Annotated in this window: 58 protein-coding genes and 1 pseudogene (1 of these 59 cut by a window edge); 27 read left to right on the top strand and 32 right to left on the bottom strand. The window is 65.8% G+C overall.

The window, feature by feature from the left end; all coding sequences use genetic code 11:
* The first annotated feature begins 146 nt into the window (after positions 1–146).
* Positions 147–1,529 carry a sodium-dependent transporter gene (locus tag F623_RS0111830; RefSeq protein WP_018868720.1) on the top strand — a complete coding sequence of 461 codons (1,383 nt, stop codon included), beginning with the start codon at positions 147–149 and terminating at the stop codon, positions 1,527–1,529.
* A gap of 101 nt (positions 1,530–1,630) precedes the next feature.
* Positions 1,631–3,301: a Na/Pi cotransporter family protein gene (locus tag F623_RS0111835; RefSeq protein ID WP_018868721.1), complete on the top strand. Its 1,671-nt coding sequence runs from the start codon at positions 1,631–1,633 to the stop codon at positions 3,299–3,301.
* Between the two features lie 670 nt (positions 3,302–3,971).
* Here the strand turns inward: F623_RS0111835 and scpB are convergent.
* From scpB to F623_RS0111860, 5 genes are read right to left on the bottom strand one after another with little or no spacing between them, the layout of a single operon-like run.
* Positions 3,972–4,658, bottom strand: a complete 687-nt coding sequence (gene scpB, locus F623_RS0111840) for an SMC-Scp complex subunit ScpB (protein WP_018862720.1) — start codon at positions 4,656–4,658, stop codon at positions 3,972–3,974.
* Complete coding sequence (locus tag F623_RS0111845) at positions 4,655–5,512, bottom strand: ScpA family protein (RefSeq protein ID WP_018868722.1); 858 nt, start codon at positions 5,510–5,512, stop codon at positions 4,655–4,657. Before F623_RS0111845 ends, scpB begins: the two co-directional genes overlap by 4 nt.
* A gap of 32 nt (positions 5,513–5,544) precedes the next feature.
* The gene (locus F623_RS0111850; RefSeq protein WP_018862722.1) at positions 5,545–6,765 is read right to left on the bottom strand and encodes a tryptophan--tRNA ligase; all 1,221 of its coding nucleotides are present in this window, start codon (positions 6,763–6,765) and stop codon (positions 5,545–5,547) included.
* A 44-nt stretch (positions 6,766–6,809) separates the two neighbouring features.
* On the bottom strand, positions 6,810–8,171 hold the full coding sequence (locus F623_RS0111855) for a DUF945 family protein (RefSeq protein WP_018862723.1): 1,362 nt from the start codon (positions 8,169–8,171) through the stop codon (positions 6,810–6,812).
* A 26-nt stretch (positions 8,172–8,197) separates the two neighbouring features.
* The gene (locus F623_RS0111860; RefSeq protein WP_018862724.1) at positions 8,198–8,815 is read right to left on the bottom strand and encodes an L-threonylcarbamoyladenylate synthase; all 618 of its coding nucleotides are present in this window, start codon (positions 8,813–8,815) and stop codon (positions 8,198–8,200) included.
* A gap of 111 nt (positions 8,816–8,926) precedes the next feature.
* Here F623_RS0111860 and F623_RS0111865 point away from each other — a divergent pair, with 111 nt between their 5' ends.
* Both F623_RS0111865 and F623_RS0111870 read left to right on the top strand, forming a co-directional pair.
* Positions 8,927–9,223 carry a YciI family protein gene (locus F623_RS0111865; protein ID WP_018862725.1) on the top strand — a complete coding sequence of 99 codons (297 nt, stop codon included), beginning with the start codon at positions 8,927–8,929 and terminating at the stop codon, positions 9,221–9,223.
* 2 nt (positions 9,224–9,225) lie between these two features.
* A complete protein-coding gene (locus F623_RS0111870; protein ID WP_018868723.1) occupies positions 9,226–10,095 on the top strand; it encodes a peptidylprolyl isomerase in 870 nt (289 codons plus the stop codon).
* 23 nt (positions 10,096–10,118) lie between these two features.
* Here F623_RS0111870 and F623_RS0111875 read toward each other — a convergent pair whose 3' ends face one another.
* Positions 10,119–10,667: a copper chaperone PCu(A)C gene (locus F623_RS0111875; protein WP_018862727.1), complete on the bottom strand. Its 549-nt coding sequence runs from the start codon at positions 10,665–10,667 to the stop codon at positions 10,119–10,121.
* A gap of 437 nt (positions 10,668–11,104) precedes the next feature.
* On the opposite strand from F623_RS0111875, the gene F623_RS0111880 reads away from it, so the two are divergent.
* From F623_RS0111880 to F623_RS0111900, 5 genes are all read left to right on the top strand, one after another.
* Positions 11,105–12,424 carry an efflux RND transporter periplasmic adaptor subunit gene (locus F623_RS0111880; RefSeq protein ID WP_018868724.1) on the top strand — a complete coding sequence of 440 codons (1,320 nt, stop codon included), beginning with the start codon at positions 11,105–11,107 and terminating at the stop codon, positions 12,422–12,424.
* The gene (locus tag F623_RS0111885) at positions 12,417–15,611 is read left to right on the top strand and encodes an efflux RND transporter permease subunit (protein ID WP_018868725.1); all 3,195 of its coding nucleotides are present in this window, start codon (positions 12,417–12,419) and stop codon (positions 15,609–15,611) included. Before F623_RS0111880 ends, F623_RS0111885 begins: the two co-directional genes overlap by 8 nt.
* Before the next feature lie 91 nt (positions 15,612–15,702).
* Positions 15,703–16,140, top strand: a complete 438-nt coding sequence (locus F623_RS0111890) for a hypothetical protein (RefSeq protein WP_018862730.1) — start codon at positions 15,703–15,705, stop codon at positions 16,138–16,140.
* 66 nt (positions 16,141–16,206) lie between these two features.
* A complete protein-coding gene (nth, locus tag F623_RS0111895; protein ID WP_018862731.1) occupies positions 16,207–16,854 on the top strand; it encodes an endonuclease III in 648 nt (215 codons plus the stop codon).
* A 28-nt stretch (positions 16,855–16,882) separates the two neighbouring features.
* On the top strand, positions 16,883–17,308 hold the full coding sequence (locus F623_RS0111900) for a DUF1841 family protein (protein ID WP_018862732.1): 426 nt from the start codon (positions 16,883–16,885) through the stop codon (positions 17,306–17,308).
* Positions 17,309–17,316: 8 nt separating this feature from the next.
* Here the strand turns inward: F623_RS0111900 and F623_RS0111905 are convergent, their stop codons facing one another.
* Positions 17,317–17,766, bottom strand: a complete 450-nt coding sequence (locus tag F623_RS0111905; RefSeq protein WP_018862733.1) for a hypothetical protein — start codon at positions 17,764–17,766, stop codon at positions 17,317–17,319.
* A gap of 122 nt (positions 17,767–17,888) precedes the next feature.
* On the opposite strand from F623_RS0111905, the gene F623_RS0111910 reads away from it, so the two are divergent.
* Complete coding sequence (locus tag F623_RS0111910; RefSeq protein ID WP_018862734.1) at positions 17,889–18,323, top strand: SRPBCC family protein; 435 nt, start codon at positions 17,889–17,891, stop codon at positions 18,321–18,323.
* Between the two features lie 18 nt (positions 18,324–18,341).
* Here F623_RS0111910 and F623_RS0111915 read toward each other — a convergent pair whose 3' ends face one another.
* Together F623_RS0111915 and aroC are read right to left on the bottom strand one after the other, a co-directional pair.
* Positions 18,342–19,499 carry an MFS transporter gene (locus F623_RS0111915; RefSeq protein WP_018862735.1) on the bottom strand — a complete coding sequence of 386 codons (1,158 nt, stop codon included), beginning with the start codon at positions 19,497–19,499 and terminating at the stop codon, positions 18,342–18,344.
* Between the two features lie 45 nt (positions 19,500–19,544).
* On the bottom strand, positions 19,545–20,651 hold the full coding sequence (gene aroC, locus F623_RS0111920) for a chorismate synthase (protein WP_018862736.1): 1,107 nt from the start codon (positions 20,649–20,651) through the stop codon (positions 19,545–19,547).
* Between the two features lie 122 nt (positions 20,652–20,773).
* Here aroC and F623_RS0111925 point away from each other — a divergent pair, with 122 nt between their 5' ends.
* Together F623_RS0111925 and F623_RS0111930 are read left to right on the top strand one after the other, a co-directional pair.
* On the top strand, positions 20,774–21,280 hold the full coding sequence (locus tag F623_RS0111925) for a heme-binding protein (protein WP_026278787.1): 507 nt from the start codon (positions 20,774–20,776) through the stop codon (positions 21,278–21,280).
* A 46-nt stretch (positions 21,281–21,326) separates the two neighbouring features.
* Positions 21,327–21,782: a rhodanese-like domain-containing protein gene (locus F623_RS0111930; protein ID WP_018862738.1), complete on the top strand. Its 456-nt coding sequence runs from the start codon at positions 21,327–21,329 to the stop codon at positions 21,780–21,782.
* Positions 21,783–21,812: 30 nt separating this feature from the next.
* Here the strand turns inward: F623_RS0111930 and rnk are convergent, their stop codons facing one another.
* The 5 genes from rnk to F623_RS0111955 all read right to left on the bottom strand — a co-directional run bounded on the left by rnk (position 21,813) and on the right by F623_RS0111955 (position 24,309).
* Entirely contained in the window at positions 21,813–22,223 is a 411-nt protein-coding gene (rnk, locus tag F623_RS0111935; protein WP_018868726.1) for a nucleoside diphosphate kinase regulator, read from the bottom strand.
* Between the two features lie 151 nt (positions 22,224–22,374).
* Positions 22,375–22,713 carry a rhodanese-like domain-containing protein gene (locus F623_RS0111940; RefSeq protein WP_018868727.1) on the bottom strand — a complete coding sequence of 113 codons (339 nt, stop codon included), beginning with the start codon at positions 22,711–22,713 and terminating at the stop codon, positions 22,375–22,377.
* 62 nt (positions 22,714–22,775) lie between these two features.
* Entirely contained in the window at positions 22,776–23,444 is a 669-nt protein-coding gene (locus F623_RS0111945) for a thioredoxin family protein (RefSeq protein WP_018868728.1), read from the bottom strand.
* Between the two features lie 14 nt (positions 23,445–23,458).
* The gene (locus F623_RS0111950; protein WP_012983113.1) at positions 23,459–23,911 is read right to left on the bottom strand and encodes a glycine cleavage system protein H; all 453 of its coding nucleotides are present in this window, start codon (positions 23,909–23,911) and stop codon (positions 23,459–23,461) included.
* On the bottom strand, positions 23,911–24,309 hold the full coding sequence (locus tag F623_RS0111955; protein ID WP_026278788.1) for a hypothetical protein: 399 nt from the start codon (positions 24,307–24,309) through the stop codon (positions 23,911–23,913). The genes F623_RS0111950 and F623_RS0111955 overlap by 1 nt, the downstream gene beginning before the upstream one ends.
* A 169-nt stretch (positions 24,310–24,478) precedes the next feature.
* Here F623_RS0111955 and F623_RS0111960 point away from each other — a divergent pair, with 169 nt between their 5' ends.
* From F623_RS0111960 to F623_RS0111975, 4 genes and pseudogenes are all read left to right on the top strand, one after another.
* The gene (locus tag F623_RS0111960) at positions 24,479–25,036 is read left to right on the top strand and encodes a hemerythrin domain-containing protein (RefSeq protein WP_018868729.1); all 558 of its coding nucleotides are present in this window, start codon (positions 24,479–24,481) and stop codon (positions 25,034–25,036) included.
* Positions 25,029–25,169, top strand: a complete 141-nt coding sequence (locus F623_RS13445) for a DUF2249 domain-containing protein (RefSeq protein WP_018868730.1) — start codon at positions 25,029–25,031, stop codon at positions 25,167–25,169. The genes F623_RS0111960 and F623_RS13445 overlap by 8 nt, the downstream gene beginning before the upstream one ends.
* A gap of 269 nt (positions 25,170–25,438) precedes the next feature.
* Positions 25,439–26,020: pseudogene (locus F623_RS0111970) on the top strand (hemerythrin domain-containing protein); the annotation flags it as partial.
* A gap of 151 nt (positions 26,021–26,171) precedes the next feature.
* Complete coding sequence (locus F623_RS0111975; protein WP_196799776.1) at positions 26,172–28,826, top strand: diguanylate cyclase; 2,655 nt, start codon at positions 26,172–26,174, stop codon at positions 28,824–28,826.
* Here the strand turns inward: F623_RS0111975 and F623_RS0111980 are convergent, their stop codons facing one another.
* Entirely contained in the window at positions 28,827–29,486 is a 660-nt protein-coding gene (locus F623_RS0111980; protein ID WP_018862746.1) for an endonuclease III domain-containing protein, read from the bottom strand.
* Positions 29,486–30,442 (bottom strand): 23S rRNA pseudouridine(2605) synthase RluB, encoded by a 957-nt coding sequence (gene rluB / locus F623_RS0111985; RefSeq protein ID WP_018868733.1) that lies wholly within the window; start codon positions 30,440–30,442, stop codon positions 29,486–29,488. Before rluB ends, F623_RS0111980 begins: the two co-directional genes overlap by 1 nt.
* Positions 30,443–30,540: 98 nt before the next feature.
* Between rluB and moaB the strand changes: the two genes are divergently transcribed.
* The gene (gene moaB, locus F623_RS0111990) at positions 30,541–31,077 is read left to right on the top strand and encodes a molybdenum cofactor biosynthesis protein B (RefSeq protein ID WP_018862748.1); all 537 of its coding nucleotides are present in this window, start codon (positions 30,541–30,543) and stop codon (positions 31,075–31,077) included.
* A 4-nt stretch (positions 31,078–31,081) separates the two neighbouring features.
* Here the strand turns inward: moaB and F623_RS0111995 are convergent, their stop codons facing one another.
* From F623_RS0111995 to F623_RS0112010, 4 genes are all read right to left on the bottom strand, one after another.
* On the bottom strand, positions 31,082–31,510 hold the full coding sequence (locus tag F623_RS0111995; protein WP_018862749.1) for a DUF488 domain-containing protein: 429 nt from the start codon (positions 31,508–31,510) through the stop codon (positions 31,082–31,084).
* 7 nt (positions 31,511–31,517) lie between these two features.
* Positions 31,518–33,302 (bottom strand): N-acetylglutaminylglutamine amidotransferase, encoded by a 1,785-nt coding sequence (locus F623_RS0112000; RefSeq protein ID WP_018868734.1) that lies wholly within the window; start codon positions 33,300–33,302, stop codon positions 31,518–31,520.
* 82 nt (positions 33,303–33,384) lie between these two features.
* Entirely contained in the window at positions 33,385–34,317 is a 933-nt protein-coding gene (locus F623_RS0112005) for a LysR family transcriptional regulator (protein ID WP_018862751.1), read from the bottom strand.
* 382 nt (positions 34,318–34,699) lie between these two features.
* Complete coding sequence (locus F623_RS0112010) at positions 34,700–35,089, bottom strand: hypothetical protein (RefSeq protein WP_018868735.1); 390 nt, start codon at positions 35,087–35,089, stop codon at positions 34,700–34,702.
* Positions 35,090–35,139: 50 nt separating this feature from the next.
* Here F623_RS0112010 and sohB point away from each other — a divergent pair, with 50 nt between their 5' ends.
* The 3 genes from sohB to F623_RS0112025 all read left to right on the top strand — a co-directional run bounded on the left by sohB (position 35,140) and on the right by F623_RS0112025 (position 38,266).
* Positions 35,140–36,222: a protease SohB gene (gene sohB, locus F623_RS0112015; protein ID WP_018868736.1), complete on the top strand. Its 1,083-nt coding sequence runs from the start codon at positions 35,140–35,142 to the stop codon at positions 36,220–36,222.
* A gap of 71 nt (positions 36,223–36,293) precedes the next feature.
* A complete protein-coding gene (locus tag F623_RS0112020) occupies positions 36,294–36,800 on the top strand; it encodes a DsrE family protein (RefSeq protein WP_018868737.1) in 507 nt (168 codons plus the stop codon).
* 119 nt (positions 36,801–36,919) lie between these two features.
* Positions 36,920–38,266, top strand: a complete 1,347-nt coding sequence (locus tag F623_RS0112025) for an ethylbenzene dehydrogenase-related protein (protein ID WP_018868738.1) — start codon at positions 36,920–36,922, stop codon at positions 38,264–38,266.
* A gap of 17 nt (positions 38,267–38,283) precedes the next feature.
* On the opposite strand, the gene F623_RS0112030 is transcribed toward F623_RS0112025, so the two are convergent.
* Entirely contained in the window at positions 38,284–39,258 is a 975-nt protein-coding gene (locus F623_RS0112030) for an arsenic resistance protein (RefSeq protein WP_018862756.1), read from the bottom strand.
* A gap of 120 nt (positions 39,259–39,378) precedes the next feature.
* Between F623_RS0112030 and arsS the strand changes: the two genes are divergently transcribed.
* The 6 genes from arsS to F623_RS0112060 all read left to right on the top strand — a co-directional run bounded on the left by arsS (position 39,379) and on the right by F623_RS0112060 (position 44,801).
* A complete protein-coding gene (arsS, locus tag F623_RS0112035; protein WP_018862757.1) occupies positions 39,379–40,338 on the top strand; it encodes an arsenosugar biosynthesis radical SAM (seleno)protein ArsS in 960 nt (319 codons plus the stop codon).
* Positions 40,339–40,387: 49 nt separating this feature from the next.
* A complete protein-coding gene (locus F623_RS0112040; RefSeq protein ID WP_018862758.1) occupies positions 40,388–40,852 on the top strand; it encodes a DUF302 domain-containing protein in 465 nt (154 codons plus the stop codon).
* 62 nt (positions 40,853–40,914) lie between these two features.
* A complete protein-coding gene (locus F623_RS0112045; protein WP_018862759.1) occupies positions 40,915–41,412 on the top strand; it encodes an ATP-dependent zinc protease in 498 nt (165 codons plus the stop codon).
* Positions 41,409–42,314 (top strand): 30S ribosomal protein S6--L-glutamate ligase, encoded by a 906-nt coding sequence (gene rimK, locus F623_RS0112050; RefSeq protein ID WP_018862760.1) that lies wholly within the window; start codon positions 41,409–41,411, stop codon positions 42,312–42,314. The genes F623_RS0112045 and rimK overlap by 4 nt, the downstream gene beginning before the upstream one ends.
* Positions 42,314–43,384 (top strand): succinylglutamate desuccinylase/aspartoacylase family protein, encoded by a 1,071-nt coding sequence (locus tag F623_RS0112055; protein WP_018862761.1) that lies wholly within the window; start codon positions 42,314–42,316, stop codon positions 43,382–43,384. Before rimK ends, F623_RS0112055 begins: the two co-directional genes overlap by 1 nt.
* Before the next feature lie 76 nt (positions 43,385–43,460).
* On the top strand, positions 43,461–44,801 hold the full coding sequence (locus F623_RS0112060; protein ID WP_018862762.1) for a TlpA disulfide reductase family protein: 1,341 nt from the start codon (positions 43,461–43,463) through the stop codon (positions 44,799–44,801).
* Here the strand turns inward: F623_RS0112060 and F623_RS0112065 are convergent.
* On the bottom strand, positions 44,798–46,393 hold the full coding sequence (locus F623_RS0112065) for a hypothetical protein (RefSeq protein WP_018862763.1): 1,596 nt from the start codon (positions 46,391–46,393) through the stop codon (positions 44,798–44,800). The two genes, F623_RS0112060 and F623_RS0112065, sit on opposite strands and share 4 nt — an antisense overlap.
* 297 nt (positions 46,394–46,690) lie before the next feature.
* Positions 46,691–47,272 (bottom strand): cytochrome b, encoded by a 582-nt coding sequence (locus F623_RS0112070; protein ID WP_018862764.1) that lies wholly within the window; start codon positions 47,270–47,272, stop codon positions 46,691–46,693.
* Positions 47,273–47,395: 123 nt separating this feature from the next.
* On the opposite strand from F623_RS0112070, the gene F623_RS0112075 reads away from it, so the two are divergent.
* On the top strand, positions 47,396–48,121 hold the full coding sequence (locus F623_RS0112075) for an HAD family hydrolase (RefSeq protein WP_026278790.1): 726 nt from the start codon (positions 47,396–47,398) through the stop codon (positions 48,119–48,121).
* Positions 48,122–48,417: 296 nt separating this feature from the next.
* On the opposite strand, the gene arfB is transcribed toward F623_RS0112075, so the two are convergent.
* The 9 genes from arfB to ilvC all read right to left on the bottom strand — a co-directional run.
* Complete coding sequence (gene arfB, locus F623_RS0112080) at positions 48,418–48,837, bottom strand: alternative ribosome rescue aminoacyl-tRNA hydrolase ArfB (RefSeq protein WP_018862766.1); 420 nt, start codon at positions 48,835–48,837, stop codon at positions 48,418–48,420.
* Positions 48,838–49,149, bottom strand: coding sequence for a hypothetical protein (locus F623_RS0112085; RefSeq protein ID WP_231367716.1), 312 nt, complete (start codon positions 49,147–49,149; stop codon positions 48,838–48,840).
* A 109-nt stretch (positions 49,150–49,258) separates the two neighbouring features.
* A complete protein-coding gene (locus tag F623_RS0112090; RefSeq protein ID WP_018862768.1) occupies positions 49,259–50,851 on the bottom strand; it encodes a peptide chain release factor 3 in 1,593 nt (530 codons plus the stop codon).
* Between the two features lie 144 nt (positions 50,852–50,995).
* Positions 50,996–51,799, bottom strand: a complete 804-nt coding sequence (locus F623_RS0112095; protein ID WP_018868740.1) for a tetratricopeptide repeat protein — start codon at positions 51,797–51,799, stop codon at positions 50,996–50,998.
* Between the two features lie 157 nt (positions 51,800–51,956).
* On the bottom strand, positions 51,957–52,436 hold the full coding sequence (gene rimI / locus F623_RS0112100) for a ribosomal protein S18-alanine N-acetyltransferase (protein ID WP_026278791.1): 480 nt from the start codon (positions 52,434–52,436) through the stop codon (positions 51,957–51,959).
* A 93-nt stretch (positions 52,437–52,529) separates the two neighbouring features.
* On the bottom strand, positions 52,530–53,321 hold the full coding sequence (locus F623_RS0112105; protein WP_081616611.1) for a uracil-DNA glycosylase: 792 nt from the start codon (positions 53,319–53,321) through the stop codon (positions 52,530–52,532).
* Positions 53,322–53,324: 3 nt separating this feature from the next.
* On the bottom strand, positions 53,325–54,134 hold the full coding sequence (pssA, locus tag F623_RS0112110) for a CDP-diacylglycerol--serine O-phosphatidyltransferase (protein ID WP_018862772.1): 810 nt from the start codon (positions 54,132–54,134) through the stop codon (positions 53,325–53,327).
* On the bottom strand, positions 54,131–54,799 hold the full coding sequence (locus F623_RS0112115; protein ID WP_018862773.1) for a phosphatidylserine decarboxylase: 669 nt from the start codon (positions 54,797–54,799) through the stop codon (positions 54,131–54,133). Before F623_RS0112115 ends, pssA begins: the two co-directional genes overlap by 4 nt.
* A gap of 64 nt (positions 54,800–54,863) precedes the next feature.
* Positions 54,864–55,573 carry the 3' portion of a ketol-acid reductoisomerase gene (gene ilvC / locus F623_RS0112120; protein ID WP_018862774.1) on the bottom strand. The gene runs 307 nt beyond the window's last position, so the window shows 710 of its 1,017 coding nt (coding positions 308–1,017); its start codon lies beyond the right edge, outside the window; its stop codon occupies positions 54,864–54,866.

Consider the following 55,573-nt stretch of genomic DNA (forward strand, 5'->3'; position numbering starts at 1 on the left):
TCCCTTGTGCAGAATGACTGCACGGCAGTCACCGCGCCTTGTTCCCACGCAAAAGCGACTCGAGCGCGGACGCGCGATTAAATCAGCGTCTCCCTAGGCTGTGCCCCACGGGCACCCTTCGCGACAACCCCGCAGCCGAGACGCCCATGGAACCCGCCGCCACCGAACAGCGCTGGGGTCACCGCTACGCCTTTCTCCTCGCCGCCACGGCCTCGGCGGTCGGGCTCGGCAACATCTGGAAGTTTCCCTATGTCCTCGGAGAGAACGGGGGTGGGGCGTTCCTGCTCGTCTATCTGGCCGCGATCGCCGCCATCGGCGTCCCGGTGATGATGGCCGAGGTCATGATCGGGCGGCGGGGACGCCACTCGCCCGGCTATGCCGCGCGCCGGGTCGCGCGCGAAACGGGGGCGCGCGAGGCCTGGCAGGTCGTGGGCTGGCTGGGTCTCGCCTCCGCCTTCCTGATCATGAGCTTCTACGTGGTCATCGCCGGCTGGTCACTGGCCTATGTCGGCAAGGCCGCGAGTGGCCAGTTCGCCGGAGCGGACGCCGACCAGGTCGCGGCCATCTTCGCCTCAATGACCGCCAATCCCGGAGAGATGATCCTGTGGACAAGTGTCGCCGTGATCGGGGCCTTCGTGATTGTCGGGTTCGGGCTGCGCCGGGGACTGGAGCGCGGCGTTCGTATCCTGATGCCGCTGTTGCTGTTATTGCTGCTGGTCACCACGCTGATCTCGCTGGCCGTCGGCGATCCGTCCAAGGCGTTCGCCTTCATGTTCCGGCCGGATTTTTCGGCACTGGACATGGGTGCCGTGCTGATCGCCATTGGCCAGGCCTTCTTCACCCTGACGCTCGCCGCCGGCGTGCTGATGATGTTCGGTGCCTATCTGCCGAGCGACAGTTCGATTGCACGCACCGCCGTCGGCGTAGCCCTGGCCGACACCCTGATCGCGATCATCGCCGGGATCGCGATCTTCCCGGTCGTGTTCGGCTTCGGGCTGGACCCGGCCGAGGGCCCGGGCCTGATGTTCCAGACCCTGCCCCTGTCACTGTCCGCGGTCCCGGCTGGTGTCTTGCTGGCCACCCTGTTCTTCGTGATGCTGAGCGTCGCCAGCTTCAGCACCATGATTACGAACGTGCAGGCCTTCGTACACCTGCTGGAGGAACGCCTGCACCTGAATCGCTGGGTCGCGGCGAGCGGGTGCGGGGTCGCCATCTGGCTGCTCAGCCTGGCGACCGTGTTCTCCTTCACCGGTGCTGGCTGGGCGCAACTCGAATGGTCGATCCTCGGGCGCGAGGTCACGAATGTCTTCGAGCTTGTCGAACACCTGTCCATCAACGTCCTGCTGCCACTGGGCGGACTGCTGATCGCGGTGTTCGTCGGCTGGGTAATCAAGCCGGACATCTCCCGCGAGGAGATCGCCACGGGCCCCGTCGCCTACCACGTCTGGCGCCTCTTCCTGCGCTATGTTGCGCCGCTGGCCATTGCCCTGGTCTTTCTCCAGCTCACCGGCCTGATTCCCGGCGCGTGAGGCAACTGGAGGCGCCGATGCGCCGCTGCCGCGGTGCTGCCTGTCACGGGCATCTAACAGGCAAGGACGCAGACCGCACAAGGCCCCGTTAGAATGCGCGGATGAACGGCGAGTGGATGATCACCTTCGAGATCGCGGCGACGCTGTTTGCCGGGCTCGGGCTGTTCTTCGTCGGCATTCGCCTGATCAGCGAGCACCTGCGCCAGCTCGCGGACCAGCGGCTGCGTGCACTGGTGGGGCGCGCGACAGGCTCCAACCGCGCCGCCGCCTTCCTGGGTCTTGTGGGCGGGGCCATCACACAAAGCATCCACGCGGTCATCTTCGTGCTGATCTCGCTGGTCACCGCCGGTGTACTCGATGCTCGGCGTGCCCAGCCGGTGATCAACTACGCCAATCTCGGGACCTCGCTGCTGGTCCTGATCGCCGCGATCGACCTGACGCTGATGGTCTTTATCCTGGTCGGGATCACCGGACTGCTGTTCTACTTCGACCGCGACCAGTCTGCCCGCGTACGCCACCTGATCCGCGCCATGCTCGGTATCGGGTTGCTGTTCCTCGGCCTGATGTTCATCAAGGAGGGCGCCAAACCACTGAGCGAGCTCACCTGGATGACCGGCCTGATGTCGCTATCGGCGCAATCCTTGCTGATCGCGTTCGCCACCGGCCTGATCTTTGCGGTCGTCGCGCACTCCGCGTCCAGCATCACCATCGTCACGATGGCACTCGCCGCCAGTGGCGTCATCGACCTCGAGTACGGCCTGATGGTGGTGTATGGAGCAAGCTTCGGGACGGGTGTGTCCACGCTGATCCTCGCCGCCTCGCACAAGGGACTGGGCCGCCAACTGGCGCTTTATCAGTTCATCCTCAAGGGGCTGGGTCTTCTACTGCTGCTGCCGCTGTTCTGGATCGAGTTCTACGGCGGCGTCCCGCTGATCGCCTCGGGCCTGGAAGCGCTCGCGATCGGCATCAGCCTGCAGATCGCGCTTGCCTACATCCTCTACCAGGTCGTCTGCGATCTGGCGATGCACCCGGTCCACGGGCCCGTTGCCCGCTTCCTGGAGCGCACCGCGCCCCCAACGGAGGAAGAGGCCCTGGGCAAGCCGCATTACATTTACGCAGGAGCCCAAAAAGACGCCGGGTCCGCGCTGGTCCTGGTGGAGAAGGAGCAGTTGCGCCTGCTCAAGCGACTGCCCGACTATCTCGACAGCGTGCGCGACGACAGCGACGGCGCCCGCCACGAGCGCCTGGCGTTGCATCGCGGCAACCTGCAGGTCACCGAGGCCGTGGAACAGTTTCTCGACGAGATCCTCTCCGGCGCGCTGAGTGGCGCCACCCTCGATCATGCGATCGTGCTGAAGAACCGCAATCAGCTGCTGCTGCAGCTGGAAGACACGCTGAACGACCTCGCCACGGAGATCGAGCGTTCCCTCAATGCCGATGCCTCCGCGGAGGCCCGTGCCCTGACCCACAACCTGGTCGAGACCCTCCACATGATGCTGCTGACGCTGACCGACGCGGCGCGCAGCGGAGATGCCGACGACATCGCCCTGCTGCAGTCGCTGACCCACGACCGCTCGGAACTCATGGACTCGATCCGCCGACGGCTGCTCGCCTCCAGCGATCTCGAGGGCAGCGTACGCGACGCTGTGTTCGGCGCGACCAGCCTGTTCGAGCGAGGCATCTGGGTCCTGCGGCGCTATGCGCTGTTGTTGACGCCGCCGGAGGGGGCCTCCTACGAGGCCGAACCCGCCACCGCCCCCACCAAGTCTTAACGCCATATTTTTGATCACACGGCGAAGCTCATTGCCACGTGAGGCTGGGCCTGGTTCGTCATCCGATGTTTACGTGCCTTCGGTCCACATACTGCCGAGCGCTCACTCGCGAGCGCGCCGCGAGGTACTTTCTTGCTTGCCCAAGAAAGTACCCAAAGAAGGGCACCCGGATTCCGCCCGGGAACCTTGCTCCAGGGCCCTCGGGCCGGCGGCGCTGAAACTCGCTTCGCTCAGACAGTCAGCGCCTCTCTTCCGTCCCGAGGACCCTTCCGCAAGGGGCTGCATACGGGGGGATAAGGTCAAGACAACGGCGATCCAGACGTTCGTGGCAATGGTTGAAGGCTAGGTGTTCCGACATCCTGGGCACGCGCGGCCTGCGGCCCTGGCGTGCCGCGCCCGCCAGCGGGCGCCAGACCCCATCGTAGGATGCTGATGAGCGTAGCGAATCGCATCAGGGTTGCCCCGACGTTGGCATGGTGCGTTTCGCTGCGCTCAACGCACCCTACAGCTCGGGACTTTAGGACAGGTGCGGGAACACCGTCGGTTTTGACCTTCCCTCCCGATATGAGCCCCTTGTGGAGGGCGGGACAGGCCGGACGATTCAAAATAGACACGGGGGCGCTGATTGTCTGAGCGCAGCCGAAGGCGTAGCGAGTTCCAGCGCCGCCGGCTAGCGGGATTCGCCGTCGGATTCGGGGGAAGACTCGAGGCGGAGCTGACCATTGCCGTCGTCCTCGGGCGGTGCCAGCGTGAAGCCTGCGTCGGAGGCAACATCCGCCAGATCGCGGATTGCATCGAGCGGCGGCAGCTCCTCCAGCCGCTTCAGGCCGAGGTCGTCGAGGAACGTCCGCGTCGTCGCATACAGCGCAGGCCGGCCGGGCACCTCCTTGTGCCCCACCACGCGTACCCATTCGCGCTCCTGCAGGGTACGCATGATCCCGGAGCTGACCGCCACGCCACGTACTGCCTCGATCTCGGCGCGCGTCACCGGCTGGCGATAGGCAATGATCGCAAGCGTCTCCAGAAGTGCACGCGACAGCCGCGCGGGGCGCTCGGGCTGTGCCGCCTGCACCGTGGCCGAAAAACGCGTCCGCACGCGGAAGCGGTAGCCGCCAGCGGTGCGCACCAGCTCGATAGCCCGATCCGCATAGCGGTCCTGCAGCCGGGCAATCGCCTGATCCAGCGTCTGCTGGTCGATCTCGCCCAGGTCCTCGCAGGCGGCCTTCAGGTCGCGCGGTGCGACCGGCTCGGCGGCGGCGAACAGGACCGCCTCGATCGCGAGTTCGATGGCGCCGAGCGTGTCGGTGTCGATCTCGGTAGCGGCCTGCGGGGCGTCAGGGCTGGTGACGTCGTTCATGCATCCTCCGTGTCCGGCCGGCCACCACGGCGGCGCAGGCGAATCGGGCTGTAGGGTTCGCTCTGGCCCCACTCCACCAAACCGGACTTGGTCAGCTCCAGCACGGCGAGAAACGATACCACCACGCCCTGACGCCCTTCGGAGGCCAGCAGGAGCGTGACGAAGTTGGTAAAGCGCTCCGGGTGCAGGACCTCGAGGATACTGCTCATGCGCTCGCGCACCGACAACTGCTCGGTGGAGATGTGATGGTGTGCGGAGAGGCTGGCCCGATGCATCACCGCGGCCAGGGCTTCCATCAGCTCGTCCATCGTCGGGGCCGGGGGTGGCGGCCCTTCCAAAGCCTCGACGCTGGCAGCGGCGGCGTACACGTCGCGGTCCATACGCGGGATCTCGTCCAGCCGCTCGGCCGCGGTCTTGAACTGTTCGTATTCCTGCAACTGCCGGATCAGCGCCATGCGCGGATCCGTGTCCTCGTCCGCGTCGGCCTGCACCGGGCGCGGCAGCAGCATGCGTGACTTGATCTCGGCGAGCAGGGCCGCCATCACCAGATACTCGCCGGCCAGCTCCAGGCGCAGTGCACGCATGACCTCTATATACGCCATGTACTGACGGGTGATCTCGGCGATCGGGATGGCGAGGATGTCGAGGTTCTGCCGCCGGATCAGGTACAGCAGCAGATCCAGCGGGCCCTCGAACGATTCGAGAAAGACCTCCAGCGCATCCGGGGGGATATACAAATCGGCCGGCAGCTCGGCCACCGGCTCGCCATGCACGCGATAGACAAACTCGCCTTCCGCTCCGGTCTCGACCGTCGCGGGGTTGTCCAGGTCCGTCAGCTCATCGCGCGGGTCCATGGCTCATCTCGGTGGGAGCTTCCCGAATGGGGTCATCGGAGGTAGTCCAGGCCCATCACACGGCGCACCTCTTCCAACGTCTCGCGCGCCTCTTCACGCGCGGCCTCGGAGCCCTCAACAATGATCGAGCGCACCAGCGCCGGGTCCTCGGCATACTCCTTGGCACGTTGCTGGATCGGCTCCAGTTCCGCCTGCACCTCTTCGATCAACGGCCGCTTGCAGTCGATGCAGCCGATCCCGGCCGAGGTGCAGCCCTCGTGCAGCTCGGCACGCTTAGCCTCGTCGGTGTAGACCAGATGCAGGTCCCAAACCGGGCATTTTTCCGGCGTGCCGGGATCGGTACGGCGCACGCGCGCCGGATCCGTCGGCATGGTCCGGATCAGCTTTTCCACCTCGGCCGGCTCGGTGCGCAGGCTGATGGTGTTGCCGTAGCTCTTGGACATCTTGCGCCCGTCCAGCCCCGGCATCTTCGCGGTCGGCGTGAGCCTGGCCTGAGGCTCCGGCAGGATGATCTTGCCACCACCTTCAAGGTAGCCGAACAGTCGTTCGCGATCCCCCAGCGAGATATTCTGCTGCGACTCGAGCATCGCCCGGGCGACTTCCAGCGCCTCGTCCTCGCCGTGCTCCTGGAAACGCTTGCGCAGGTCGCGGTAGCGCTTGGCGGCCTTCTTGCCCATCTTATCGATCGCGGCCTCGGCCTTCTCCGCAAACCCCGGCTCGCGACCATAGAGATGGTTGAAGCGACGCGCGATCTCGCGCGTCACCTCCAGATGCGAGACCTGATCCTCGCCGACCGGGACCATGCCGGCACGATAGGCAAGCACATCCGCACTTTGCAGCACGGGGTAGCCCAGAAAACCGTAGGTCGCCAGATCCTTCTCGCGCAGCTGTTCCTGCTGGTCCTTGTACGTGGGCACGCGCTCCAGCCAGCCGAGCGGGGTAATCATCGACAGCAACAGGTGCAGCTCCGCATGCTCCGGCACACGCGACTGCACGAACAGCGTCGCGGAGCCGGGGCTCACCCCGGCCGCCAGCCAGTCGATCACCATCTCGGTCACATGCTGCTGCAGATCGCCCGGGTCTTCGTAGTGCGTGGTCAGCGCGTGCCAGTCGGCGACGAAGAAGAAGCACTCGTAGTTGTGCTGCAGCTCGATCCAGTTTTTCAGGACGCCGTGATAATGGCCCAGATGCAGACGGCCGGTCGGGCGCATGCCCGAGATCACGCGCTGGTTCGTTCCCTGGTTGCTGGTCACGAGTGGTTCCTTCTCCGTTATTCGTGGGGTTCGTTGGGCACGATTCAGAACATTCCACCCGACAAGGCAAACAGCATGCCCAGCAGGGCTGCTGTGCGATCACGTTCATTCACGTACACGCGACCATCCTCCATCGTCAGGTGTCCGCGCCAGAGCTCAGCATCGGCGTCACGCTGCAACCAGCCCTGGGCCGCCAGGGCATGGAGACGCTGGTCCAGCTCCGCGTCGGGATAGGCCGCGTCGAACTCGCGCACCCATTCCAGCCCGAGCCGCAGTTCGCTGTCCAGTACCACCGTCTCCAGCGGCCGGGTGCGGAAGCCGCGCGCATCACCGCGCAGGCCCAGCTCGGTGTCCAGGGCCACCTGATGTGCGGCGGACTCATTGAACGAGGCCTTCAGCTCGACCGCTGGGCTGTGTTCGATCATGCGCTCGATCGCGTCGGTGATCACCGACCCGCCGAGCGCCAGGCGCTGCCCGCGTTCGAGTTCACGCTCCTGCAGCGCCTCCAGGTCCTGGATCATCTGCAACAGTGCCGGGCGATCCCAGCGCAGCACCGCCAACTGGAGATCTACGGTCTCGAGTTCCAGCACGTCGGCATCCGCCTCGCGCAGGCGGACTTCGTCGATCTCCAGACGGAGGCGGCTGTCCAGGCGATCGTTGTTGGTCTTCTGGAAGGCGTTCACCCGCGGCCGGGTCAGCTCCATTTCGCCCTGCTCGTCGCGAAAGTGCAGCTGCGCGGCCGCCAGGCCGCCCTCGTAATCCGGCAGGCGGCCGTAGATGCCATCCGCGTCCGGTTCGAACACGGTCGCAAAACGGGCCTGCTCGATCCGCAGGTCCGCCTCGTCGTCATGCAGACGCAGTGCCGGCAGGTCCAGGCTCAGCAGCAGTTGCTCCGCCGACCAGGCAAAGCGCCCCTGGCCTGCATCCAGCTCGAGCCACAGCGGCCCTTCGCTATCAACACGGTCGGCCACATCCGGAACCTCCATCAGGTCCAGCGTCAGGGGCTCGAACTGCACACGCGTGGTCAGACGCCCACCCATGCCGGCGTGCGTCTGCACAACCAGATCGAGCTCACGCAGCAGATGGGCCGCGAGCGAGCCCTCCGGGGCCTCGAGCGCATCCAGGTCCACGTTCGATTCGCCACGCGCGCCGAGCACCCCGTGGCGCACCCGGTGTTCCAGGGGGATAACCAGCTCGGCCTCGCCGTCGTCGAGCGTCAGCTCGCTGCGCGCGGTGGCAGTGCGATAGCTGCGCCGGTACTCGACCATCTCGTGGCGCAGATCCACCTCGCCGATACGTGCCTGCTGGGCCTCGGTCACGTTGCGCTCGACCTGCCCGCCGACAAACACCGGCCAGGCGGCGACCACGATCAACAGCACCAGTACCAGCACAACCCACTTACGCATCACGCCTCTCCCGAGTCTCCATGCCCTCACGCTTCCTCAAGAAACGCCACGTCGCCGACCCCGTGACGGATGATCTCCGGCACATCACCGGTAAGGTCGATCACGCTCGTCGGCTCCAGGGTACCGGCCCCACCATCAACGACCTCGTCCACGACCTTCGACAACCGCTCGTCGATCACCCAGGGCTCGCTCAGCGGCAGATCCTCGCCCGGAAGCTGCAGGGTCGCGGTCATCAACGGCGACCCCAGCTCCTCCAGCAGCGACGAGACAATGCGGCTGTCCGGAACGCGCAGACCAATGGTGCGTCGCTTGGGGTGCTGCAGGCGGCGTGGGACCTCGCGCGTAGCGGGCAAAATGAAGGTATAGGGCCCGGGTGTCAGCCCCTTCATCAGGCGAAAGGCCGTGTTGTCCACCTTGGCATAGACGCCGAGCTCCGAGAGATCCCGGCACAGCAGCGTGAGGTGATGGGTCTCGTCGACCTGGCGGATGCGGCGGATACGGTCGGCGCCCGCCTTGTCGCCTGGCAGACAGGCCAGGGCATAGCAGGCATCGGTCGGGATCGCGATCACGGCACCCTCGTGCAGCCGCTCCAGGACTTGCCGGATCAGCCGGGGCTGCGGGTTTTCGGGGTGTATCGCGATCATGAAGTCGGGCCACTGATGACAAGGCGCGCAGTGTAGCGCATGGTGGGCGCCGCTTATAAGGCGCCCCGGCTGCGTTAGAATTCACGTTCCAACCCACGGAGACCTCGCTTCATGCTCTACATGATCCAGGGCCAGGATGCCCCCGACTCGCTGGATGCCCGCCTGGCCGCACGGCCGGAACACGTAGCCCGCCTGCAGGCACTGCACGAGGCCGGCCGCCTGGTCCTGGCCGGCCCGTTACCGGCGATCGACAGCAACGACCCGGGCCCCGCCGGCTTCACCGGCAGCCTGATCGTGGCCGAGTTTCCGTCGCTTGAGGCCGCCCACGAGTGGGCCGACGCCGATCCCTATGTCGCCTCGGGGGTCTATGCCTCGGTGGATGTTCGCCCCTTCAAGCAGGTGTTTTGAGCATGCGTACCCGTTCCGCCACGTTCGTTGCCGCCCTCGCCCTCGCGGGCCTTCTGGCCGCCTGCGGGAATGGCGACGAGGGCCTGCCGCTGCCCGACGAAGAGGCCAGCGAGAACGACGAAGTCATCACCGATACCGATGACGAGGACACCGTCGCCATCGTCAACGGCCGCGCGATCACCCGCGCCGACCTGTTCACCTATGCCGGCATGGACGAGGATCCGGGGCTGGCCGCGCAGGGCGAAGGCGTACTGGACGAGGTCATCAGCCTGGAGCTGCTGCGCCAGGAGGCATTGGAACGCGGGCTGGGCGACGACCCCGAGATCCAGCGCATCCTGAAGATGGTCGAGACCAACCTGCTGGCTTCCACGCTGATGGAACGCATCGCCGAGGAACTGGACATCACCGACGAGGACGTGGAAGCGGAATACGAGCGCCAGGTCGAGTACCTGCGCGGCACCGAGTACCGCGCCCGTCACATCCTGGTCGAGGACGAGGAGCGCGCGCACGAGCTGCTGGCACAACTGGACGACGGGGCCGATTTTGCGGAGCTGGCCGAGGAGCACTCCATCGACCCGGGGTCCGCCGCACGGGGTGGGGAGCTGGGATGGTTCACGCCCGATGGCATGGTGCCGGAATTCGCGGCCGCCACCGAGGCCCTGGAACCCGGCGAGACGACCGACGCGCCCGTGCAGTCACAGTTTGGCTGGCACCTGATCCGTCTGGACGACACCCGCGAGGCTGAAGTCCCGCCGCTGGACGAGGTGCGCGCCGAGATCATCGAGATCCTGGAAAGCCGCGCCATTCAGGAAAAGCTGGAGGCCCTGCGCGCCGAGGCGACGATCGAGATCCCGAACCGGCCGGAGAACTGATTCGGCCCGTTCGGGCGGGCTCGTCAGTGCCCGTGACCGCCGTGCCCGTGACCCGCGTCATCGTGTTCCATGTGGTCGTGCCCGGCACCCTCCTCGGCTTCGCCGCGGCGGACCTGCATGTGCAGATCCATCGTCTCGCCGTCCTCGAAGGTCACCCGCACGGCGACCCAGTCACCGGCCGTCAACGGTTCGTGCAGATCGATGAACATCAGGTGCAGGCCGCCCGGCTCCAGCACCAGGGCCTCGCCCGCGGGCAGGTCCAGGTACTCGACCTCGCGCATGCGCATCACGCCATCTTCATAGGTGTGCTCGTGCAATTCGGTGGTCTCGGCAATCGGCGACTCTGCGGCCACGATTCGACGGTCGGACTCGCCGGTGTTTCGCAGCTCCAGGTACCCGGCGGTCGTATCCCCCGGCACCAGGCGCACCCACGGCGTGCCTTCCATCTCCAGCCCTTCCAGGCATTCGCACACGTTCGGTTCGTCGTCGGCCATCGCGGTGCCACCACCCACACCGAGGCCAAGGACCAGGGCGAAGGCCCCGAGGTGTCGTAATACGCCAAATTTGGTCATCGCTCTCTCCAAACATCTGACGGGCCGCATACTAAGGAAACACTGATCAATGTACACACTCGCGCTCGAGTCGCTTTTGCGTGCGAACAAGGCGCGGTGACTGCCGTGCAGTCATTCTGCACAAGGGAGCCGCAACGCCGTTCCCGCGCAAAAGCGGCCGAGCCCCTCCGGGGTTGGTACCCCAGGTTCCCCGATCCTGCGTTGCGCCGCTTGCGGGTAGAACCACTACCCGCTGCACGACGCGTCTTGCCTCGGAAAACCTGGGATACCAACGCGAGTGTGTACATTGATCAGTGTTTCCTTAACCCAGCAGGGATCATCGGCGAGGCAGGGTCGCGCACACAGACAATTCGCTTAAAATGACGCTCCGGGAAGGAACCCTCCGCCCTCCACGTGCCTCCAAGCGACCGGCCCTGCCCCATCCGACCGAGAATACGATGCCGCGCCTACTTCGACGTGCCCTGCCCCCTTTGCTGATCCTCGCCGCCGCGATCGTGGGCTTCCTCGTATTGCGCGCGACCGGCCCCGAGGCGCCTGCGCCAGATGCCACCGAACGGACCTGGCCGGTGCAGGGGCTGGTGGCCGAACTCGGCGAACGCCACCCGGGCATCCTGCTGAACGGGCGCAGCGCGTCGGCCCAGACGGCCACGCTGCGCGCAGCCGTGGAGGGCGAGATCGAGGCCGTCCCGGCTCGGATCGGGGCGCGCATGGAGGCTGGCGAAACCCTGGTACGCATCGACCCGCGCGAGGCAGAACTGCTGCTGGCCCAGCGCACGGCCGAACGCCGTGAGCTCGAGGGAGCGAAGGAGAGCGAGGAGATCCGTGCCCGCTTCGATCGCGAGGCCCTGGTGCGCGAGCGCGAGCTCCTGGAGATCGCCGAGCGTGGGCTGCGCCGGGCTCAGAACCTGCGTGAACGCGATCTTGGTTCCGAAACCGACGTGGACACGGCCCGGGAGGCCCTGGAGCAGGCCAGCCTGACGGTGGACAACCGCGAACAGGCGGTGGCCGATGCCCCGATGCGCATGGCCCAGGCAGAGGCCCGCCTGGAGCGCGCACGGGCTGCCGAGGACCAGGCACGCATCGATCTCGAGCGCACCACGATCACCGCACCCTTCGATGCCCGCGTGGTCGAGGTCGAGGTGGCAGCCGGCGAGCGCGCCCGCTCGGGCGACCCGCTCGTGCGCCTGTTCGCGCTCGACGACCTGGAGATTCGCGCCAGCATCCCGGCCTACATCCTCCCGCGCATCGAAGATCTGCTGGACGCGGGCGAGGAGCTGACCGCCCATGCCCGGGTGGGCGGGAGCACGGTGCGTACCGAACTGACGCGCCTGGAAGGCGAGACGCGTGCGGGCGAGGCCGGCACGCGCGGCATCTTCGAGGTGCGCGAAGGGCATTCCGCGCTGAACCTCAACCGCTTCGTCGAGCTGACGCTGCGGCTACCGGCCGAGGCCGACAGCGTGGCCGTGCCCTACGAGGCCCTGTATGGCCGTGACCAGGTCTTCCGCGTGGTGGATGGCCGCATGCAGTCGCTGCGGGTCGAGCGCCTCGGCGAGTTCGTGACCGACGCCGGGGACGTCCGGGCGCTGATACGTCATCCGGATCTGGAGACGGGCGACATCCTGGTCGCCACCCGCCTGCCCAATGCCGTGGACGGACTGAAGGTCGAGGTCGAGGAGCCTGGCGAACGCCCGGACCGCGATGCCGCGATCCCGCGCGCCTCCGGCAGCAACGAGGAACAGGATCCAAACGATGGCTGACGCCGATCCCGGCCAGCGCGCCGGCGACGGCCCGGACGAGCGCCCGATGCCCGGCGGGGGGACACGCGACAACGGCCAGCCACCGCGCGGTCCCATTCAGCTGTTCCTGGAACACCGCCTGGCCGCGAATCTCCTGATCGCACTGATGGTGTTGGCCGGGGCGTTCGCACTGACCAAACTGAACACCCAGTTCTTCCCGAACTTCGAGCTGGACTTCATGACCGTGGAAGTGGTCTGGAGCGGGGCCAGTGCGGAGGACGTGGAACAGGCGATCATCGATCCGCTGGAACAGGACCTGCGCACTGTGGACGGCCTGCGCAACATGACCTCGACCTCCGCGCTGGGGGTCGGCGTGGTCACGCTGGAGTTCGAAGCGGGCACCGACATGACGCGGGCCGCCGAACAGGTCAACGACCGCGTCGACCAGCAGCGCAATCTGCCGGAAGACGCCGAAACCCCCGTGGTCAAACGGATCATCCGCTACGAGCCCGTGGCGCGGCTGCTGATTACCGGCCCGGAAGACCCGCAGCAGCTGCGCCGGCTGGCCCGGCAGTTCGAGCGGGAATTGCTGGATGCCGGCATCGCCCAGATCGAGTTCACCGGGCTGACCGAAGACGAGATGGCCATACAGGTGCCGGCCCGCGAGCTTTACCGCCTGGATATGACCCTGGACCAGATCGGTGCGCAGGTCCGCGAGATGGCACAGGACTTCCCCGCCGGCTCGGTCGGCCGTGACGATACCGCGCGCCAGATCCGCAGTCTGGAGCAGGCGCGCGACGTTATCGGCTTCGAGCGGCTGATCCTGCGTGGCGACACCGATCTGGGACGAATCAGGCTGGGCGATATCGCCGACATCGAACTGCGCGCGCGCGATGGCGAGGTGCGCAGTCGTGCCAACGGCAAACCCGCGATCGAGATGCAGCTGCTGCGTTCGGAGACGGGCGACTCGCTGGAGGCCGCGCGGGTCCTCGAGGACTGGCTGGAGGCGACCAGGCCCACCCTGCCCCCGGGCGTGGATGTCCAGGTGATGGATGCCTTCTGGGAACTGCTGGCCGAGCGCATCAACCTGTTGCTGAAAAATGGCCTTGGCGGCCTGATGCTGGTGCTGGGAATCCTGTTTTTGTTCCTCAACCGACATGTCGCGCTGCGCGTGGCGCTGGGTATCCCGATCGCGTTTACCGCCGCCTTTGTCGTGCTGTGGGTCGTGGGTGGCTCGATCAACATGATCTCGCTGTTCGGCTTCATCATGTCGCTGGGGATCATCGTCGACAACGCGATCGTGGTCTCGGAGCACGCCTACAGCCTGCACCAGCGCGGGCTGGACGCGGGCCGGGCCGCGCGCGACGGCGCCCGGCGCATGGTCGGGCCGGTGATTGCAGCCTCGTTGACCACGGTCGCCGCCTTCATGCCGCTGATGCTGATTGGCGGAGTGATCGGCAACATCCTGTTCGACATCCCGCTGGTGGTGATCTGCGTGATCGTGGCGACCCTGCTGATCGCGTTCCTGATCCTGCCGGCCCACTTGAAGGGGGTGATGCACCGACTGAAGGAACCGCCCGAAAACAGCCTGCGGGCACGCTTCGACGCCGGCTTCGAACATCTGCGCAACGGCCCATTCCGCCGTGCCGTTACGCGCTCGGTGGACCACGCGGGTGTCACGCTGGCGCTGGCCGTGGGCGCGCTGATTCTCGCCATTGGCCTGGCCGCCAGTGGCCGCATCGGCTTCACCTTCTTCCCCTCGCCCGAGGGCACCATCGTCAACGCCGGGGTGAACTTCGTCGCCGGCACGCCGCCGGAGCGGGTGGAGTCGTTCCTGATCCACGCCGAACGCGCCCTCGAGGAGACCGAGGAGGCGCTGGGCGGCAATCTGGTGCGCACCTCCGTGACCCGTCTCGGCAAGGGGATCGACCCGGGCGATGGCAATGCACCCAAGGGGGAGCAGTTCGGCAACATCCAGGTGGAGCTGGTCTCGCCGGAAGAACGGACCGTGCGCAACCGCGAGTTCATCCGCGAATGGGAAGACCGCATCCAGCAGGCCCCCGGCATCGAGAACTTCTCCATCGACGAGCGCCAGACCGGCCCGCCCGGGCGGGACCTCGATATCCGCCTGACCGGGGATGACCCGCATGTACTGAAAGAGGCGGCGCTGGAGCTGGCCGACATGCTGGACGACTTCCCCGGGACGTTCGCCACCAGCGACGACACCCCGTTCGGGCGCGAGCAGTTCGTGTTTCAGGTGAAGCCCGAGGGCCGTGCGGTCGGGCTGACGACCGAATCGGTCGGGATACAGTTGCGCAACGCCTTTGATGGCTACCTTGCCCAGCTCTATCAGGATGGGCTGGAAGAAGTGGAGGTGCGCGTGCGCCTGCCGGATGGCGAGCGCCACCGCAGCGAAAGTCTGGAACGGCTGAACCTGCGTCTCCCGGACGGGGCCTTCGTGCCACTGGACGACGTCGTGGAATTGCGCTCGCGCCAGGGGTTCGAGACCCTGCGCCACGCCGATACACGACTGGCCATCCAGGTTTCGACCGAGGTAGACCGGGCGATCAACAACGCCGCCCGTATCCGGGCGGCACTCGAGGACGGGCCACTGGACGAACTGGCCAACCGCTATGGTGTCGAGTACTCGTTCGAGGGGCGCGCGGCCGACCAGGAGGAGACCTTTGCCGACATGCAGATGGGCCTGATCCTGGCGCTTGGCCTGATGTACATCGTGCTCGCCTGGGTGTTCGCCTCCTGGGGCTGGCCACTGATCGTGATGGCGATCATCCCCTTCGGGATCCTCGGTGCGCTGTTCGGGCACTGGGTGATGGGTGTGGAGCTCACCATCCTGTCGCTGTTCGGCCTGTTCGGGCTGACCGGGATCGTGGTCAACAACTCGATTATCCTGGTCAGCTTCTACCAGGGATTGCGCGAAACCGGCCTCGCCCTGCGCGAGGCCATCGTGGAGGCCGCCTGTCAGCGCCTGCGCGCGGTCATCCTGACCTCGGTCACCACCATCGCCGGTCTTACCCCGCTGCTGTTCGAGCGCTCGGTGCAGGCCCAGTTCCTGATCCCAATGGCGATCTCGATCGTCTTCGGGCTGGCCTTCGCCACCCTGTTGGTGCTGTTCGTGATCCCCGCCCTGCTGCGTCTGTACGAGGGTCGATTCGGGCGTGCTGAGGCCACCGAGGCACCCGTTTCTTGATTCTCGCTCGCCAGCGAGTAAACTTCCGGCGCCACGAATTCCGTTTCACCGGGGCCCGGCCCCGGCAATCCAAACGTCCCAGGAGATTGGCATGGCTGGACATTTCCCGTTTGCTGGTAAGCGCGGCACGCGCTACGGCCTCGCCCCGCGCGGCACCATCGCCGCCTTTTTCGAAAACCACGGGTTCAACGAGGACCTGCAGGAGAAGTACTACAAGTGGTGGTACGACTGGGCCAAGGACTTCGTCGAGAAGGACGCCGACCTCTCCTACACCATGATCACCAAGTTCGACAGCTATCCGATGGGCACCCATGCCCACCACTCGTTCCATCTGAACGGCAAGTACTGGCCGAGCTGCCTGGACGAGCTGGGCTCGTTCATCCGTGACGTCATCTTCCCGAAGATGGACGAAAAGGCGATGCACGATCTCGAAGAGAAGCACGCCAAGCTGATCAAGGACCTGGAGAAGGAAGCCGAGTCCAACCCGCGCGAAGCGGCCCCGGACGTCGGTCTGTTCCGCCACGTCTGACCGGCACCCTCGCCGCAGCATCCGGCCCCGCCCTGCGGGGCCGGTTTGTTTAGGGAAACCTGCTTAATGAACGCCGCGAAGCGTGAAGCCATCTTCGAACGCCTGAAGGCGGCGAACCCCGAGCCGACCACCGAGCTCGAGTACAACACCCCCTTCGAGCTACTGATCGCGGTCATCCTGTCGGCCCAGGCCACGGATGTCGGCGTGAACAAGGCCACCCGCCGCCTCTACCCCGTCGCCAACACGCCCGAGGCCATCCTCGCGCTGGGCCTCGACGGGCTGAAGGAACACATCAAGACCATCGGCCTGTACAACGCCAAGGCCGAGAACGTGATCAAGACCTGCCGCATCCTGGTGGAACAGCACGGGAGCGAGGTTCCACGCGACCGCAAATCGCTGGAGGCCCTTCCGGGTGTGGGGCGCAAGACCGCCAACGTGATCCTGAATACGGCATTCGGCATTCCGACGATTGCAGTGGACACCCACATCTTCAGGGTCGCCAACCGCACCGGACTGGCGCCCGGCAAGAACGTGCTGGACGTCGAAAAGCGACTGATGCGGCTAACACCGAAGCCCTATTTGCAGGACGCCCATCACTGGCTGATCCTGCATGGACGTTATGTCTGCAAGGCCCGCAAGCCCGAATGCTGGCGCTGTCCGATCGAGGACCTGTGTGAATACAAGGCGAAGACGCCACCCCCAGCCGGGGCCTGAACGCCCCCATACCTTCGAGGAACACCCCATGTACGGCAACCGCGACCAGATCCGCACCCAGTTCGTCGACGCCTGGCATAAGGCACAAGCTGGCGAGACGTTGACCGACCTGGAACAGCAGCTGGTGGACGTGATCTCGGAACACCCCGAGTACCACGAGTTCATCAAGGACCGCGAGACTGCCCTGACCGGCGAGTTTCCGCCGGAACTGGGCACCTCCAATCCATTCCTGCACATGGCCATGCACCTGAGCCTGCGCGACCAGGCTCGCACTGACCGCCCCACTGGCATTCAGGCCGCACACGCGAGCCTGTGTGCCCGTTTTGGCGTGATGGATGCCGAGCACCGGATGATGGAGTGCCTGGGCCAGGCCCTGTGGGAGGCCCAGCGCAACAACACGCCGCCGGACCAGAATGCCTACCTCGAATGCATCCAGCGCCTCGCGGCGCGCTAGGGACGGATCTAACGCGCAAACAGGCGCTGCCACCAGCGCCGGCGGCTTCCGGTTGGCGGCATCACGGCTTGCAGATCCACAGGAGGGACCCGCGAGAGCACCCAACCGGGCAGAATCCGCAGGCCCGAAGAACCACAACTGGCGCCCAGATGGTTGGGATCAAAGATCTTCACGAAAGTGGGGGCGTCACGGTCGTCGACATAGACGATTCCGCAGTAATCTTCGTCGTGGTCGCGGCGCAGCAGCCGATCGACCTCTTCGATGAAATGCAGAAAATCGGCGCGCGCCGCTGGCTCGGGGGGCACCGACTCCCCAACCGCATAGATATACCAGTGATCGTCCGCCTGCTCGCGCAAGCGTGCCCACACGGCATCCAGATCGCTCCAGTGCAACACGCCCGTACTGCCCGCCTGGAAACGCTGGAGAAAGTCGTGGTCGACAGCAGGCGGGGCGGGCATCGCAGTGGCCGGTTGAGGATGAGTCATCATCGTAGCCCGCCGTGGATCTGGTTGCATGGAACCCCTGGCCTGCGCGAGCCTCTGATCAGCAAGTACCGCTCACTCTCCCCAGCGCCTGGACGATGCGTCAGCTTACTCACAATACCTCTCTTCGCGCGAAGCCGGAGCAGGTCTTCGACCTGTTGAGCCACGTGCCCAATTTTGTCGATCTGTGCGACAACGTGGAGCATATCGAGCCGCTGGGGGACGAGCGCTACCGCTGGACCATCCGCGCGGCGGGAATGAAGCTGCATTTCGATGTGGAGGTCTGCGAAGCCGAACGCCCGGAGTACTTCGCGTGGCGCTCGATCCGCGGCATCCAGAATCGCGGCAGCTACCGCCTGAGCCCCGGCGAACCCGGCCACACGCAGGTGGAGTTCGAGTTGCAGTACCGCCTGGGCAGCCCGCTGCTCGAAGCCGCGGTGCGCCGCGCCGCGCACTCGCTGGTCGAACGCGTGTCCGGCCAGCTGATGACCCGCGTACAGCACCGCCTCGATGTCGAGAACGGTCGCGCCTGACAATCCGGAGGACGCGCCCTAAAGCGTGCGCACCGGCGTCTTGTGCCGCCACTCCCCGTACACCGAGGCGAGCAAGCCGGCAGCCGCCAGAAACGCTGCAAACACATAGACCGAGGCCGGGCTGATTCCGTCCCACAGATAGCCCGCGACCAGGCTCCCCGCCGCACCCCCCATCCCGAATGCCAGGGAGGAGTACAGGGCCTGTCCGCGCCCTTGTAGCCGCCCCGGAAAGAAATAATGGATCAGCGAGATGGCGGCCGCGTGATACACGCCATAGCTGGCCGCGTGCAGCGCCTGGATGAACAGCAGCATGGGCAACGAGTCGGGTATCGCAGCCAGAAGCCCCCAGCGCAGGGTGGTCAGCACCAGTGCCACGGATACCAGAAACCACGCCCCGAAGCGCAGGATCAGCTTGGGCATCAGCAGGAACAGGACCACCTCCGCCGCCACTCCGAGCGCCCACAACTGCCCGGCCACCGCCCGCGAGAATCCGGCCTCCTCCAGATACAGCGTGAAGAACGCGTAGTACGGCCCATGGCTCGCCTGCATGAAGAAGCAGGCCAGAAACAGCGCGATCACCTCGGGCCGCTTCAATACCGCGACCAGCGCCGGGACATTGTTGTCCTGCTCCATATCGCGCACCGGCTCGCGCACCCAAAGCGTCGCCAGCCAGAGTGCGGCGAAGATCCCGAGGACAATCCAGGGCAGCCAGGCGATGTCGATATGGTCGAACGCCCAGCCCAGCAGCGCGACCGCGACGATAAACCCGACCGACCCCCAGAGCCGTACCAGCGCGTAGCGATGGGCATCGCGGCCCAGGGTGCGCATGGTGGTGGCCTCGAACTGCGGGAGGATTGCATTCCAGAAAAAGCTGAAGGCGGCCATCACCACGGCCAGCCACCAGTAGCCGGTGTACAGCAACACCCCGGCAAAGGCGACGACACCGCCAAAGGCCCCCCAACGAGTGATCGGCATGTGCGCGCCGGCGCGATCCGCGAGCCAGCCCCAGACGTTGGGCGCGATGATCTTGGTGGCGAGCACGATCGCCATCAGCTCGCCGATCTGCGATCCGCTAAAGCCGGCCTCGGCCAGATACGGGCCCCAGAACGGCATGAACGCGCCGAGGCTCGCGAAATAGAAAAAGTAGACCGTGGAGAGGCGTGCGCTGGGGATCACCAGAGCGGACCTCCGGAGGCACGGGCACGGCGGAGCGCGCCCATGTCAGTCGTGCGGCAGGTCGCGCAGTTCCGGCAGGCCGGTGTCACCGACGTCGGCGTTCTGCCCGCGATGGCGCAAGGCATGATCCATCAGCACGAGTGCCATCATCGCTTCGGCGATCGGGGTCGCGCGGATGCCCACGCAGGGGTCATGCCGACCCTTGGTGACCACCTCCACCGGCTCGCCGGCGGTGTTGATGCTGCGCCCGGGCAGACGGATGCTCGAGGTCGGCTTGAGCGCGATGCTCGCGCGCACGGCCTGGCCGGTGCTGATCCCGCCCAGCACGCCGCCAGCGTGGTTCGAGAGAAAGCCCTCGGGGGTGATCTCGTCGCGGTGCTCGGTACCCCGCTGGTTGACCGACTCGAAACCGGCCCCGATCTCCACGCCCTTGACCGCGTTGATGCTCATCAGCGCATGCGCCAGTTCGGCATCCAGGCGGTCGAACACCGGCTCGCCCCAGCCCGCCGGCACACCGACGGCCTCGACGGTCACCCGCGCGCCGATCGAATCGCCGGACTTGCGCAGGGCATCCATGTATTCCTCCAGCTCCGCGACCTTGTCCGGGTCGGGGCAGAAGAACGGGTTGTCGTTGACGATCTCCGGCTGCTTCGCCTCCAGCTCGATCGGGCCCAGCTGTGACAGCCAGCCACGGATCTCGATCCCGTAGCGTTGCTGAAGGTAACGCCGGGCGATGCCACCGGCCGCTACGCGCAGCGCGGTCTCGCGCGCGGAGCTGCGCCCGCCGCCGCGGTAATCGCGCAGGCCGTATTTGCGGTGATAGGTGTAGTCCGCGTGCCCCGGACGGAAGCGATCCATGATCTCGCTGTAGTCCTTGGAGCGCTGATCGACATTCTCGATCAGCAGTCCGATCGGGGTACCGGTGGTTCGACCCTCGAACACCCCGGACAGGATGCGTACCTGGTCCGGCTCGCGGCGCTGGGTGGTGTGGCGCGACTGTCCCGGCCGGCGGCGATCCAGATCAAACTGCAGGTCCGCCTCGCAAAGCTCCAGACCCGGCGGACAGCCGTCCACCACCGCGCCCAGGGCCGGCCCGTGACTCTCACCAAAGGTACTGACGACGAACAGTCGTCCAAAGCTGTTTCCCGACATGCGCGATAGTGTATCCGCGCCGAGCGGTGCTGTCGCCTGTTGCTGCTCCGACCGGACGGCAAAGCCACGAAGTTTCTGCCATGATCGGCAGCGCAGCATCCAACAAGCAAAAGGAGATGGATATGTCGCGTTCGATCAAGCGCCTGGCCGCCGGTACCGCCGCCGCAACCTGTCTGGGACTGGCCAGCGTCGCCCAGGCCGACGTGTTCAATCAGCGCATGATGAGCATGGAGCTGGCCAACGACATCGCCGAGGCTGCGGTGCTCGCCTGCCGCGAGAAGGGACACCAGACCAGCGCCGTGGTCGTCGACCGATCCGGGAACGATCGCTCCGTAATGCGTGACAATCTGGCCGCCGTGCAAACCATCCAGATTGCCGGCGACAAGGCCCGCGCCACGGTCATGTCCGGTACCAGTTCTGGCAACTTCCGTGATAACCGCGAAGAAATCCGCATGGAGATGAACCACGTGGACGGCATCATCATGCTGGCGGGCGGGCTGCCGATCGAGGTGGCCGGCAGCATGATCGGCGCGGTGGGCGTATCCGGTGCCCCTGGTGGTGATCTGGATGAAGAATGCGCCCAGGCCGCGCTAGACTCGGTTCAGGAGCGACTCGACTTCGCGATGTAAGTTGCGCGTGGCCAGGGACGGCCGCCAACCCACGCCCGGAGCCTCAATGAAAGATCCACTCGCCAGCCAGAAAGCGGTTGCCGCACCCGGTGTACACCGGATCAGCCCGCAGGAGGCCCACCAGCGGCTGCAGCAGCGCCCGCGCGACCTGCTGATCGACATCCGCTCCACGATGGAATTCCTGTTCGTCGGGCATCCGCAGGGCGCCATCCATATCCCGTGGATCGACGAACCGGACTGGACCGTGAACCCTCACTTCGTGCCTCAGGTGCGCAAACTGCTGCTGGGGGGGGCCGAGGATCACAGCGAGGATGCCCCCGCGCTCTACCTGATCTGCCGCAGCGGCAAGCGCACACTGTCCGCCGGCCAGGCCCTGGTCGATGCCGGCATCGAGAACGTGTATTCGGTGGAAGAAGGCTTTGAAGGGCCGCTGGACGAACACCACCAGCGTTCCACCCGCGGTGGCTGGCGCTACCACGGGCTCCCCTGGGAACAGTGCTGAGCGAGTCAGCGCCTGGCGCAACCGAGCTCGCTAGCGGTGATACTCGCCGGCGCGCTCCGGCTGATACTCGACGGCCTCGATACGCACATGCATCTGCCCTCCGCCCGGGCGCGGCCATTCGATCTCGTCCCCCTCGGACAGCCCCAGCAGCGCACTGCCCACCGGCGCCAGAATCGACAGCGTGCCGCCGCTGTCGTCTACATCGCGCGGGTAGACCAGCGTCAGCGAGAACTCCTCGCCGGATTCGACCACCCGGAACCGGACCTTCGAATTCATCGTGACAACCGAACCCGGGATCTCGCGCGAATCCACGACATCCGCGCGGTCCAGCTCGGCCTCCAGGTCGGCCTTGCCGGGAAAGCTGTCGTCCGGCAGCGATTCCAGCAGCTTGTCCAGGCGCTCCATGTCCGTGCTGGAGACGACGATCTTCGGCTTACTCACCTTTACACACTCCAATAAAGCAGAACGCGCCCCCACGGGAGGCGCGCTGAATAAAACGGGGACAAATCCGAAATCGGAGAATCAGACCCGAGAGTAGCCAAGCCCCGACCAAAAAGCCATATGGGCCAAGACAGGTATTCCTGCGATCAAGTCACGTTTCCCGCCACACCGAATAGCCACCACGCAGGACATGGGCATCAATACCCATCGCGCGCAAACTCGCGGCCACCAGTTGGGACCGACCGCGGTACCCGCAATACACGACGACCGGCTGCTCCGGGTCTTTCAAAAGGGCCTCTATATTCGCCTCCAGCTTGGGCCGCGGGATATTCACCGCCCCATCGATGATGCCTTCGGCCGCCTCCTCCGGCTGGCGAACATCCACCAGCAGAAACGATCGCCCCGCCTGCCGCCAGCCGGCAAGATCCGCGGGCTCCAGATGTGGCAGCTCTTCTTCCAGCTCCGCAATGCGCTTCTCGAACAGGCTCACTGTCGGCGACTCCATTGGATACACATACGCACCAGTCTACCGTCTCGACGGGGGCTGGGCACTCACAGGGACGGTCGCAACAAGAGCGGGGCGATGCGAAGCGTAAACAGCAATAGCGCGACCAACGCGGCCACCGCACCGACCGCAGTCAGCATTGGCACTCCCATCAGCCAGCCGAAACCCATACTCAGCACGGCCAGGTGAATCAGGATCTGGGGTGCCCAGGCCCACAGCCAGCCACCCGCGATCGGGTGCCCGGTAAAACGCGGCAGCATGTGCTCGCCCAGCCCCATGATCAGCAGCAGCAGGAACCCGAGGGTAAAGCCGTGGAGCGCGGCGGGGCGCGCGGCGCCATCCAGGAAGAACCCGCCCAGTGGCAGCGCGGTCCCCGCAATCAGCAGCCAGATCATCGCCCCCAGCACCGAGGCACGGCTGGAGGCCGACAACCCGAGCCCCACATGGCTTACGGTTTTCTGCGTGCGCTCGGGCGCATCGGCGACCAGTTCGGTCGCAGCCGTCCGGTCCAGTACTCCGATGTGCTTGAGTTGGCCGTCCACCACCACGGCCGGGATGGAGCGAATGCGCAGTCGGGTTGCCAGTTGGCGCCCTTCCGGCTGCCCCATGTCGACGACCGCGAAATCGATCTGCTTCTTCTGGGCCACCTCGCGCCAGATGCGCTCGGCATCGTGGCAGGAGGCACACCATTCGGACACCAGCAGTTCCACCTTCATGAATCGAGTCCCCGTCAGTCCGCGCAGCGCATGCAGTGGATGTCGTAGCGGTCGATCCACTGCTTGAGCCCGTCGACGGCTTCGGGCCCTGTATGCAGCCGTTCCAGGGCCTTTTGCGGGTCGTCCGGGCGCATCACCACCACCCAGGCGTCGGTATAGGGAGCGACGTTGACCAGCCCGGGGTCGGCCTCCACGGCCGGATTGATACGCTCGATAGTCCCGTCGAAGGGCGTGGGGATGCCCCCCGCCCACTTCCCGGACTCCAGCCGCGCGACCGGCTTGCCCGCGGCCCGGTGCGAACCGGGCTTGCGAAAACGGAAGTACTGCACGCGGCCCGCCATGGTCTGAGCGGGATCGGTAATCCCAAGGGTGAAGGTGCCATCGTCCTCCGGGCGGACCCAGACGTAGTCGAGGTCGTAGAACAGGTCATCCGGGAGCTCGCAGCCGTTGTATTCGGTATGGCTCATTACGCCCCCTTCGGACCGTAGTGGCGCACGGTGAGTGCGATATTCAGTGCGAACAGGATCATCGCGCCCCAGGCCACCGCCCCGCCGACCGCAACCGTCGGGTTATGGAACATCATCCAGCCGGCGATCATCACCCAGAGACCAAGATTGGCCAGCACGAACTGCACATGCCCCAGCCGTTCCGAGAACAGTGAACGACCGGAAAACCGCGGCAGCACGTGCAGCCCCACGCCGTAAATCATCATGATCACGAATCCCAGCAGCATCAGATGGCCATGGATACGCGGCACATTGCCAGGGATCAGCCCCGGGTGAGCCAGCCAGAGGATGCCGATGAGCCCACCCAGCAGCGCATAGGCCAGCGCGGCCAGGATGAACATCCGGTTACGTGGATGCATATCGCGTTCGCTCCCTTTTCTTGTTTGTTCTGCAGCGAGAACAGACTACGATAAGATGCATAATAAATGCATTGATCGAGATCAACACGGACACGAGCGCTTTCAGGGACAGTGACCCTGCCTGTGATTCAAACGCAGCCGATTGTCCCGTCGTCACCCGAGCCTATTGATGAAACTGCAGCTCCACGAACCCGCTCCCGGCTTCCACCGCCCGATCGACCTCCTGCGGGCCTGTCACCGTCGGATCACGAGCTGCCTCGACACGCTGGAACGGCTGCCGGGACATCTTGAACAGCACGGGGCCGACGCGCAGGCCCAGTCCGCGGCACGCCGTGTGCTGGCCTACTTCGAGCAGGCCGCCCCACAACACCACGCCGACGAAGACGAGGACCTGTTCCCGATCCTGAATGCGTACCGCAACCACCCCGAGGCCCACCCGCAGCTGGGTGAATGGATCGATCGCCTCAGTGCTGAGCACCCCCACCTTGAAGCCGACTGGGACGCCCTGGAACCGGCCCTGCAGATCATCGCATCCGGGCACACGGACCCGCTGCAGGGCGCGGGAGACTGGATCCGGCACTACCGGGCACATCTCGAATTGGAGGATAACGCGGTGCTGCCCCTGGCCGATCATCTGCTCAGCGCCGAGGAACGCACCCGGATAGGCCGCTCCATGGCGGGCCGGCGGGGCATCCCGACTGTGCACGCGGAACCAGCCGATGAGTGACTTCCTGCTGGATCTGCGGGGACTGGCCGACCACGCGCACACGCGCGCTTACTACACGCTGCGTGAACTGCAGCCGAGTCAGGTCTTCGACGTCTGGCTGGATCAGGAACCGCAGTTGTTAAGGAAACACTGATCAATGTACACGCTCGCGCTCGAGTCGCTTTTGCGTGCGAACAAGGCGCGGTGACTGCCGTGCAGTCATTCTGCACAAGGGAACCGCAACGCCGTGCGCGCGCAAAAGCGGCCGAGCCCCTTCGTTCATTAAGTTGTAGGGTTGGCACCCCAGGTTCCCCGATACGGCGTTGCGCCACTTGCGGGTAGAACCACTACCCGCTGCACGGCGCGCCTTGTCTCGGAAAACCTGGGGTGCCAACGCGAGTGTGTACATTGATCAGTGTTTCCTTAATGGATGCGGTCAGCCTGCAGCTGCGCCACGCCATCCACTGGCAGGTGCAGGAGAGTGGTCCGCCGCTGTGGAAGCTGCGCGTCCAGCGCCGCGAGGATGTCGCACCCGTGGACCTCGTCGATCTCCTGCTGCGCGACCACCTGCGCATTGACCGCCTGTTCGCCAGCGCGCTGCACAAGGTCAATGCGGGCGATCTCGAGGGTGCGGCCCCCGATTTCCAGGCCTATGTAGAAGGCCTGCGCCGACACGTTCATGTAGAAAATGAGCTGATCGTTCCGGCACTGGAGGTCTCGCGCGGGACCGGCGGCCAGGACCCGGTGGCCATCATGCTGCGCGAGCACGACCAAATCCTGGAACAAACGGCCCTGCTGGAACACGAGTTTCAGGAAGGGGTCGAGGATACCTGGATGGTGGCGCCATTCTTTGCCCTGATCTCCGGGGCCCTCGCCAAGCACGAAAGTCGCGAGGAACAAAACGTCTTCCCCGACTGGGGACACCGCCTGCGGCACGATCCCGGCCTGGCGGCCGAACTACTGGAGAAGGCCCGTCAGCAGTTGGAGTACAGGGCCAACAACTGAGCGGGGTCGGCAATACAAAACGAGTGTGTCAGGATAGTCCACCGCTACGGCCCGACACGACGTGACACCACTCCTCCTCAAGACCGGCTTCCCCCGACCTTTCCAGTGGCTTCGCGAGTGGCTCGCGGCATGGCCGGCGGGCGTGCTGGCCGTGGGCCTCCTGCTCCTTGGCAGCGCCAACCTTCAGGCCGATGAACCATCGGAGCCCCTGATCGTATCCCAGGACCATGCCTGGCCGCCTTTTGCCTTCGCAGACAGGGGTGGCGAACCGCGTGGGCTCCTCATCGATTTGTGGCGGGCGATCGCCGACGAACTCGACCGCCCGGTTGAATTCCGCCTGGTCGACTGGCCGCGCACCCTGGATCTCGTGCGCGACGGCGAGGCCGATGTCCATGGCGGGCTGATTCGGTCGCCCGAACGCGAACAGACACTGGCCTTCAGCGAAGGGTTGCTCCCCTTGCGAACCTTCGTGTTCGTGCGTACCGGAGCCCCGGTGGCCAGCCTCGATGAGTTGACCCACAAACCGGCTGGTGTGGTCGACGGCAGCTTCGAACTCGAGTTCATGCAGCGCGAACGCCCCGAACACCCCTTGCAGATTTTCGATAACAACGAGCAGATGGTGCGCGCCGCGGTGGACGGCACGATCGATGTCTTCGTCGGTGACTACCCGGTCGCCATGTACCTGCTGGACCGGTATGGCGAACCGGGCATGTTTCACCCCCTCGACTTGCTCTATGAACAACCCCTGCGCGCGGCAGTCGCTCATGGCGACGAGGCACTACTGAACGAGATCGATACCGCAATTGCACAGCTGGACGACGAGTTACTGCGCCAAATTACCCAACGCTGGATCCAATCGAACACCGTCGAGGTAATCCCGGCCTGGCTGGCCCCCACGGTTATTGGCATGGTTCTGCTTGCCCTGCTCCTGTATGCCGTCCTGCTCCTTCGGCAACGTCGCACGCTCGAAAGGCGGGTACGTGAGCGCACCGCCGAGCTCGAGGACGAGCGCGAACTGCTGCGCACTCTGAGCGAACATGCCGCCGCTGGCGTGTTCATCCTGCAGAACGACCGCTTCCAGACCGTGAACCGAGCGCTCACACGCATCCTTCAGCGCCCGGAATCCCAGCTGCTGTCCAACCCCTTCTACGAGATCATCCACCCGGACCAGCGCGCGGCCATGACCCAGCGGGCTCGCGACCGCATCGCTGGCAAGACGGTACCGGATCATTTCGAGATGAAAGTCATCACTGGCGAAGGCACGACCCGCTGGGTGGAACTGACCGCCGGGCGCGTGGAACTGCAAAGCGGCCCGGCAAGCATCGGCACGATGTACGACGTGACTCAGCGGCGGGCGCTGGAGGATCAGTTGCGTGCCAGCGAAAGCCAGTATCGTCAACTGGTCGAGAACATCGGTGACATCGTTTACACCCTCACACCCGAGGGCGTGATCTCCTACGTCTCGCCGCAATGGACTCGTGTGCTGGGCTATAGCGCCGAAGAAGTCACCGGAACTCCCATAGTTGACTACGTGCACTCGGATGACCGCGAGGAGTTCGGCCGCTTCCTGAAACGCACGGTTCGTTCGAGCAATGGCGAGCACGAAATCGAATATCGCATCCGTCATCACGGCGGGGAGTGGCGCTGGCACGTCTCGAGCGGTGCGTCGATCCGCGACACGTCCGGCCAGTTGACCGGATATGTAGGCGTGGCCCGGGACATCACCGAGCGACGCCACATGCATGACGAAATACGGTATCAGGCCCGTTTCAATGCCATGCTCGCGCGTCTTTCATCCGATTTCGTAACGGCGAACGCGGACCTCATGGACGAACGCATCGATACCGCCCTCGCCGACATCGGGCGCTTTTTCGAGAGTGATCGCTGCTACCTGTTCGAGTTGTCGCCAGAAGGCGACCAAATGGACAACACCCACGAATGGTGTGCCCGCGGCGTGTTCTCCGTGATGGGCCAGTTGCGGCAAGTGGATCTGCGCGAACTCCCCTGGTGGCGTGCACGCATGCTGGAGATGCTCGAACAACGCACGCCGGTTGTCATCCCCGCGGTGGACGACCTCCCCGAGGAGGCCGCCACCGAACGCAAGTTGTTCCAGCAACAGGCGATCAAGACCCTGATCTGCGTACCCATCCTGACCGGGCAACAGGTGACCGGCTTTCTCGGCATGGACATGCTGCGCCACCGTAGCTGGCGCAATGATCAGGCGGAGCTGCTGCTGGTGCTCGGCAACCTGATCTCCGAGGCCTTGCAACGCAACCACCTGGAGATTCAGCTACGTGACCTGGGAATCACGGATCCATTGACCGGTCTCTACAATCGCCGCTACCTGATAGAGCGTCTGCGTGAACAGATCGAGGCCTGGCGCCGCCATGGCGAAAGCTTTGCCCTGGCGATCCTCGATCTGGATCATTTCAAGGCGCTCAACGACACCTGCGGGCACCTGGCCGGCGACGAGGTCCTGCGCAACTTTGGCGACGTGCTTCGGCGCCAGCGTCGGGCCTTCGATATCGCGGCACGCTTCGGTGGCGAGGAATTCATCGTGGTGCTCACCCATGTCAATCGCGAGGCCGCCATGATCGCCATCGAGCGTCTGTTGCAGGCCGCCCGGGAACTCGACACCCATTTCGAAGGCGAGTCACTGGCGTTCACGGTCAGTGCCGGCCTCGCCTGGTCCGAGGAATGCGATCCCGCGAACCTGACACCCGAGGCGTTGATCGATCTGGCGGACGAACGCCTGTATCGCGCAAAGGCAAAGGGGCGCGACCGGCTGGTGGCCGGGGACGAGTAATCAGCGTTTCTCAGGGTCCTCGCGCCCCGGACAGGCATCACTGAGAGGACATTCCTGACAAAGCGGTTTGGGACGGCAGCGCTGCTTGCCGTGCTCCACGATCAGCGCGTGCAGATCGTTGAAGGCCTGCGCATCCGGCCCCAGTTCCGACTCCACCCAGGCCCGCAGGTCGTCGTAGGAACCACGGGCATGCGGCAGGCCCAGCCGTTCGAACAGCCGCCGGGTGTAGGCATCGACCACGAACACGGGCCGCTCAAAGGCGTACAGCACGATGTCGTCCGCCGTCTCCGGCCCCACGCCCTTGACGCCCAGAAGGGCCGATCGCAGGGCTTCGGTTTCCATGCGGGCCAGGGCTTCCACCCCGCCCTGCTGTTCCAGAAAGCGCAGCAGGTGCCGCAGGCGCTCGGCCTTCACGTTGAAGTACCCGCTGGGGCGGATGTGCTCGGCCAGGGTCTCGTGCGGGAGTTCCAGCAGGGCTTCCGGGTCCAGCACATCCGCCGCGCGCAGATTGGCGATCGCACGTTCGACATTGGTCCAGCTGGTGTTCTGCGTGAGCACCGCGCCCACCATGACCTCGAACGCCGACTCCGCCGGCCACCACTGCAGGTCGCCGTAGGCGTCCTGCAGGCGCTGCCGAACCTCGACCACGCGCAACGGCATCAGGACCGCGCCCGACCACCCGGCTTGCGTGGCCCGCCCTTGCGCCCGGACCGTCCTGGCGCCCCGCGCCCGGTCTTGCCGCCCTTGCCGGGGCCGCTCCCCGGCTTGGTGGAGGTCCAGCGATCCGCTTCGCGTACGCGCCCCCCCGACTTGCCCCGCTTGCCACGCGCGGGCCGGGTGTTGCGGCCCGGCCCGCGGCGCCGACCCCGCTCGCGAATGGATTCCGGCACTGGCAGCTCGACCGCCTCGTACAGCGCCTCGACCTCGCTCACCTCCAGATCACGGGAGGCGCCCGTCTTCAGGCCACGCCCGAGCACCACCGGCCCGTAGCGCACCCGGATCAGCCGACTGACGGTCACCCCAACCGCGTCCCACAGGCGGCGCACCAGGCGGTTGCGTCCTTCGCTGACCACGACATGAAACCAGTGGTTGGCGCCATCGCCGCCGCGCTCTTCCAGGACATCGAAACGCGCGGGACCATCCTCCAGCTCGACCCCTTCCAGCAGCATGCGCCGCGTATCGTCGGGGACCTCGCCGAGCACCCGCACCGCATATTCGCGCGCCAGCGAATGGCTGGGGTGCATCAGGCGATTGGCCAGTTCGCCATCAGTGGTGAACAGCAAAAGCCCTGAGGTATTCAGGTCGAGACGCCCAACCGCCACCCAGCGCTGCCCCTTCAGGCGCGGCAGGCTGGCGAACACGGGCTTGCGGCCCTCGGGATCGCTACGACTGCAGATCTCGCCGACCGGCTTGTGATACACGAGCCAGCGATGGGCATGCTCCGCCATGTGGATCACGCGCCCGCGCACGCGGATCACGTCATTCGGCCCCACCTGATCGCCCAGCTTGGCCGTGCGCTGGTTGACCTTCACCTCGCCGCGCTCGATCCAGCCCTCGATCTCGCGCCGCGAACCGAGGCCGCGCGCCGCCAGGACCTTTTGTACCCGCTCCGACATTCCTGCTGACTCCAGACGTCTCGACCCGGCCGCATTGCCGCGACCGGACCCGCATTCATTATGATGGGCGCTCACGATACACCAACAGGACGTTGCCCATGAGCGCCCAGAGCCCGGAAACCACCCCCGTCCAGACCCCGCTGAACATCGCCGTCCTCACGGTATCCGACAGCCGAACGCTGGCCGAGGACCGCTCGGGGGATGCCCTCGTGGAGCGGCTGGAGGGCGCAGGGCACCGCCTGGCCGAGCGCCGCGTGGTCCGGGACGACATCTACGCGATCCGCGCCGAACTCTCGCGCTGGATTGCCGACCCGGAGATCGACGCGGTGCTGACCACTGGCGGCACCGGCATCACCGGCCGCGACGGCACGCCGGAAGCCGCCTCGGTGCTGCTGGACAAGACGATCGAGGGCTTCGGCGAGCTGTTCCGCATGCTGTCCTATGAAGAGATCGGCACCTCCAGCCTGCAGTCCCGCGCCCTGTCGGGCGTGGCCAACGGCACTTATGTCTTCGTGCTGCCCGGCTCCACCGGCGCCTGCCGCACCGCCTGGGACCGCATCATCCAGGCCCAGCTGGACGCCCGCACCATGCCCTGCAACCTGACCATGCTGATGCCGCGCCTGAAGGAGTCCTGAGCGGTCAATCCGGATCGGCCCCGGGCTCGTCGGGGGCGAAGCACACCGGCGAAGCGTGTCCGCCGGTTCGCTCCTCCTCGGCCCTCTCGGCATTGAGGAGATCGCGCAACACCGCCGCGTGGCTGTGCTCCACATCCCGCGTCGCCGTCAGCAGGGTCAGGCGGCCACGGCGGGCATACCCCAGCAACCGGCCAAAGGCCTCGGGGCCCGCGTCCAGTTCCGCCTGATAACGACGGCTGAAGTCACGCCAGCGACCCGGGTCATGCGCGAACCAGCGGCGCAGGTCCGCCGATGGCGCGACAGACTTCTCCCAGGCGTCCAATGCGAGCGTGGATTTCTTCACCCCGCGCGGCCACAGGCGGTCAACCAGCACGCGGAACCCGTCCTCGGGATCGACCGGATCGTAGACGCGCCGAATCCACACCCGGTCCATGCAGCGCTTACCGATCCACGTGTGTCTGCAGCCAGTACTCGAGCAGGGCCGCGTGCCAGAGCTTGGAGCCCTGGATGCGGGTGAAGTACTGGTCCGGGGCGTCCAGCAGCTTGTCGATGTAGGCCGGCTGGTACAGCCCGCGCTCGCGCGAGGCGCGCGAGGTGAGGATGTCGCGCATGAACTCGAGGAATTCCCCGCGCACGTATTTCAGCGCCGGCACCGGGAAATAACCCTTGGGCCGGTCCAGCACCGCATCCGGCAGGCGCCCGCGGGCGATGCGGCGCAGCACGTCCTTGCCGCCGTCACCGAGCTTCAGGTGCGGCGGCATCGCGGCGGCCGTCTCCACCAGCTCGTGATCCAGGAACGGCACCCGCGCCTCCAGGCCGAAGGCCATCGTCATGTTGTCCACACGCTTGACCGGATCGTCCACGATCAACGTGGTCACATCCAGCGCCAGCACCGCGTCGATGAAGGAATCCGCGCGGTCGGTCTCGAGTTCGGCAAACTGCTCGCGCAGCCAGTCGCCGGTCACGTCGTTCGCCGGCGGGTGGCGCAGCGTTTCGGCCATCTCGGGGTGGTCGCGGTCGAAGTAGTGGCGGCGGAAGCGTTCCACCCAGTCGCCATGGCGGTCCTCGGCCATCTGCGGGTACCAGAAGTAGCCGCCGAAGACCTCGTCCGCGCCCTGGCCGGACTGCACCACCTTCACATGCTGCGAGACCTGCTCGGACAGCAGGTAGAAGGCCACCGCGTCCTGGCCGAACATTGGCTCGGCCATCGCCCCAACCGCCTCCGGCAATCGGGCCAGCACCTGGTCGTTGGGGATCAGCGTGGCCTGGTGGTCGGTGGCGTAGCGCTCGGCGACCGGATCGGAGTATTCGAACTCCGAGCCCTTCTCCTCCGGCTGGTCCTCGAAGCCGACGGTAAAGGTGCGCAGGTCCTGGGCCCCCTCCTCCATCGCCAACGCCACCAGCAGGGAGGAATCCAGTCCGCCGGAGAGCAGCACGCCCACCGGCACGTCGGCCACCTCCAGGCGCTTTCGCACGGCCGCGCGGAGGCCATGTTCAATACGCTCCTGCCACTCGGCATCGGAGACCGGGTGATCCGGGCGACGGGCTTGCAGCGTCCAGTAGCGCTGCAGCCGTTCCTGCCCTCGCGCATCGATGCTCAGGTAATGCCCCGGCTCCAGCTTGCGGATGCCGCGCAGCACGGTACGCGGCGCGGGCACCACCGCGTGCAGCGAGAACAGCATGTGCAGCGCCTCGGCATCCAGCTCGGTGTCCACGTCGCCCGGCGCCAGCAGCGCCTGGGTGTTGGAGGCGAAGCGGATGCCGTCGCCGGTGCGCGCCAGGTACAACGGCTTGATGCCCATGCGGTCGCGCGCCAGCAACAGGCGCTGCGCATGGCCGTCATACAAGGCAAAGGCGAACATGCCGTGCAGCCGGGCCACGATGCCCTCGCCCCACTCAGCGTAGCCGCGCAGGATGACCTCGGTATCGCCGGTGGAAAAGAAGCGATGGCCGCGGCCCTCCAGCTCGCTGCGCAGAGCGCGGAAGTTGTAGATCGCGCCATTGAACACCAACGCGAGCCCGGTCTCCGGGTCGAACATCGGCTGATGCGCGCGCTGCGACAGGTCCAGGATCGACAACCGCCGGTGCCCCAGCGCGACCCGCCCGGAGGCCCACAGCCCGTCGGCATCCGGCCCGCGCCGTTCCAGGCAGGGCAGCATGCGCGCCACGACCTCGCCGCTGGCGCGCCGCTCACCCCAGACGAATTCTCCCGCGATCCCGCACATCGAGTTTTTCCTTGCTGGTTGGATTGGGGTCGAATTGCCACCCTGCCCGACACGAACAGGGCTTCGCCCCGCAAGCAGACTCCTACTGATTGGGGGCCTCTTCCGGGGCCGTGCCGAAGGCTGTCTCCAGCGCCTCCATCAGGGCCTCACTGGCGGCCCCGGCGCGGTCGCGATCCGCGTGCGCCATGTAGAACGGAACCTCGTGTCGCGTACCCGCCTCCAGGCTAAGTTCGACCAGTCGCCCCTGGTCGAGATCCTCCGCGACACGATCTAGCGGCAGCCAGGCGAAACCGATCCCGGAGCGCAGTATGTCTCGCGCCGTACTCATGTGCGACACGGTCCAGCGCTGATCGGCCTCGACCCAGCCACCCTGCCCGGCCTGCCGTTCGCCGGAGTCGCGCACCACGATCTGGCGCTGAGTCTGAAGGTCCCGCCGCGTCAGCCGCCGACCGCCGGCCAGCGGGTGCCCAGGGTGTGCCACGCACACCATGATCTGATCCGTCAGCCAGGCGCCCAGATAGCCGCCGGGCAGCTCCGGCGCGATCAATATATCCACGCGGCCTTCGTGCAGGAGTTCCGGGCCGCCGCTCAGGACGACCTCCTCCAGCTGAACACGCGTGGCCGGATAGGCACGGGAAAAGCGCTCCAGCGCCTGGATCACCGGGCCGCGCGGCAGGATCTGGTCTACCGCCAGCCGCACCTCGGACTCCACACCGGCCGCGAGCGCTCCGGCCAGGGCCTCGATCTCGGCGGCCTCCTCCAGCAGGTGCTCGGCCCGGCGCAGTAGCGCCACGCCCGCCGGGGTCAAGACCGCCTTGCGGCCCTGGACTTCGAAGACCTCGACGCCCAGGCGCTCTTCCAGCTTCTGCACCGCATGGTTCACGCTGGAGGGGCTCTTGTGTACCTGTTCCGCGGCACGGGCAAAGCCGCCGGCGGCCACTACCGCCTGCAGCATGCGCCATTGCTCCAGGGAGACGCGGATCAACAGACTCGCCCGCGCCGAGATTCCGGCCATCCCGCCCCGACGCGGCGTTCCGGTTCTGGCGAGAGGCTGCATCGCCACTGCCGTGGCTTGGCCTCACGCAGCCTCGAACGGCACGCCTCCGGATTCATCCTAGGGAAACACTGATCCATGTACACGCTCGCGCTCGAGTCGCTTTTGCGTGCGAACAAGGCGCGGTGACTGCCGTGCAGCATTCTGCACAAGGGAACCGCAACGCCGTTCCCGCGCAAAAGCGGCCGAGCCCCTGCTTTAAAAGGATCGTGGGGTTGGCACCCCAGGTTCCCCGATCCTGCGTTGCGGCCCTTGCCGGTAGAACCACTACCGGCTACGCACCGCGCCTTGTCTCGGAAAACCTGGGGTACCAACGCGAGCGTGTACATGGATCAGTGTTTTCCTACTGTTCTTCCGGGCACCCGCAGCCGGTCTTGTGGATACGCCGATGCCACTCCTCGCGCATCCGCGCGTAAGCGGTCGTGGTCATCAGCAGCAGATGGACCGTGGAGGGGTAGATCCGGCCATCCATGCGCAGGGTCTCGGTCAACTCCGGGTCCTTGCCCTCGGGGATGTAGAAAAAGTCCTGCCCCTCGCGCAGCTGGTCCTTTTGCGCCTTGAACAGGCGAAAGGCCGTGCCCTTGGGCACGCCGTTCCATTCGTCGATCTGGCGCAGGCTCAGGGTGGCGTACCCCGCGTGGATGATCGGGTCCGGCAGGGCGGCGCTGGCGGAACCCTCGCGCCCGGGAAACAGTCCTGCACTACGGGGGTCTTCGTCGCTTTCAATCCTCATGCTGGCATTATGGCATGCCGAAAGCCGGCCGACGGAACAGGACGACACGAATGGAATTGTTACAGGAATACGGGCTGTTCTTCGCCAAACTCGTGACCGCCCTCGTGGTGGTGCTGATCTTCGTGAGCGCCGTGGCGGGGGTGATCGCCAAGAGCCGCGAGCGGCGGCCCGACCGCCTGACGGTACGCAAGCTGAACGATCGTTATCGCCGTATGGAGAAGACCATTCGCCACGCGGTCGAGGGAAGCGCCAACTGGCGAGAGCGGCTGCGCAAGAAGCTGGGATGGCAACGCGGCGACTCCTCCTCCAGCAAAGGTGAGTCCGCCGAACCGCCAAAGCCGGATACACCGACCGAACATCCCGGCCAGGATTCCGGCGAACAGGACCGACCAAGGGTTTACGTACTTCGCTTCACCGGCGACATCCGCGCCTCCAGCGTCGACAGTCTGCGCGAGGAGGTGACCGCGATCCTGACCCTCGCCCGCCCCGAGCAGGACCGGGTCATCGTATGCCTGGAGAGCCCGGGCGGGCTCGTCCCGTCGTACGGCCTGGCCGCCTCGCAACTGGCCCGCCTGCGCGACCAGGGGCTGGACCTGACCGTTGCCGTGGATCGTGTCGCCGCCAGCGGCGGGTACATGATGGCCGCGGTGGCGCACCGGATCGTGGCCGCGCCCTTCGCGGTGCTGGGGTCGATCGGGGTCGTGGCCCAGATTCCGAATCTGCACCGCTGGCTGGAGCGCCATGACATCGATGTCGAACTACTGACCGCCGGCGAATACAAACGCACCCTGACTGTACTCGGGGAGAACACGGACGAGGGCCGCCGCAAGTTCCGCGAGCAGCTGGAAGAGGCTCACGATCAGTTCAAGACGTTTCTCTCTCGTTACCGGCCGTCACTGGACCTGGAAAAACTGGCGACCGGCGAACACTGGTACGGCGAACAGGCACACGAACTGGGCCTGGCCGACGAACTGCGAACCAGCGATGATCTGCTGCTGGAGACCAGCCGCGAGGCTGACCTGTTCGAGATTACCTATACCCGCCCGCAGCGCCTGAGCCGGCGCATCACGCTGGCGATGGAGTCCATTGTCGAGCGTGTGCTGCGCAGCCAGGGACCCGAGGCACGGTTTTGAGCCATCTCGGCATAAAGGGAAGAAGAACACGTCCCTGCCCGTCGACCATGCAAAGGACCAATTCGGAGGATATGACCATGCAAAACCGTTCCCACACCCCCGCGTTGCTGTTGTGTCTGCTCGCCAGCCTGGCCTTCTTTGCCCTGCCGCTGAAGGCGGCCGCCGACGACCAGATGCCCTGGGGCTCGGCCGAGATGATGGACCGCGAATACGAGCCACGAAAGGTGGTCTACGACGTCTACGTGGACACCGAGGACGAACTGAACATGGTTCTGGACCGCGTCAGCATGCTGAACAACGTCTACGAGTCCGATCCGTTCGAAGCCCACATCGTGCTGGTTCTGCACGGGCGCGAGGTGCCGTTCTTCACTCGTGATCAGTTCGACGAGCGCGAGGAGACCATGCGCCGAGCCAAGTCCCTTACCGAAGGTGGCGTGGTGGAATTCCGGATGTGCGAGGCCTCCGCCCGGCTGCGGGGTATCGAGCACGAAGAGATCCACGGCTTCGTGAATCTGGTGCCCATGGCCGACGCCGAGATCGTCGAGCTGCAGCACGAGGGCTACCTGCTGATGCAGTGAGGCCCGCCTTCAGGCAGACGCCAGCACCCTGGCGTCTGCCTGGTCACGCCCCCTCAAAGTCCCCGTGTCGACGGCCTTGCCCTCGTCCCATGCGATCGCATCCCGAGGAGTTCCCGCTCATGAAACGACGCCTGCTCGCCTTTCTGCTCGCGGCCACCGTCCCCACCCTGGTCATGGCCGACGAACCGCGGATGAGCGACCCTGATCGCAATGTCTATATCCCGGGGGCCGAGGACAGCGAGGGCGTATTGCGCGTGGCTGCGGTCTACAACAGCGACCGCATTCGGATTCACTACGAGTACGAGACTCACAGCCCCAGCTGGTATCACCAATACTGGCGCTACGAGGATGGCGAATGGGTGCGTTATGGCTCCGGCGGCCCGGAGCCGGACGAACACGGCCTGTACGAAGACCGGATCTCGATGATGCTGGATGACGGCTCGGTCGACGACTTCATGCGCCTCGGTGGCTGGATGACGGCGCACGAGGGCATGCGCAGCCTGAGTTCGGAGGTGGATCACGACGACGTACGCGAACACCCCAAGCTGGGCGAGGAGATGGGCCGTAGCGACGTGCGCAAGTACCTGCCGCAGACCCGCGAGACCGATGACTCGGAAGACGTCTCCTGGGACGCCATCCGCGATGATGACGAACTCGAGGCGATGCGCGAGAACGGCGAATTCCTCGATCTCTGGCAGTGGCGGGCACACCGCAGCCACCCGGTCGGATATGCGGACAACGGCTATGTGCTGCACTACCGCCTCGCCTCCGAGGGCGACAGCATGTTCACCACCAACTGGGACGACGACGCCGACCAGCCCGCCTATATGTTCGACCCCGACCAGGTGGGCGCCCCGGCCCTCGACTGGGAGCGCCTGGTCGCGGGCGAATACGGCCAGAACGACCCCTACTTCCTGTCGGAAGACAACTCGATGGCATTCGATCCAGACTACGACTGGCAGGAGGGTGACACACTACCCCAGCGCTTCCTGCGCGAGCCCAGTGGCAGCCGCGGCGCGATCGAGGCTTCGGGCGGCTACCAGGACGGGGCCTGGCGCATCGCGTTGACCCGCTCACTCGACGCCCCGGACCCGCGCGACAGCAAGGCACTCGAGCAAGGCAATACCTACAACGTCGCCTTCGCCGTGCACAACGGCACGGGAGCCCGCTGGCATCTGGTCTCGCTGCCCATGACACTGGGTCTGGACGATGGCGAGGCCGACATCAAGGCCCAGTACACGGACGGGCATCTGGACGACGCCGATCTTGAGTGGACCGAGGTCCCGGTGTTCTATCCGGGACAGATGACTTACCAGGACCTGCACGGCGACACGCACGGGGCCGGTGGCCCGCTCGTGCGCGACGGCGACCTGGGCGTGCTTGATGCCCACGATCCGGAGGGGCTCGCGGACGTGATCATCGAGCACGAGCTGCGCCAGCTGGAGGACCAGGGAGACACTGACTGAACGCCGCACGAGGCCGCCTACAGGGTGCCGGCTGGCGGCGAACCTCTCCTTGAGGATGGGAACAGTCGCGGCATCCAGCGCAGGTAGCCGAGCATCCCGAACAGTTCGACCAGCGACTGCAGCACGATGACCATGACGGCCGCGTGTAACGCCTCGGGCAGCGCAAGGGCCACCGGCAGAACGACAAACGAGTTGCGCGTACCCAGGCTGAACGCCAGCGTGCGCCCCTGCTCGCCGGGCAGGCCGAAGACCCGGGCCAGAACCCATGCCAGCGCTGCCGCACCGAGCAGGTACAGCAGGTACACCGGGATCACGCCCATTAACTCCAGTCCGCCCTCGAACACCACGTGGGCCTCCGCCAGGGTGATCAGCCCCACCACCAGCGCCAGTAGCGGAACGGTGGCAACTGCAAAGCGGTTCTGCCAGAACTGTACGCGGCCCCGCAGCCTGAGCGCCTGTTCCAGCAGTATTGCCGCAAGCAGCGGCAGGCCGATCAGCAGCGCAGCCGCGGCGAACACGGTCGGCGACATCAGGCCGAGGGCCTCCCCCGGCCCCAGGATGATGGTCAGGTAAACGGGCAGCATCAGAAACTGTGCCGCCAGGCTCACCGGCGTAAATGCCGCCGCACGCGCACCATCCCCGCCGCCCTGTCGCGCAAAGGTGATGAACCAGTCGGTGCAGGGCATCAGCAGGACCAGCAGGATGCCCAGCCGTATCGCCGGATCGTCGGGGGCCAGCGGCAGCAGCGCGACCAGCAGCAGGGGCACCAGCACGAAGTTCCCCACCAGCGCGGCGACCAGGAAACGCCGGTCGTTGAAGGCGAGCCGGATCGCCTCCCACGGGATTTGCGCGAAGGTGACGAACAGCAACAGCCCGAGCGCGACCCACACCCAGGCGGTCAGTCCCTCGCCAAGCCCCGGCCAGAGGCCGGCCAGCACCAGACCCATCACAATGGCGGCAAGATAGATCCATACCTGAAGGCGTTCCAGCATCGAGACACGTTACCAGAACCCCACGCTGTATCCGGGCTTCGTTGCCCTCGGCATCGGGACGGTTCAGGCTTGGAAATAATCGATATATCGATACATCTCCTTCAGTCGGCCGCCGATGTCATGCCTCACCAAGAGCTTCTGATTGCCTACCACGATTTCCCTCCGGTCACGCGCGATCGGGTAGAGACCCTGCAGGCCAACCTCGGCTATGTCTGTAACCAGACCTGCTTTCATTGCCATGTGAACGCCGGGCCGAACCGGCGCGAGATCATGCCGCCGGAAGTGATCGACGAGCTGCTCGCCTGCTGTGATCGCTGCGACATCCAGACCCTCGACCTGACCGGTGGCGCCCCGGAACTGAATCCCGGGTTTCGCGACCTGGTCCGCAACGCCCGCCAGCGTGGAATACACGTGATCGATCGCTGCAACCTGACCATCCTCGGCGAACCCGGGCAGGACGACCTGGCAGCGTTCCTGGCCGAACAGGGCGTCGAGATCGTGGCCTCTCTTCCCTGTTATCTGGAAGAGAACGTCGATGCCCAGCGTGGCGACGGTGTGTTCGAACGCAGCATTGCAGGTCTGAAGCAGCTCAATGCCCTGGGTTACGGCCAGCCCGGCAGCGGGCTCGGTCTCAACCTGGTCTACAACCCGCAAGGGCCGAGTCTGCCGCCCCCGCAGGCCGAACTGGAAGCCGCCTACCACGAGCACCTCGAACGCGAGTACGGCATCCGTTTCAACGCGCTGTTCACGATCACCAACATGCCCATTCACCGCTTCGCCAAGACGCTTGCGCGTGAAGGCCGTTACAACGCCTACATGCAGACGCTGCGAAACGCCCATCAGTCGTCTAACCTCGCGGGCGTCATGTGTCGGACACTCGTCTCGGTCGACTGGCAGGGATACGTACACGACTGTGACTTCAACCAGATGCTGGAGTTGCCCCTGGGGGCCGGCCGGGGCCGCCGCGTGCACATCGGCGAGCTGACGCCCGACTATCTGGCGCAGGCACCGATTGCGGTCGGCGACCACTGCTACGGGTGCACGGCCGGCCAGGGTTCCAGCTGCGGCGGGGCACTTTGAGTACCCTGCGACCATTCAAATCCTCAACCACGATGAAAAGGAGTTCGTCATGAAAAAGACCCTTCTGGCCACCACACTGTCGCTCGCCCTCGCCGCTACGTCCGCGCAGGCATTCGATGTGGACGGCATGATCACCAAGGCCAGCCCGCACTCGGCCTCGGAAACACTGGACCGCCTCGAGTCCGCCTTGGAGGCGAACGATGTCAACGTCGCCCTGCGCTGGGATCACGCCAGCAAGGCCGCGGGCGAGGACATTGATCTTGGCCCGACCGAGCTGCTGCTGTTCGGCAATCCGGCCCTGGGCAGCCACATGTTCACCAGCCGCCAGCACGCCGGTATCGACCTGCCGATGAAGGCGCTGGCCTGGACCGATGCGGACGGGCAGACCTGGCTGGCCTATAACGACCCCGAATGGCTGGCCGCGCGCCACGGGATCGACGATCGCGAGGAAATCGTCGAACAGATGAGCAACGCGCTCGACAACCTGTCCAGCGCGGCGATCGCCGACGACTGAGCACCAGCACCCGGCGGGCGATTCGTTATAGTGGGGGCCGGACCCAATTCACCGGGGGACTCATGGATCGCCCGCCTCATTTCAATCCTTCGGCGCGTGCCGAAGATGTGCTCGGCTGGCGCGAATGGGTCGGCCTGCCGGATCTCGGCCTCGGGGCCATCAAGTGCAAGGTGGACACCGGCGCACGCAGTTCCGCGCTGCACGCCTTTTATGTCGAGAGTTTCACCCGCGACGGGCGTGAGTGGGTGCGCTTTGGCATCCATCCCTATCAGCAGGATGACCAGACCGAGGCCTGGTGCGAGGCCCCGGTGCTGGATGTCCGCAACGTGACCGACTCCGGCGGCCATACCGGGGAGCGCTATTTCATCGCCACCCGTGCAAAAATCGGTGATCGAGTGGTCCCTCTGGAACTTTCCCTGACCAGCCGCGATACCATGCGCTTTCGTATGCTGCTCGGACGCGAGGCCATGCGGGGGCGCTTTCTGGTCGACCCCCGGGCGTCGTTCTTGCTCGGGCGCCCCACTCCACATCTCGCAACACCGGAATCCACGCCCGAATGAAGCTCGGAATCCTCTCGCGCAACAGCAAGCTCTACTCCACCCGGCGCCTGGTGGAGGCAGCCCAGCAACGCGGCCACGAAATCCGCGTGGTGGACCCGCTGCGCTGCTACATGAACATCACGGCACACAAGCCGCAAATCCACTACAAGGGCGATGTCCTCGACCAGTTCAACGCGGTGATCCCGCGTATCGGTGCCTCCATTACCTTCTACGGTACCGCGGTGCTGCGTCAGTTCGAGATGATGAGCGTCTATCCCCTGAACGAATCGGTGGCCATTTCGCGCTCGCGCGACAAGCTGCGCAGCCTGCAACTGCTGTCGCGCCGCGGCATCGGGCTCCCGGTGACCGGGTTTGCCCACTCCCCCGACGATATCGACGACCTGCTCGAGACCGTCGGCGGCGCACCCTGCGTAATCAAGCTGCTGGAAGGGACCCAGGGCCTGGGGGTCGTGCTGGCCGAGACCAAGCAGGCCGCCGATAGCGTGATCCAGGCGTTCATGGGTCTCAGGCAGCATATTCTGGTGCAGGAATACATCAAGGAGGCCAAGGGATCGGATATCCGCTGTTTCGTGATCGGCGAGAAGGTCGTCGCCTCGATGAAGCGCCAGGCGAAAGACGGCGAGTTTCGCTCCAATCTGCATCGCGGTGGCACGGCGACACTGTGCCGTATCACCCCCGAGGAACGGGCCACGGCCGTCCGCGCGGCCAAGGTAATGGGGCTGAACGTCTGCGGCGTGGACCTCCTGCGCTCCAACCATGGAGCGGTGGTAATGGAGGTCAACTCCTCGCCGGGCCTGGAGGGGATCGAAAACGCGTCCGGCAAGGATGTCGCCGGCATGATCATCGAGTTCATCGAGAAGAACGCCAAGCCGAACCGCACCAAGACCAAGGGCCGTGGTTGATGGCCACGCCCAGAGCCGACCGTAACGACCCTATCACCATTGGCGGGACGACTGTCCGCCCGGGCGAACGGCGCACGGTGGAGTTGCAGCTCGGCGCCCTGTACACCCACACCCCGACCAATATGCCCGTGCAGGTCCTGTGCGGCCGGCGCAAAGGGCCGATTCTGTTCGTCAGCGCCGCCATACATGGCGACGAGATCAACGGCGTGGAGATCATCCGCCGCCTGCTGAAGATCCCGGCGCTGCGGCGCATGCGGGGCACACTGCTGGCGGTCCCCGTGGTCAACATGCACGGCTTCATCAACCAAAGCCGCTACCTGCCCGACCGGCGCGACCTGAATCGCTGTTTCCCGGGCTCGCCCAAAGGTTCGCTGGGTGCCCGGATTGCACGGCTGTTCATGCGCGAGATCGTCCACCGCAGTACCCACGGGATCGACCTGCACACCGGGGCGATCCATCGCTCCAACCTGCCGCAGATCCGGGCCAACCTCGACCACGCGGAGACACAGGAACTGGCGCGTGCCTTCGGCGCACCGGTGGTCCTGAATTCCGCACTGCGCGACGGATCCCTGCGCGAAGCCGCTGCTGAGCGGGATACGCCGATCCTGCTGTACGAGGCCGGCGAGGCCCTGCGCTTCGACGAGCTGTCCATCCGCGGCGGTGTGCACGGGATCATCGAGGTGATGCGGCATCTCGGCATGCTGCCGGCGATCCGGCGCCGCAGCCCACGCGAGCCTATCATGGCCCGCACCAGCGGCTGGGTACGTGCCCCCCAAAGCGGCATCCTGCGCAGCTTCGTGCGCCAGGGCGACCGCGTGGTCCGCGACCAGACGCGCCTGGCGATCGTCTCCGATCCCTTCGGCGAGACCGAGACCGAGGTCCTCGCCCCGGCCTCGGGGATCGTCATCGGGCAGCTCAACCTGCCCCTGATCAACGAGGGCGACGCCCTGTTCCATATCGCGCAGTTCAACCGGACCGATCTGGCGGTGGAGCGCCTGGAGACCTTCCAGGAGAACCTCGAGGCCAGCGACTACCCCTACGCCGACGCCCCGCGCCCGGAAACGCCCTGACGTTCACACTCGCGGGGGATCAAAACCCGCTGTCACCACGTCTACGGCTTGAACCCATTCAACCAGACCTCTGTCCATGACCCGTTTGCCCCTGTGGCTCAACGCCCTGCTCCTGACTGGCGCCCTGTGTGCCAGCCCCGCCCTGGCCCAAGAGATTGCCGAACAGACCCCGGACGATGCCCAGACCGGTGCGGTCTCCGCCGCCACCAGCATCGATGCTGGCGGGGCCGAGATCCCGGTCGAGCGCTATCCCGCCGATGGCGAGGCCGTACTGCTGTGGTTCCCGTCCGAGCACGGGCTGCTGGACGGCCATCGGCAGCAGGCCCTGGCGCTGCAGGCCGCCGGCGTCGAAGTCTGGCTGGCGGACCCGTTCGCCGGGCACTTCCTCCCCGAGGCCGCCTCCAGCTTCGACGAGATGCCGACCGAGACCGTGGGCGACCTGATTGAGACCGCGCACGCCGAGGACGAGCGTGCGGTTTTCGTGTTCGGCAATGACCGTGCCCTGCCCTGGCTGCTGACGGGCCTGTATCACTGGCAGGAGGAGCACCCCGAGGCAGAACACCTCCTGGGGCTGATCATGATGAGTCCGTACCTGCATACCGGCGTTGACACCGACGAGGCCGAGATGCAGCCCATCGTCGGCGTCACCAACCTGCCGGTCTACATCATCCAGCCCATGCTGTCCCCGCAATTCCAGCACCTCGGGCTGATCCGCTCGACCCTGAGCGACGGGGGCAGCACCGTCGGCGCGCGCCTGCTACCCGAGCTACGGGACCGGTTCTTTTTCCGCCCCGATGCGATGGAAGCCGAACTCCTGGCACGCGAAACCTTCCACCAGGAACTCGTCTATGGCATGGACCTGTTGCGGCGCCTGCCCGCCGCGCGCACCGCCGCCGCATCCGACGACCTGGATCTGAGCGTGAACACGCCCACCGGCGGCGACGTCCAGCTGGATGCACTGGACGAGCCGGTCGCGGCGCCCGAACTGGTCCGCCCGGACCTGGCCGGCGAGGAACACCGTCTGGAGGACTATCGTGGCGAGGTCGTGCTGATCAATTTCTGGGCCAGCTGGTGCCCGCCCTGCGTGCACGAAATGCCTTCCATGCAGCTACTGGAAGACGAGCTGCGCGAAGAGGGCTTTCGCATCCTCGCCGTGAATCTTGGCGAAGACGAAGAGACCATCCGCGACTTCATCGAAAACGAGGTGCAAACCGAGTTTACCATCCTGCTCGACCCGGACCAGGAGTCGCTGAACGACTGGCGCGCGATGGCCTACCCCACCAGCTATGTCGTCGACCGCGAGGGCAACCTGCGCTACTACCTGTTCGGCGCGATCGAGTGGACCGAACCCGGCGTCATCGACCAGATGCGCGAGCTGCTCGAGGAAGACTACGAAGCCCCGGAAGGCGACGATTAGTCCGAGCCGGGCGGCGTCCCGAACGCCTCGCGCAGCCAGCCGCGCAGGGCGTCAAAGCCATGCTCCGCCCGCTCCGAGGGCGGCTGCATGCCCGGGACGAACCCGTACTCGCGAAACGGCTCCAGCAAGGCTGGATCGCCGCTGATGACGTGCACGGGCACGGCCCAGCTGGCGTCCTGACCGGTCACCAGGGCGGCCGGCTGGTGATCGCCCAGCATGAAAAACAGCGTGTCCTCGTCCACGTACCGCGCCGCATAGCCCCCGGTCACCTCCAGCGAATAGCGCACCGACTCCGCGTAGTACTCGCGCACGCGATCGAAGTCCCGCCACAACGACTCCGGGGTCGGTCCCTTGCCGGCCCACTCGTCGAAGACCGCGCCGTCCCCGATCGCCTCCCAGTCCTCCAGCACCGGCAGGATCGGGGTCCACGGCGCATGCGAACTGATCAGGGCCAGCATCGCGAATACCGGACGTTCCGAGGGCCCGCGGATCTCGCGTTCGAAGAACGACCAGGTGTACTGATCCGGCATGGTCACCCAGAAAAACGGTGGCCCGGCGTACTCGAACCCGTGCTTGTCGACGATCCGGTCCCAGCGAAACCACTGACCCTCCGGCCAGTCGAGCTGGATCGCCGGGGCCAGCATGGCCGTCTCGTGTCCGGTGGCCTGAAAGTCCTGCACCAGGGTGTCGCGGGTCTGTGCCTGCAGGGCGTCGTAATGCCCGGCATAGCGCACTTGCAGGCCCGTGAGCAGCGAAGCCTGCGCCAACCAGGACTGCCCACCGGCGATCGGGGCCTCCAGTACGCCAGTCACGACATGCAGGTCCGCGTCGTCGAGTTGCTCGCCGATAAAATCCAGGCTCGGCACGATCACCGGTGCATAACGCTCGTCGAACACGGCCGAGACCCCGTAGGACTCTACCAGTCCCAGGATCACATCCACGTCGCCAAGACCCGGCAAGGGACGCCCCTCGGCCTGCTCGCGGGTCTGTTCCAGGCGCTCGCGAAATGCGCGGTTCTCCGCCAATGCCCCCTGCCCAGCCACAATCTGCTCCTGGACCGAAACCATCCCGGGCGCGGCCGTACCCGGCGGAGCCGCCCCTCGCATGGAGCCGAGCGCCCCCACCAGCCCGAGCGTGAACAGCCCGACCGCGACGGACAGGGGTATCCGGCGCCCTGGTGCCGACTGCACGGTCAGCGCGAACAGGCCACGAGCAGCGCCTGCGATGATCGCGACCAGCCCCGCGACCAGGACGACCACCAGCCCCACCGTGGCCCAAACATCCAGATTGCCGGTCACCAGCCGCCAGACCGCGTCCAGCAGGATCCAGTCCTGGATCACGTTCAGGGGACGTACCAGGCTGATGCGGGTCAGGGCATCGAACAGCGCCAGAACCACCAGCGCCAGCAGAATAAAACCAGCCAGCCAGGCCAACGCGCGTGCCAGCCGCCCGGCGGGCAGCAGCGCGAACAGCCCTACCAGCAAGACCGCTTCCCAGGCCAGCCAGTGGGGTCCGATTCCCGCGTGACGGGGCACGTCCAGCCCCAGCAGCACGACGTTGAGTGCCGCGAGGGTCAGCAGCAGTCGGATCACGGGCGGACGGACATTAGGGAAACACTGATCTATGTACACGCTCGCGCTCGAGTCGCTTTTGCGTGCGAACGAGGCGCGGCGACCGCCGTGCAGTCATTCTGCACAAGGGAACCGCAACGCCGTGCGCGCGCCCGTTTTTGATAACAACAGGCGGCCGAGCCCCTTCGGGGTTGGCACCCCAGGTTTTCCGAGACAAGGCGCGGTGCGCAGCCGGTAGTGGCTCTACCGGCAAGGGCCGCAACGCAGGATCGGGGAACCTGGGGTGCCAACGCGAGCGTGTACATTAATAGTGTCTCCCTAGCGCCGCGGGGAACCGAACGTCATCCGCTGCAGGACACCATCCCGGCGCACACGCCAGTGGTACAGGGCCGCCGAGATATGGCCCAGTGCCAGCACCAGAATGGTGATCCCCAGGATCTGGTGCCAGGCGAACAGGGTCTCCGACAGCGCCTCGTTTTCCGGGAACAGGCCCGGCAGGATCAGCGGACCCAGTTGCACCGGGTAGCCGCCGGCCGCCGTCGCCCACCAGCCGATCACCGGCATCACGATCAGCAGCAGATACAGCAGCCCGTGGACCGACTCGGCCGCGATGCGCTGGGCCGAAGGCAACGCGACCGCGTAGGGCGGCTTGCCGTGACGCAGACGCAGGCCCACACGCACCAGCATCAGCAGCAAAATCAGCACCCCGAAGCTCTTGTGCCAGGTATAGATAGTGTCGGTCATGCCCTCGCCAAAGCGGTCCTGCAACCCGTCGAAGCCAAACCAGCCGATGGTGCCGCCCAGCGCCAGCGCACCCAGCACCAGCACGGCGACCGCCCAGTGCACAATCCGCTGGCTCAGGGCGTAACGCGGCCACTCTCCAGTATTGCCCGTATCCATCCCGCACTCCCGTTCGTGTATGTCCCCAACATGCCGCCCACACACGATACCTGCAACCCGTCGTTCCCCCACCTCGCCTGGCGAGATACACCCGTCACCGTGCAGGGCCAGTATGCTTTGAACATGCGCTCACCCGAACCCACTACCCCATCGCTGGCCGGCGTACGCTGCCTGACGTTCGACCTCGACGACACCCTGTGGCCGGTGATGCCGGTGATCCAACATGCGGAGGCGCGCTTCTACGCCTGGCTGCGCGAGCATGCGCCGGTCATCTGCGAACGGTTTGATCCGCAGGCGCTGATTGCCGAACGGGCCGCCTTCATGCGCGCCGCACCTGAGGATGAACGCCACGATCTGACGCGGCTGCGCAAGCACTGGCTGCGCGAGCTGGCCACGGACTGTGGCTGCTGTCCTGATTTGTTGTCCGACGAGGGATTCGAGGTGTTCTGGCATGCGCGCAACGAGGTGACGCCCTTCCCCGAGGCTGACGGCGTACTCGCCACGCTGTCGCGTCACTTTCGGCTGGGCGCGATCAGTAACGGCAATGCCGATGTCTTTCGCACGCCCCTGGGGCGTCATTTCGACTTCGCGATCGCGGCGGGCGAGGCCGGCGCGGCCAAGCCCGACCCGGTAATCTTCGCACAAGCCCGCGAGCAGGCCGGCGTCGACCCCGAACGGATCCTGCATGTGGGCGATGACAGCACCAGCGACGTCCTCGGGGCCCTGAACGCCGGGTTCCATGCGGCCTGGTTCAACCCCGACGCGCTGCCCTGGGAACACGGGCGGCCCCGACCGGTGCTGACACTGGGCCGCCTGGGCCAGTTGCCCCGACATCTCGGGATCGACTAGGGAGACGCTGATTTAATCGCACGTCCGCGTTGGTGCCCCCTGTTTTCCGAGACAAGGCGCGTCGTGCAGCGGGTAGTGGTTCTACCCGCAAGCGGCGCAACGCAGGATCGGGGAACAGGGGGCACCAACCCCGAAGGGGCTCGGCCGCTTTTGCGCGCGCACAGCGTTGCGGTTCCCTTGTGCAGAATGACTGCACGGCAGTCACCGCGCCTTGTTCGCACGCAAAAGCGACTCGAGCGCGGACGTGCGATTAAATCAGCGTCTCCCTAGGCGTCCATCGCCGCAGCCCCACCCCCTCAGTCGGGATCAACGCGGCCGCGCAGGGCCTTCTTGCGGCCACGGTGGGTCTTGCCCTCAAGACGACGCAGCTTGGAGGCGCGTGTAGGCCGGGTCGGCTTGCGCGTCTTGATCGGGCGGCCCGCCTCGCGCAGGAGTTCGCTCAGGCGCTCCAGCGCATCCTCGCGGTTGGCCTCCTGGGTGCGGTGCTGCTGAGCCTTGATCACCACCACACCATCCTTGCTGATGCGCTGGTCACGACGGCGCAGCAGGCGCTGCTTGTAGACGTCGGGCAGGCTGGAGGCGCGGATGTCGAAACGCAGGTGGATGGCCGAGGCGACCTTGTTCACATTCTGTCCGCCCGCGCCCTGGGCCCGGATCGCCGTCAGTTCGATCTCGTCTTCGGGCACCGCGACGCTGTTGGAGATGCGAAGAACCATTCAGCGAAAGTCGCCGTCCTTGATTCGGCCCTCGTCATCCAGCTCCGCGAAAAAGCGCGAGTTGTCCTGGCGGTACTCGTGGGTCGCAATCTCGCCCGGCAGCACGAGGGTCACGTCCGGGTAGACGCGTTCGAACTCCTCCGGACTCGGCCGGGTTTCCAGGAAGTGCAGAAACGGGTTCATCTGCTGGACCGTCCCCGGACGAGGCTCCGGCCCGTCCGCCCGCGTCTCGGTCTTGTGCACCGCGCAACCGCTGATCCCCAGCGCCAGAAGCACTGCCACTACCGGCATCCATCGAAGTCGTCGTGCCATACATCCCTCCGGCGTCTGTCATGTCCACCGTCAGCGCGAGGCGCCACAGGTGCTGCGGCGATGTCCTGGAACCAGTCCGGCACCAGGGCCCCGCCCCACAGTCGAGCCCCTACTCCGTTGGCTGGCCGTGCTCGCGCGTGGCCTCGAAACGGATCTCCGGCCACTTCTCCTGAGCCATCTGAAGGTTCACCCGCGTGGGGGCGATATAGACCAGATCGCCACCATGGTCGATCGCCAGGTTGGCCGCGGCCTTCTCCTTGAACTCCTCGAGTTTCTTCGGATCGTCACATTCGACCCAGCGAGCGGTCTGGACGTTCACGTTCTCGAACTGCGCCTCCACCTTGTACTCGGTGCGCAGGCGCTCGGCGACCACGTCGAACTGCAGCACGCCAACCGCGCCAAGGATCAGGTCGTTACTGGTCAGCGGACGGTAGAGCTGCGTCGCGCCCTCCTCGCACAACTCCTGCAACCCCTTGGAGAGCTGTTTCATCTTCAGCGGGTCCTTCAGCTGCGCCCGGCGGAACAGCTCCGGCGCGAAGTTCGGCACACCCGTAAAGGTCAGCTCCTCGCCCTGGGTGAAAGTATCACCAATGCGGATGGTGCCATGGTTGTGGATGCCGATAATGTCGCCGGGGTATGCGGTTTCTACATGCTCGCGGTCAGACGCCATGAACGTCAGGGCATCCGGGATCTTCACGTCGCGCCCGATGCGCACATGGCGGAGTTTGGCACCCTTGTCGAAGGTGCCCGAGCAGATGCGCATAAACGCGATGCGGTCGCGATGATTCGGGTCCATGTTCGCCTGGATCTTGAACACGAAGCCGGTGAACTTCTCCTCGGTGGGTTCGACCCTGCGCGAATGGGTTGGGCGCGGCAGCGGGCCCGGGGCGTACTCGACGAAGTCGTCGAGCAGCTCCTCGATGCCGAAGTTGTTGATCGCGGAGCCGAAAAACACCGGGGTCTGCTCACCGCGAAGGTAGGCCCCCGGGTCGAATTCGTGCGAGGCACCCTGCACCAGCTCCATTTCGTCACGCAGCTCCTGCGCCTGATCGCCGAGCACCTCGTCCAGCCGCGGGTTGTCCAGCCCCTCGATGATCTCGCCGGTGGACTTCTTTCCGCCCTCTTCCGGGTCGTACAGGTGCACCGCATCACGGCGCAGATGGTAGACACCGCGAAAGCGCTTGCCGGAACCGATCGGCCAAGTGATCGGGGCGCACTGGATCTTCAGCACCTCTTCGACCTCGTCGAGCAGCTCGATCGGATCTCGGCCCTCGCGGTCCATCTTGTTGACGAAGGTCATGATCGGTGTGTCACGCAGCCGGCAGACCTCCATCAGCTTGATGGTGCGTTCCTCCACGCCCTTGGCCGCGTCAATCACCATTAACGCGGAGTCCACGGCGGTCAGCGTACGGTACGTGTCCTCCGAGAAGTCGGCATGGCCCGGAGTGTCCAGCAGGTTCACGATGCGTCCCTTGTACGGGTACTGCATCACCGACGAGGTCACCGAGATGCCGCGCGATTTCTCCATCTCCATCCAGTCGGAGGTGGCGTGGCGCGAGGACTTGCGCCCCTTGACCGTACCGGCGAGCTGGATCGCGCCGCCGTACAGCAGGAGCTTTTCGGTCATGGTGGTCTTGCCCGCGTCCGGGTGCGAGATGATCGCGAACGTCCGGCGCCGGGCGGTTTCCTCGGGAAAGGACATTTTCTTGGGCCGCCTGAATGAAGCGCGGCAGTTTAACGCGAAAACGGGCCTGGCGTGGCGTTTACCCGGTGCCCCTGACGCAAACGGCCCCGGACCGAAACCCGGGGCCGTTCGTATCTGCCGGGAACAGCAGGACGGGGAGAATCAGCGTGCAGAAGCTCGCTGGATCGCGGCGGACTGTTCGTCCAGGCGGCCCTGGGCAAGATCCAGATCGCGCTGACTCATGCGCGTCTTGACGGCCTCCAGGCGCTCGCTGTCCTCGGCCAGGGAATACCAGACGTAGGCTTCGACCAGATCGCGCTCCACACCCTGCCCGTTCTGATGCAGACGCCCCAGGCCGATCTGCGAGTTGCGATCACCGCGTTCCGCAGCCTTGGTATACCACTGGGCGGCCTTGGCCGGATCCGGGTTCGTCCCCCGTCCCGTTTCATGCAGGAAGCCGTAGTAGTACTTGGCCGAGACCTGTCCCTGTTCCGCCGCCTTGCCCAGCCACTCCAGGGCCTCGCCGTTCGACCGTTCGTTACGGGCGTAGTGACTGCCCAGCCAGTATTGCGCGTCCGCATAGCCCAGTTCGGCCGAGCGGGTGTAGTGCTCAAGAGCCTTGTCTTCATCCACTGACGTACCACGCCCGGAGGAAAACATGAAACCGAGATAGTAATGCGCCCCCGCATGGTCCTCGTCCGCCGCACGCGCGAACCAGCGCAGCGCCGCGTCATAGTCCACGTCGGTGCCACGCCCCACGTAGTTGGCCATTCCAACGTCGAACATCGCCCGCGTATCACCCCGCTGGGCATTGCTCTCGCGAATCTCGTACCAGACCCCGAGCAACTCCTGCTGGCGCTCAACCTCGTCGTAGCCAAAATCCTGGGCCTGGACGACACCAGCTCCAAGGGCCAGCGGTAATGTCAGGGGGAGAGAAACAAACAACGCACGCAGGGATCGGGACATGAGGGCAGCCTCGCAGGGAATTCCGGCATCAATGCCGGCTATGATCATAGACTGCCCCCCGTCCTGCGCGCAAAACGAACGCACCGGGACGTGAACCCGGCTTCGCAAAACGCCCGCGAAAGCCCGCAAAACGCGTTTGATGTCACGAATCCTGGCGTCACGCCCCGGCCGGCGCCGCGCAGCGGCGGCTCAGCACCCAGGCATCCTCGCGTCCGCTGTGCAGCGGGTAATAGCGCGGCCGGGTGCCGATGTGTTCGAACCCCTCCGAGCGGTAGAGCTGGAGCGCCGCGACATTGGAGGGGCGCACCTCCAGAAACAGAGCCTCGGCCTGCTGCTCGCAGGCATAGTCGAGCAGACGGCGCAGCATGTAGCGCCCCAGCCCATACCCCTGCCAGCGTCGGTCGATCGTCAGGTTCAGCAGATGTGCCTCGCCGGCCGCCACCGTCAGTACGGCATGACCCACCTGGCGCTCGTCGACCTCCAGGATCCAGCAGTCGTAGCCGACCCGGATGCAGTCCTCGAAGATGCGCGCGGTCCAGGGATAGTGGTAGGCCTCGCGCTCGATGCCCATTACACGCTCGACATCCTCGGCCAGCATGCGGCGCATCCGGGGTTGTACTTGCGGCTCGGCACTCATGACGCGGGGCTGGGTCTCCTGGGGTGAATTCCTGTCTGAAGATATAGGTGGGTAGCTGTTGGCGACGTTCCCGAATACACACCCCAGGTGGGGTCAAGAGCCGGGAGCACTGGTCAGACACCCCCGCGCGCGCCGCAGATCCTGCCAGACCTTGGCCTTGTCCTGCGGCTTCCGCAAAAGATAGGCCGGATGATAGGTCACCACCAACGGCACTTCCCGATACCGATGCGGGCCGCCACGCAGACGGCCCAGCGGCTGATCGGTCTCCAGCAGATGCTGGGCGGCGATACGCCCCAGCGCAACGATCACCTCGGGCTGCACCAGCGCGATCTGGCGGTCGAGGAAGCCACGGCAGGCCCGGGACTCCTCGGGGCTGGGGTCGCGGTTGTTCGGCGGCCGGCACTTCAGCACGTTGGCGATAAACACATCCTGTCGCCGATCAAGGCCCAGTGCCGCCAGCATGTTGTCCAGCAACTGGCCGGCACGCCCGACAAACGGCTCGCCTCGACGGTCTTCCTCGGCCCCGGGGGCCTCGCCGACAAACAGCCACCGGGCGCGGCGATCGCCCACGCCAAACACCGTCTGCGTACGCTGACTGGCAAGCTCGGCGCAGGCCGTGCAGTCGCGCACTCGTGCTTCGAGTTCCGGCCAGCCGAGTGCCGCGACCTCGCCTTCAACCGGCGTATTCACGGGAGGCGCGAGCGCCTCGGAAGGCTCGGGGGGCACGGCTGACGCAGAGGCCACATCGACCCGGGGGCCTATCGCCGGTGAAGCTGGCTCGGACGCCGGGGCTTCCACCGCGGTATCCAAAGCCCCCTCCCGGGCACGCCAGACCGGAATCCCCATATCGGCCAGGATACGGCGTTTGCGCGCCGACAGATCCACGCGTCAATCCCCCGATGGTGTACGGCGACGATGGCGGCGCCAACGTTCCAGCGTCAGCAGGGGCCCGGAGAGGCCATAGATCACGAATCCCGCCCACAGGACCTTGGGCGGGTCCAGCGCCAGTAGCATCAGTGCCCCCACCACCCCGACGATCGCCAGGAAGGGCACGCGATGCTTGAAGTCCATGTCCTTGAAACTGAAGTAGGTCAGATTACTGACCATCGCCGCACCCGCGAGCACCGTCACGATCAGGATCGCGATCACGTACGGATCGGCCAGGTCTGCCGGAATCCCTAGGTCTTCCAGCACCCAGACCATCCCCACCACCAATGCAGCGGCGGCGGGGCTCGGCAGCCCCTGGAAGAACCGCTTGTCGACGACGGCCAGACGGCTGTTGAAGCGCGCCAGCCGCAGTGCCGCGGCGGTGGCAAAGAAGAAGGCCGCTACCCAGCCGAGATTGCCCAGATCCTGCAGCTGCCACAGGTACACGACCAGGGCCGGGGCCACCCCGAAGGAAACCAGGTCGGAGAGCGAGTCGTACTGCGCACCGAACTCGCTTTGCGTGTCCGTCATCCGCGCCACGCGGCCATCCAGCGTATCCAGGACCATGGCAACGAACACTGCGATCGCGGCGGTCGTAAACTCGCCATTGATCGCGGAGACGATGGCGAAAAAGCCGGAGAACAGCACCCCGGTGGTAAACAGGTTGGGCAACAGGAAGATCCCGCGACGACGTCGGGCACGGCCCTCGTGCCGGTCGTCGCCCCCGTTCATCTCGTCAATATCGCTTGATCCCTCGTCATCCGGCGTCACTCCAGCACCTCCACGGTCGCGCCCACCTCGCCACTGGCCTCCGGCAGACCCCCAATCACGGTAGAGCCCGCCAGCACCTTCTGGCCAACCTGGGCCATCACCTGGGACCCGGCGGGCAGCCAGACTTCGAAGGTAGCACCGAATCCGGCGAAACCCATGCGTTTGCCGCGCCCGAGTCGGTTGCCAGGCACCACGTTCTGCAGACGGATCATGCGTGGCCAGTGGTTGACCGACAGGGCAAGCGTCAGGCGTGTGCCCTCGTCCGTCACCAACGCGAAAGCCGCGCGATGATCCAGTTGTCCATCCGGCGGGCTGTCCGTTTCCTTGCCCGGCCAGATCCGCTCCACCACTTTCGATTCCTGTGGTGCATGGACATTGTATTCCCCCAGACGCCGCTGACGAATGCGGATACGCCGGGCGGGCTTGCCGGTAAAGGGATCGGTTGCCTCGTCAATCGCCTCCACCGTGCCGTCGGCCGGGGCGATCACTCCAAGCGCCGGTGCCGCCGCCTTGCGCCGAAGATCGCGGAAGAGCCCCATCAGCGCCACGGTCAGCAGCACCATGAAAACGCCCAGCTCCGCCTCTCCGACCAGCAGCGAGATCACTGCCATCCAGGCAGCAATGATCACGAACAGGCGGCCTTCGGGGGCAAGCGGAAACAGCATGGGGTTCTCGGAGGGAGCGCGGGTGCGCGACCCGAGGCCAGCGCCCCGGGCCGACCCCGACGGATCAGTTGCGGGACTTGTCGACCAGCTGGTTGGCCTTGATCCACGGCATCATCGCACGCAGGCGTTCGCCCACCTGCTCGATCTCGTGGGCGGCGTTCAGGCGGCGGTTGGCGGTCATCGACGGGTAGTTCATCGCGCCTTCCAGGATGAACTGCTTGGCGTACTCGCCATTCTGGATATTCTTCAGCGCCTCGCGCATCGCCCAGCGCGACTCTTCGTTGATCACCTGCGGGCCGGTCACGTACTCGCCGTACTCGGCGTTGTTGGAGATCGAGTAGTTCATGTTGGCGATGCCGCCCTCGTACATCAGGTCGACGATCAGCTTGAGTTCGTGCAGGCACTCGAAGTAGGCCATCTCCGGGGCATAGCCGGCCTCGGTCAGGGTCTCGAAACCGGCCTTGACCAGTTCCACCGCCCCGCCACACAGCACGGCCTGCTCGCCAAACAGGTCGGTCTCGGTCTCGTCCTTGAAGGTCGTCTCGATGATGCCGGTGCGGCCGCCGCCGATCGCGGAGGCGTAGGACATTGCGATGTCGCGGGCCTTGCCGGAGGCGTCCTGCTGGATTGCGATCAGGTCGGGGATGCCGCCGCCACGCACGAACTCGGAGCGCACGGTGTGACCCGGGGCCTTGGGCGCGATCATGATCACGTCCAGGTCCTTGCGCGGCTCGATCTGGTTGTAGTGGATCGCGAAGCCGTGGGCGAAGGCCA

The sequence above is a fragment of the Thioalkalivibrio sp. ALD1 genome, from assembly GCF_000381245.1.
Lineage (GTDB): Bacteria > Pseudomonadota > Gammaproteobacteria > Ectothiorhodospirales > Ectothiorhodospiraceae > Thioalkalivibrio.

Coding starts and splice junctions, on each gene's coding strand:
- F623_RS0111830 (WP_018868720.1), top strand. CDS start 147: ATGGAACCCGCCGCCACCGAACAGCGCTGGGGTCACCGCTACGCCTTT.
- F623_RS0111835 (WP_018868721.1), top strand. CDS start 1,631: ATGAACGGCGAGTGGATGATCACCTTCGAGATCGCGGCGACGCTGTTT.
- scpB (WP_018862720.1), bottom strand. CDS start 4,658: ATGAACGACGTCACCAGCCCTGACGCCCCGCAGGCCGCTACCGAGATC.
- F623_RS0111845 (WP_018868722.1), bottom strand. CDS start 5,512: ATGGACCCGCGCGATGAGCTGACGGACCTGGACAACCCCGCGACGGTC.
- F623_RS0111855 (WP_018862723.1), bottom strand. CDS start 8,171: ATGCGTAAGTGGGTTGTGCTGGTACTGGTGCTGTTGATCGTGGTCGCC.
- F623_RS0111860 (WP_018862724.1), bottom strand. CDS start 8,815: ATGATCGCGATACACCCCGAAAACCCGCAGCCCCGGCTGATCCGGCAA.
- F623_RS0111865 (WP_018862725.1), top strand. CDS start 8,927: ATGCTCTACATGATCCAGGGCCAGGATGCCCCCGACTCGCTGGATGCC.
- F623_RS0111870 (WP_018868723.1), top strand. CDS start 9,226: ATGCGTACCCGTTCCGCCACGTTCGTTGCCGCCCTCGCCCTCGCGGGC.
- F623_RS0111875 (WP_018862727.1), bottom strand. CDS start 10,667: ATGACCAAATTTGGCGTATTACGACACCTCGGGGCCTTCGCCCTGGTC.
- F623_RS0111880 (WP_018868724.1), top strand. CDS start 11,105: ATGCCGCGCCTACTTCGACGTGCCCTGCCCCCTTTGCTGATCCTCGCC.
- F623_RS0111885 (WP_018868725.1), top strand. CDS start 12,417: ATGGCTGACGCCGATCCCGGCCAGCGCGCCGGCGACGGCCCGGACGAG.
- F623_RS0111890 (WP_018862730.1), top strand. CDS start 15,703: ATGGCTGGACATTTCCCGTTTGCTGGTAAGCGCGGCACGCGCTACGGC.
- nth (WP_018862731.1), top strand. CDS start 16,207: ATGAACGCCGCGAAGCGTGAAGCCATCTTCGAACGCCTGAAGGCGGCG.
- F623_RS0111900 (WP_018862732.1), top strand. CDS start 16,883: ATGTACGGCAACCGCGACCAGATCCGCACCCAGTTCGTCGACGCCTGG.
- F623_RS0111905 (WP_018862733.1), bottom strand. CDS start 17,766: ATGCCCGCCCCGCCTGCTGTCGACCACGACTTTCTCCAGCGTTTCCAG.
- F623_RS0111910 (WP_018862734.1), top strand. CDS start 17,889: ATGCGTCAGCTTACTCACAATACCTCTCTTCGCGCGAAGCCGGAGCAG.
- aroC (WP_018862736.1), bottom strand. CDS start 20,651: ATGTCGGGAAACAGCTTTGGACGACTGTTCGTCGTCAGTACCTTTGGT.
- F623_RS0111925 (WP_026278787.1), top strand. CDS start 20,774: ATGTCGCGTTCGATCAAGCGCCTGGCCGCCGGTACCGCCGCCGCAACC.
- F623_RS0111930 (WP_018862738.1), top strand. CDS start 21,327: ATGAAAGATCCACTCGCCAGCCAGAAAGCGGTTGCCGCACCCGGTGTA.
- F623_RS0111945 (WP_018868728.1), bottom strand. CDS start 23,444: ATGAAGGTGGAACTGCTGGTGTCCGAATGGTGTGCCTCCTGCCACGAT.
- F623_RS0111950 (WP_012983113.1), bottom strand. CDS start 23,911: ATGAGCCATACCGAATACAACGGCTGCGAGCTCCCGGATGACCTGTTC.
- F623_RS0111955 (WP_026278788.1), bottom strand. CDS start 24,309: ATGCATCCACGTAACCGGATGTTCATCCTGGCCGCGCTGGCCTATGCG.
- F623_RS0111960 (WP_018868729.1), top strand. CDS start 24,479: ATGAAACTGCAGCTCCACGAACCCGCTCCCGGCTTCCACCGCCCGATC.
- F623_RS13445 (WP_018868730.1), top strand. CDS start 25,029: ATGAGTGACTTCCTGCTGGATCTGCGGGGACTGGCCGACCACGCGCAC.
- F623_RS0111980 (WP_018862746.1), bottom strand. CDS start 29,486: ATGCCGTTGCGCGTGGTCGAGGTTCGGCAGCGCCTGCAGGACGCCTAC.
- rluB (WP_018868733.1), bottom strand. CDS start 30,442: ATGTCGGAGCGGGTACAAAAGGTCCTGGCGGCGCGCGGCCTCGGTTCG.
- moaB (WP_018862748.1), top strand. CDS start 30,541: ATGAGCGCCCAGAGCCCGGAAACCACCCCCGTCCAGACCCCGCTGAAC.
- F623_RS0111995 (WP_018862749.1), bottom strand. CDS start 31,510: ATGGACCGGGTGTGGATTCGGCGCGTCTACGATCCGGTCGATCCCGAG.
- F623_RS0112000 (WP_018868734.1), bottom strand. CDS start 33,302: ATGTGCGGGATCGCGGGAGAATTCGTCTGGGGTGAGCGGCGCGCCAGC.
- F623_RS0112005 (WP_018862751.1), bottom strand. CDS start 34,317: ATGGCCGGAATCTCGGCGCGGGCGAGTCTGTTGATCCGCGTCTCCCTG.
- F623_RS0112010 (WP_018868735.1), bottom strand. CDS start 35,089: ATGAGGATTGAAAGCGACGAAGACCCCCGTAGTGCAGGACTGTTTCCC.
- sohB (WP_018868736.1), top strand. CDS start 35,140: ATGGAATTGTTACAGGAATACGGGCTGTTCTTCGCCAAACTCGTGACC.
- F623_RS0112020 (WP_018868737.1), top strand. CDS start 36,294: ATGACCATGCAAAACCGTTCCCACACCCCCGCGTTGCTGTTGTGTCTG.
- F623_RS0112025 (WP_018868738.1), top strand. CDS start 36,920: ATGAAACGACGCCTGCTCGCCTTTCTGCTCGCGGCCACCGTCCCCACC.
- F623_RS0112030 (WP_018862756.1), bottom strand. CDS start 39,258: ATGCTGGAACGCCTTCAGGTATGGATCTATCTTGCCGCCATTGTGATG.
- arsS (WP_018862757.1), top strand. CDS start 39,379: ATGCCTCACCAAGAGCTTCTGATTGCCTACCACGATTTCCCTCCGGTC.
- F623_RS0112040 (WP_018862758.1), top strand. CDS start 40,388: ATGAAAAAGACCCTTCTGGCCACCACACTGTCGCTCGCCCTCGCCGCT.
- F623_RS0112045 (WP_018862759.1), top strand. CDS start 40,915: ATGGATCGCCCGCCTCATTTCAATCCTTCGGCGCGTGCCGAAGATGTG.
- rimK (WP_018862760.1), top strand. CDS start 41,409: ATGAAGCTCGGAATCCTCTCGCGCAACAGCAAGCTCTACTCCACCCGG.
- F623_RS0112055 (WP_018862761.1), top strand. CDS start 42,314: ATGGCCACGCCCAGAGCCGACCGTAACGACCCTATCACCATTGGCGGG.
- F623_RS0112060 (WP_018862762.1), top strand. CDS start 43,461: ATGACCCGTTTGCCCCTGTGGCTCAACGCCCTGCTCCTGACTGGCGCC.
- F623_RS0112070 (WP_018862764.1), bottom strand. CDS start 47,272: ATGGATACGGGCAATACTGGAGAGTGGCCGCGTTACGCCCTGAGCCAG.
- F623_RS0112075 (WP_026278790.1), top strand. CDS start 47,396: ATGCGCTCACCCGAACCCACTACCCCATCGCTGGCCGGCGTACGCTGC.
- arfB (WP_018862766.1), bottom strand. CDS start 48,837: ATGGTTCTTCGCATCTCCAACAGCGTCGCGGTGCCCGAAGACGAGATC.
- F623_RS0112085 (WP_231367716.1), bottom strand. CDS start 49,149: ATGGCACGACGACTTCGATGGATGCCGGTAGTGGCAGTGCTTCTGGCG.
- F623_RS0112090 (WP_018862768.1), bottom strand. CDS start 50,851: ATGTCCTTTCCCGAGGAAACCGCCCGGCGCCGGACGTTCGCGATCATC.
- F623_RS0112095 (WP_018868740.1), bottom strand. CDS start 51,799: ATGTCCCGATCCCTGCGTGCGTTGTTTGTTTCTCTCCCCCTGACATTA.
- rimI (WP_026278791.1), bottom strand. CDS start 52,436: ATGAGTGCCGAGCCGCAAGTACAACCCCGGATGCGCCGCATGCTGGCC.
- F623_RS0112115 (WP_018862773.1), bottom strand. CDS start 54,799: ATGCTGTTTCCGCTTGCCCCCGAAGGCCGCCTGTTCGTGATCATTGCT.